The organism is Streptococcus pneumoniae (assembly GCA_040719455.1).
Classification (GTDB): Bacteria; Bacillota; Bacilli; order Lactobacillales; family Streptococcaceae; genus Streptococcus; species Streptococcus pneumoniae_G.
Map to the genome: position 1 here is coordinate 1,685,857 of JBFDTN010000001.1, position 57,671 is coordinate 1,743,527.

Here is a 57,671-nt window from a genome sequence, read left to right on the forward strand (position 1 = left end):
AAATATTCATCACCGGCTCAATATAGCTATCTCCCACAAACTCCATATCCTGAGTCAAGAAGCTCACTTTCTCATCCCTGCTGTATCGAGTATGAAAGAGCAATTTCCGAAACAGAGAAAGACGCATATTTTGATGAATTTCTCAATGAAATACATTACGGCTATAATTTGCAAAGAGCATGAGACTGTAAAATACAAAGTAAACTGAAAAACCATAAAGGATAAAATGGAAAATCTTACTAGCTGTTAACTCCCTTTGCTCCAAATGCAGAGCTTGAGAAGGAACGAGAGGCTGTGCCAAGGCTAAACCTCCATTTGCCAACCCTCCAATGATACTAAGTAATTTCGTACGCTTGTCCAAATATTGAAAAACTTATGCATGGTCTATCCTCCCCTCTATTTTTACATATTATTATATAGTATTGTGAGAAAAAAGATATAAATTACACAAAAAAACTTGTTAGAATTTCTTCTAACAAGTCTCTGTCTTAATACCAACCGTTTGCCAACCAAAATCCTTTGGCAGCAACCCATGAACCATAACGGCCTGCCACATAGCTATCTGCTACTTTTTCTTGATTCTCAGGTGATAAATCACCATTGAGATAAGAGAGAGTCAGCTGATAACGACCATAGTATTGACCATTTTGAGCTGTGTAGCTGCCACTAGACTCTTTTTGAGCAATCCATTCTTTAGCTTCTTGCTCTTCGGCACTCAAGCTAGAGGTTGCAGTTTTTGTTTGTTCGTTAGTTATTTCTGCAACTGGAGTATTTGTCTCCTGCTTGACTTCACCTTCCAGTTCTAGGACTTGCCCAACCTGAATCAAATTGATATTGCTGATTTTATTTCTACTAGCTAGGTCTGCCACGCTCGTCTGATGAGTTTTGGCAATAGAAGAGAGTGTGTCTCCAGATTTTACAGTATAGCTATCTGCGCTCGCTACCGTGGGGGATAAGAAGGCTAAAATAGCTGCAAAGCCAATCCATCCCATGGTCCATGTTTTCTTCCTAGTCTGTGTTTGATTCATATCTATGATTCTCCTTTTTTCTATCATCGCTTTCTAACAAAGGAGATTAGCTCCTTCTTGCGACTATTCTATCTTACCTTCTCTTTGTTACCTTTTGCTTGTCGTTTGGTTAAGAATGTTACAGGCAGATTGAGCGGAGACTAAAAAACAGCCTATAAATCCTTGGTTTTAGGATTCTATAAGTTTTTTCATAGTAAAATTTCCCAAACAAGTATATAATAAGGTGATGTATGATGCAAAAAGGAGAGTTTATGAAATCATTACGTTTCCAATCAGTTTTTGATATTATCGGACCAGTCATGATTGGTCCATCCAGTAGCCACACAGCCGGTGCCGTACGTATTGGAAAAATCGTTTCCTCTATCTTCAATGATGAGCCGACAGAAGTGGAGTTCCAACTCTACAATTCCTTTGCTAAAACTTATCGTGGACACGGTACAGACTTGGCACTCGTCGCTGGGATTTTAGGCATGGAAACCGATGACCCAGAAATCCCTAATAGCCTAGAGATTGCCCATAAAAGAGGAATTAAGGTCGTTTGGACCATTCATAGAGAGAGCAATGCCCCTCACCCAAATACAGCAAAAATCACCATAAAAAACGATCATAAAACGATCAGTGTCACAGGTATTTCCATCGGTGGTGGAAATATCCAAGTCACAGAATTAAATGGCTTTTCAGTATCTCTCAGCATGAACACCCCGACCTTTATCATCGTTCACCAAGATGTTCCAGGTATGATTGCTCATGTGACAGAGGCACTCTCTCGCTATAATATCAATATCGCTCAAATGAATGTCACACGCGAAAAAGCTGGTGAAAAGGCTATTATGATTATTGAAGTCGATAGCAGAGATTGCCACGAAGTACTAGAGGACATCCGAAAAATCCCTCATCTGCATAATGTTAATTTCTTTGAATAGGAGATACTATGTTTTATTCGATAAAAGAATTGGTCGAGCAAGCCGAGCTTGACTATCAAGGAAATGTTGCAGAATTGATGATTGCAACAGAATATGAATTGACCGGTCGTAAGCGCGAAGAAGTTCTTCGCCTCATGACGCGCAATTTAGAAGTCATGAAAGCCTCCGTAGAACTAGGACTTGATGAAGGAAAATCTCATAGCGGACTCACAGGAGGAGATGCCATGAAGCTCCAGACCTATATGGAGTCAGGACGTGCCTTATCTGATCATACGGTACTCACTGCGGCTAAAAATGCCATGGCTGTCAATGAGCACAATGCTAAAATGGGTGTAGTCTGTGCCACCCCGACTGCTGGAAGTGCAGGCTGTCTTCCTGCTGTACTGACTTCCGCTATTGAAAAATTAGGGCTCAGTTTCGAGCAACAATTAGACTTTCTCCTTACTGCTGGAGCTTTTGGACTGGTCATTGCCAATAACGCTTCTATCTCAGGAGCTGAAGGAGGCTGCCAAGCAGAGGTCGGATCTGCCAGCGCTATGAGTGCTGCTGCCTTAGTCTTGGCTGCTGGAGGAAGTCCCTACCAAGCTAGTCAAGCCATCTGTTTTGTCATTAAAAATATGTTAGGACTTATCTGCGATCCTGTCGCTGGACTAGTCGAAGTCCCTTGCGTCAAACGAAATGCAATGGGAGCTAGTTTTGCCTTTATTGCAGCCGATATGGCTTTAGCAGGAATTGAGTCAAAAATCCCTGTGGACGAGGTGATTGATGCGATGTATCAAGTTGGCTCTAGTATGCCTGCTGCTTTCAGGGAAACAGCCGAAGGAGGTCTGGCTACTACTCCAACTGGACTCAAACTAAGTAAGGAGATTTTTGGACAATGACAACTATTTACTTTGTTCGCCATTGCGAACCAAACTACAATAATCACGACGATTGGACAAGAGAACTATCTCCAAAAGGTTTACAAGATTGTCAATTAGTCACAGAATTTTTAGAGAACAAGCAGATTGACATTGTCTTATCTAGCCCGCTCAAGCGTGCCATAGATACAGTCAACCCCTTTGCCCAATCTCAACATCTAGCCATTCAGACAATCGCAGATTTTCGAGAACGCAAAATTGACGATGTTTGGATTGAAGATTTTGATAGCTTTACAAAAAAGCAATGGGCAGACTTTAGTTACAAGTTGGAGAATGGAGAAAGTCTTCAAGAAGTGCAAAATCGAAATATCGCTGCTTTACAGAAATGTTTACAGGATTATTCAGGCAAAACCATCGTCATTGGAACTCATGGAACAGCTCTTTCTACTATTCTTCAGTACTACAATCATCATTTTGGGCTAAACGATTTTTTACGCCTCAAACCACTCATGCCTCATATCGTTTGCTTGGAATTTGACAACCTAAATTGTCTTTCCATTACAGAACATACACTCATGAAAGGTTAAGATCCATGAAACATCTCTTTTTTGACTTAGATGGAACGGTCGTTGATAGCTCAGAAGGTATCAAGTCAGGATTTCGTGCAGCATTTACAAGCATGAATACGGAAATTCCTTCAGATAGTATTCTTGACACCTTTATTGGTCCACCCCTAGAAGTTAGCTTTTCAGACTTTGGTGACAAAGATTGGGTCAAAGCAGCAATTCATGCTTTTCGTCATGACTATAAGGAATCCGGTGTTTATCAAGTAGAAGTTTACGAGGGATTGACAGAATTACTGAGTACTTTACAATCTCTAGGCTATCAACTCTATATTACAACCAGCAAAAATGAACCCATGGCTCATAAAATGCTATCGTATTTAGATATTGATTATTACTTTACAGGGATTTACGGAGCCTTACCTGATTCCTATCATAAAGCTGATGTGATTAAGCGTGCTATTTTAGAAAATCATCTTTCCTTAGATGAATGCGCCATTATAGGAGATACCAAATTTGACATCATTGGCGGAAAGAAAGTCGGCATTCAAACACTAGGTGTTCTATGGGGATTCGGTACTAAAGAAGATTTACAAGCTTGTCAAGCAGATTACCTCTTTCAAACCCCCAAAGAATTGCTCCATTTTTTATCCACTCGATCTTCAAACTCTATCAAGAAATAAAAAAGGCAGGAATTTAGGCACTGCACCCCAATAATGAGACCTAAGAAAAACACTATTTTGAGACCTGTTTCCTATATTCTATAGGGGATAGGTCTTTTAATTTCCGTTGAATTCTCGTTTCATTATAAAATATGATGTAATTTTTGACAATATCTGTTATACTATCTTTAGTTAGGTTTCTCCAGTTATGGAGATAGAAGGTTTCAGACTTTAGGACGGAATGAAACCATTCAATACAGGCGTTATCTGCGGGTGTTCCTTTTCGGGACATGGAGCGGATAATGCCTTTTTCTGTGCATGTCTGATAATAAGCTTTAGAGGTATAGACTGAACCTTGGTCACTATGTAAGAGTGTTCCTTTCGGTAAATCCAACTGATTTAACGTATCTAAAACAAAGTCTGTGTCCTGACTATCTGAAATTGTATAAGCTACAATCTCTCGGTTATACAAATCCATAATGGACGAGAGATAAAGTTTACAGTTTCCGAAATAGAGATAGGTGATGTCTGTTACCAATCTTTGAAGGGGTTGTTTGGCTTGGAAGTCCCTACTGAGCTTATTTTCAGTGACATAGTAAGGTTTGCCAAGTTTTGGGACCTTCTTTGTTTTGACACGGCAAAGCCAACCATTTTGTTTCATGATACGATAAACCTTTTTGTGATTCACTGTCAAACCATATCTGCTTTTTAAAAGCCGTGTAATGGTTCGATAACCATAAATATAGCCATTTTCAAGGCATAATATCTCAATCTTCTCAGTGACATCATCCATCGTTTTTACCGTTGCTGGCTCAGATTTCCAGCGATAGTAGGTGGATCTTGCCACACCAAAACAAGCCAAAATCATCGGGATTGGATAGTCAGCTTTATAGTCTTCTACAAGCTTGATAAGGGCTATTTTATCGATTTCCTTATCAAGCTGCGATACTTTTTTAGCAGCTTTACCTCTAATCTTAATTGTTCAACCTCAGATAATTCTGTCATCCCTTTACCGTAAGTATATTGTTTTCCGACAGGTTGGTAGAAGCGGTGAAGTTCATTGTTTTGATACCATTTCCACCATGTGTAAATTTGACTATCATTCTTTATCCCTAGGGTTTCCATGATAACCTTGTTGGATTTACCTGCTTTTTTCATTTCGATACAAGCTAGTTTTATGTCTAGTGAATATGCTTTTTTGACCATAAGAAAACACTCCTAATTCTATTATAGTAGAATTCATGGAGTGTTTTTCTTTGGTTTCACTTTATGGGGGCAGTATCTTATTCCTTGCCTTTTTTATTTTATTAATATCCCCAAGCTGATAATCCTTGTGCGTTATAAGCACGTTGTGCTGCTGCGATTTGATCTTCAACCGTCGCTGTCGCACCCCAACCTGGCATAGTTTGGAAAAGACCGCTTGCGCCTGATGCATTAGCAACATTTGGATTCCCATTTGATTCGCGCGCAATGATATGCTCCCATGTAGAGGCTGGGACACCTGTCAATTCAGCCATACGAGCTGCTGCATAACGACCAGTTTCACCTGCTGTATTTCCATTTGCAAGAACCATTCCCTCTGTATAAGTAACAGGAGCTACTGCTGGTGCTTCATAAGTAGTTGCTGCTGGAGTAGCTGCCGGTGCAACAGATGTTTCAACATTTGAAGTAGCTTCCGAAACTTGCTCTACTGGTTTCACTTCTTGGTTATCTCCTAGTTCTAAAGATTGCCCAATGGTGATGAAGTTTGCATCATGTAGCTTGTTAAGCTCCATGATTTTATCTACTGTTGTATTTTGTTCTTTTGCAATTTCAGATAGAGTATCTCCTGCTTTTACAGTGTAAGTAACTGCTTCTGCAACAGAACTTGTTGCTAAAAAAGATGCTACTGCTAAGATTCCTGATAATGTGTATTTAATAACTTTCATAGTAATATGAGATTTCTCCTTTTTGTTACATATCCATATTACACAGAAAATGTTACCAATAGCTTTAAAACAGATTACAAAAGTTACAAAAATATTGGTTTTACGCGTTAAAAACGCCTTTTTAAGGCATTTTTAACTTTTGAGAAGAAATAAAAGGACTCCAACAAAGAAAACACTCACAAGTGCAGTGGTATCAAGAAATGTCCACTTCAATTGCCGATAGCGACTCCGCCCTTGTCCTCCTTGGTAACCGCGTGCCTCCATAGCCGTCGCAAGAGCATCTGCTCTCTTAAAACTTGAAGCAAATAATGGGATCAAAATCGGAATAACGGACTTGACCTTTTGAACAATAGATCCCTCTCCAAAATCAACACCACGAGCTTTTTGAGCATTCATAATGCGTACCGTATCATCCATCAAGGTCGGCACAAATCGTAAACTCATGGACAACATTAAGCCAATTTCATGGACCGGAACCTTGACGACTGCTAAGGGCTTGAGTAAAGATTCCACAGCATCGGCTAAACTCAAGGGCATTGTCGTCAAAGTCAATAAGGTTGAAAAGCAAATCAAGAGAACAAACCGACTAAAGATAATACCTGCCTGCATCAATCCAGTCTCTGTTACTCTTATAAATCCAAACTGAAAGAGTGTTGCTCCTTCTGATATAAAAAAGAGCTGAAATAGAGTTGTAAAGGCAATTAAAAAGATCATGGACTGCAAACCTTTGATAAAAAATCCCAAAGGAATCCGTGAAAGCAAAATTAAGATAAACACAAAAAGAAATAGTAGGACATTTGTGACAAGATTATTCGCCCAAAAGATAATCATGATAAACGCAATCATGGCTAGTAATTTACTTCTAGGATCTAGGCGGTGCAAGATTGAATTTCCAGGAACATACCGTCCCAAAATCATACTATTCATGAACCATCTCCTCAAATTCTTTTAGGGTAATAGGCAGACGAGCAAAAGACATTCCTCTGTTTCGCAAATGATAGGCAAATTTTGTGATTTTAGGAACTCCTAGTTGTAACTCCTCCATGAGCTCCACCTCTTGAAAAATGTCACTTGGCGTTCCCGCACAGCGAACTTGCCCTTTTTCCATTGCATATACTGTATCTGCAAAATTTGCCACATCATCCATGACATGGGTCACAAGGACAATAGTCATGCCCTTTTGATGGAGTGAGGCAAACAAGTCCATCAACTCCTTACGACCAGCAGGGTCTAGCCCAGCAGTCGGCTCATCTAGGACCAAAATACTTGGCTCCATTGCCAAAATCCCTGCAATCGCTACCCGACGCATTTGCCCACCTGATAGCTCAAATGGACTCCGTTCAAATAAGTCTTCTGAAATCCCTACTAGGGCTAATTTCTCACGCGCTAAACGTTCTGCTTTGTCTTGTGCTACGCCAAAATTTTGAGGACCAAAGGCAACATCTTTCAATACCGTTTCTTCAAATACTTGATTTTCTGCAAATTGAAATACCAAACCTACCTTTTTCCGAATAGGCTTGATATCTTTTGAGACAGAAGATGCAGTAATCTCGACATCATCAACTGTCACTGTCCCTTCAGATGGCACTAAAAGACCATTCAGCAGTTGAAGAATAGTCGATTTTCCACTTCCTGTATGGCCAATCAAGGCAGTGTAGGATCCATCCTTGATTTCTACATTCACTCCAAAAAGGGCAGGGCCCTCAAAAGGTGTCCCTGCTTGATAGGTATAACTCACATTGTTTAAGGTAATTCCCATAAATAATCCTGTAATTCTTCTTCTGTTAGATAGCCAGCAGGCAACGTATAACCTGTTTTCTCCAAAACATGCTTAATTTGATTCGCAAAAGGCTCATCCAAGCCTAACTCTTTCAAATCTGAACGAGAAAATAAGTCCTTTGGAGTACTGGTTGATTCAATTTTTCCTTGCTTTAAGACAAGAACCCTATCGCTTAGACTAATTTCATCTAAATCATGGGTAATCGAAATCACGGTCATCCCTGTTTGCGCCTTAATCTTTTGTACCATGCGAATCAACTCTAGTCTACCTTCTGGATCTAGCATACTGGTCGCTTCATCCAAGATGAGAATATCTGGTCTCATAGCCAAAATCCCAGCAACCGCCACTCGCTGTTTTTGACCACCTGACAAGCGAGAAGGTTCTCGATCTTTAAAATCTGCCATACCAACAATTTTGAGTGCTTCATCAATTCTCTCTACCATGACTGAATGAAGCATGCCTTGATTTTCCAGACCAAATGCTACATCATCTTCGACAGTCGCACCGACAAACTGATTATCCGGATTTTGGAAAACCATACCGATATGGCGACGTTTCTCCCAGACATTATCAGGTGTAAGAAGATCACCAGCAATGATAATCTCCCCACTAAGAGGCTCCAATAAGCCATCCAATAAGCGGACAAGAGTTGATTTCCCGCTACCATTATGCCCAATAATCGAGAGCCATTCGCCACGTTTCACATGAAACGTCAAATTATCTAAAGTCAGATTGTCGCCATCTTTATCATAACGATAGCTGAGTTCACGCACTTCAATCATATATGTCATCTACTTAAATGTATCCTTAAAAAGGAATGAAGCTCCTTTGAAATAATCATAGCCAGAATAAACAGTTGCAATCAAGGAAATATAAAGGAAAATCTGTCCGACTACTACCCAATGAAAGAGCAAAAAGATAATGGCCAACATCTGAGTAAACGTCTTAATCTTACCTGGAAGAGCCGCTGCCAAAACCTCTCCATCATTTTCCACTAAAAGCAAGCGCAAGCCTGTCACCGCTAGTTCACGGCAGATAATCACGACAACCACCCAAGCAGGAGCATAACCCAATTCGATCAAGAGAATCAAAGCAGACATGACCAATAATTTATCCGCCATGGGATCTGCAAACTTACCAAAATTCGTCACGACTTGCCACTTGCGAGCCAAATACCCATCTAAATAGTCCGTAATACTAGCCACCATGAAAATCAATCCTGCCCATAAATGAAGGCTCGGATTTCCCAAGGATAAAAGCAGGACAAACAATGGGATGAAGGCAATCCGCAAGAGTGTCAAGGCGTTTGGAATATTTTCTTTTTTCATCATTCACTTCCTTCGTTTGTTACTGTTATTGTAATCGTCCCTGCATAGTCTGTCAAGGCGGAGGTATCTATTTTTTGTCCGTCAACTGACACTTCTACCCCTCTGACTACGCCTAAAGTTACAAGATATGTAGAGCCTGCTGTCAACTCTGTTGACACTGATTTATTTTCTGGAGAGAGAGTTTCCCCATTTTCCAAGCTTGTCCCAGAAACATTGACCCAACTTGTGGCATCCGTCACAGATAACTCTAACTTCACAGGACTTGACACACCTGTCAATTTCGCTGTCAAGTTTGCTCCCTCTCCTACTACCTCTAATTTAGACTTGGGAGCGGAACTTGAACTTTCCTCTTGCTCGTTAGAGCTGCTGCTAGTCAAAGAAGAGCTACTACTTTCACTAACAATTTGGTAACTTTGATCACCGTTTAAACTAGAGGTTGTACGTGTGTAATTCCAAACATAAATCGTCACAAAAGCAAGAATCGCTAAAGCAAATAAGGAAAAATAGAACAGTGGCATAAACGAATTTCTCTCTTTACGGCGTTTACGACTTCGGAAATTTTCAGCAACATCAATGTCAATCTCATCGTAAACAATCATGCTGCCATCTTCATACGCATCTAAAATAATTCGTTCATCCAAATCAACTGCCCACGCATACTTCCTCAAAAAAGAACGGGCATAAAAAGTGCTGGGTAACTGATCAAAATCATCTGCTTCTATCGCTTCCAAAAAAGACAACTGAATATCTGTCTTTTCCTGCAAATCTTCTAAGGTCATCTCTTGGCTGACACGTGCTAGCCGTAGCACTTCACCAATTGTTTTTTTTCTCATACGTTCAATCCTTCTCTCTAATCAAGTATCTATCTTATTTTATTTTGGAAAAATTGTAAAATCCACAATATCTGCTTGACTAATAAACCTGCTTCCAATCTCTAATACATCTGTCAAGCTCATACTCTGCAGAATTTTAGGAATATCAAATAGATTTTCCCCTTCCAAATGAGTCTCATACTGGGTTGCAATATATTCTAAGGAGTTCAACCCGTGCAAAAAGTCACCAAACATTTCGCTTTTTATCGTGTCTAAATGCTCCTCTGAAACATCTTTATCTTTTGCAAATTGTCGAATAGCAGAGCGCATCTGATGAGAAATCGATAGAGGCTCCATCGTATCCATCGTTAGCATCACAAAGTGAAACTCTTTTTCAACCTCTACTTCCAAAGTCAAGGAAGTATCCAATTTCCCTGTTTCATAATATTGCTGAAAACGCTTAGAAGTCCAGCCAAACATCATCGCAAATAAAAGTTTCAGAGCAATTTTATAGCGGAATAATTCATACTCTTCAATTTCATCCTTTCCTCTCAAACCAATAGCTAACTTTGGAGTTGCTACTTCCATTCGCATGGTTCCTGTGGAGATAATCGGATGAAGAGGTACTTTCTGACAATGAGGTAAAAGCTGAGCCTGAACATTCCATTTTTCTTGCGAATCTCCCACCCAGTTCAAAACTTCATTGACATCAATATTTCCTACAAGAAATAAACTCATATTAGAAGGGTGATAAAAACGCTCAAAATTCTCTTCTAAATCCTTGACCTCAATCTCATCAATAGAACTATTGGTGCCTGCAATATCTGCCGATAAAGGACTGTTAGGATAGAGATTGGCTAAGGTTTGGAAAAACAAGCGATAGTCTGGATCATCCTGATACATTTCAATCTCTTGCTGGATAATCCCTTTTTCTCTCTCCACGGATTCCTGTGTAAAATGACCTTTAGAAACCAAAGTTTGCAGTAAGTTTACACTTTCCTTGACACGATTAGTCGTTGAAAATAAATAGCTTGTCTTTGTAAAGCTTGTAAAAGCATTGCTTTCTGCTCCTAATTTGACAAACTCACGCAATAAATCCTGTCCGTTTTCATCCTCAAAGAGCTTGTGTTCCAAAAAATGTGCAATCCCATCTGGATAGGTTCGCTCTTGCCCATCTTCTTGGATAATAGTGGTATCTATGGAACCAAAGCGCGTTGTCATAATTCCATATGTTTCATGAAAATCAGGTTTTGGAACTAAAAACAATCGTAAACCATTTGGCAATTTCGTTTTATAAAGGGTCTCTCCAACACCTGAATACTCTTGTCGCTTCAACTGAATTTCTTGCATTATTTTCCTTCCATGAAGTACACTGCTTGCAAGTTTAATTGACTTGCAACTGCCATGATATCTTCTCTTGACACTTCCTGTAAATTTGTCAACCAAACTGCTGGCGATAAAGATTTTCTGCCAAAGACTTCTCTTAGATAGGCTCGCTCCATTAAGCTACTTTGCCTATCCAAGGATAACAACATCGAATTTTTCAGCATATCTTTTGTAGCTGAGAGTTCTTCATCTGTGAATTTTCCTCTTTTAAGATCTGTAATCTGTCTGTGAATCAAACTCACTGTCTTTGTCCGATTGAGTCTGTCAATACCTGCGTAAACACGAAGTAAACCTGAAAAAATATCAATCTGACTAGAAATCGTATAGGCGAGACTCTCTTTCTCACGGACATTGACAAACAACTTAGAATGAGAAAATCCACCCAAAAGACCATTTAAAACAATCAAAGGAAGATGTCCATCATCCCCATACTGAATAGGAAAATGGTACCCCAACTCAATAATGGATTGATTCGTATCCTTTTGCTCTAATCCTTCACGAACAACGTTTGAAGTTGACTGCTGATACTGCAACTGTAAATCTTGTTGTCTAGGTAGAAAATTGAACGATTTCATCGTTTCAACCACTTGAATTTCATTGAAATCCCCAATGAAAAAGACATCAATCTGATCATTTGCCAGCATTGATTGAAACTGAGTAAAACTACTTTGTGCTGTTTCTTGTTTCACCAAATCAACCGTTCCAATCCGAGGAAGCTGCATATCCTCCTCTTCATAATAGAGCCGATTTAACTCTCGATGGGCATGATAAAAATGATTTTCAATCTCCGCTTCCAAATCGAGCAACACATTTCTCTTTTCCACCGCAAATGCAGACTCATCAAAAGCAGAATCTGTCGCCAAAGGATAGAGTAAACTAGCCTTTAAAAACTCCATCATCTCCTCTGTTAGGGTATTTTTGCGACTCAAAAAAGAATCTCGTACAAAAGAAAGATTGATATCCACATAATGGCTTAATCCTCTCTTTGAAACAGAAGTTGAGTAATTGGCTCCATATAGATTAGCTAAGCGCTCTCGAAAAGCCTGAGAAGTTGGATAAACTTTATTGACTGTCTCAAGCATACTGGCACTCAAGACACGCCCAGCTAGAGTTTCCTTTAACATGGGCGCTGCAAAGCGCATTTTAATCCGATTGGTTTTGTATTTATCTGAAGAAATGAAATGGAGACGAACTCCTTTGACTAATTCCATAGTGCTCCTCATGCTTTCTGATATAGACTTCTATTATATCACGAAATGGATTTCTTTTGGGATTTAGAAGACAAGATTCTTCATGATGAGAACGATTTCTTCTTTGTTTGTAAAATCCTAAACTTTCTTAAGGAAAGAACACCTAAACACGATTAAATGGCTTTATTCCTCAGAAATATGGTATAATAGCAAGGATTGAGGTGAATTATGGAATATAGATTATTTGAAGAATACATTGTCCTACAAGCTCTCCTAAAAGAAATAGGGATTATACAAAGTGGCGGAGCCATCAAATCTTTCTTACAAGAAACCCCAGTCTTTCTAAATGGGGAAAGGGAAGAACGCCGACGCAAGAAAATTCGAATTGGAGATGACATTCACATCCCAAGTAAAAACATCACCATTTCGATTCTTGAACCAAGTGAAGAAGAAATAGAGCGCTATCAAGAGGAAAAATCGGAAAAAGAACGAGTCGCTAAAATCGTGAAAGAGATGAACAAGGGATTAAAAAAAACAGCTACAAAGCCGAAAACTACAAGCAAACAAAAACCTAAAAAAGCTCCTGTTCGTTTTCCAGGTACTTAATTATGTGGCTAAAATCCCTTACCCTAAAACACTTTCGGAATTACGAATCTATTGATATTTCTTTTCATTCGGGACTCAATGTCTTTTTAGGACAAAATGCCCAAGGGAAGACAAATATTTTAGAATCCATTTATTTTTTAGCTCTGACACGAAGCCACAGAACTCGTTCCGATAAGGATTTGATTCATTTTTCCAATCAAGATTTGAAAGTTTCTGGGGAGTTAGTCAAGCAGACAACCACCTTACCACTTGAAATTGATTTGACCGCCAAAGGTCGTATCACCAAGGTCAATCATCTCAAGCAAAACAAATTATCAGACTACATCGGACACATGAATGTAGTGCTTTTTGCGCCAGAAGATTTGCAACTGATCAAAGGAGCTCCCGCTCTTCGCCGTAAATTTATCGATATGGAATTAGGACAAATCAAGCCCCTTTACCTATCTGATCTGTCTCAGTATAATCATGTATTAAAGCAACGAAATGCCTATCTCAAATCAGCAGACCACATTGACGAGACGTTTTTAGAAGTATTGGACCAGCAATTAGTTGATTTTGGTTGTCGAGTTATGCGTCATCGGATTGATTTTCTAAAAAAGTTAGAACAATTTGGTCAAGCAAAACATTGGGATATTTCTAACGAGCTAGAAACACTGAAAATTTGCTATCTTTCCTCTATTTCTCATGAGAATGAATCTCTTGAAGATACTTTCCAAACAGCTCTCTTACAAAGCCGTAAACGAGATTTATTTAAGAAAAATACTGGTGTTGGCCCACACCGTGATGATATAGCCTTTTACATCAATGACATGGATGTAAACTTCGGAAGCCAAGGACAGCATCGCAGCGTTGTCTTGTCCTTAAAACTTGCTGAAATTGAATTGATGGAAAGTGTTACACGAGAAAAGCCAATTCTACTACTTGACGATGTCATGAGTGAACTTGACAATAGCCGTCAACTTAGTTTACTAAATACTATCTCTCAAAATATCCAAACCTTCATCACGACTACTACCCTAGAACACTTAAAAAATCTACCCGAAGATTTGAAAATCTTTACGATTCAAGCTGGGAGCATATCAGAAAAAGATTGACACAATTTGTCAATCTTTTTTTACATATCTGTCAACTGAAATTTAATACGATTTCACAATTCCCAGCAAGACTGCTCCAATGACAAAGCAAGCAATACCAATTGTTAACCAACGCATTTCCTTACGCGTCTTAGTCTCACCTAAAAAGAGAATCCCTCCAATAATAGAGATAATGACGCCTAATTGTGAGAAACTAAAGGCAATGGCAAGTCCTGCCTTAGCAGCAGCAAGGAGCATAAAGATATTTCCAATCCCCCACATGAGACCCACCAAAGCATTCTTAATGACCACAGCTTCCAGCTGAATTTGGAACTTCATAAAGATCATCGCTCCAAAGACCATTCCAACAGCCATCGGAAGGATAACTGCCAAAGCATCGAAATGCATAATATTATTAAACAAAATAGCATAGGATAAATATCCTGCCGTTGAATAGGTTAAGGCAGTAAAGCCTTTTCCAAACTCATGATGAGTAGCTTGCTCATCTTTTTCAGAATCTTGCTTACTGGTAAAATAAAATCCAACAACAAGTAATACCAAGACTACAATCCCTAGAATAAACTGAATCGGCTTACTCCATTCTCCAAAGATAATCGCTCCAATCAAGCTTCCAAACACCAACTGCGCTCCACTTGACAAGGGATTGGCAACGGAAACGCCCATATATTGCATGGAACGAAACTGTCCATATTGGCCCATAGACCAAAGCATACCACCAATGATTCCAAAGACCCAAAGAGTTGACGACATCGGTGGACGAACAAATACAAAAACTACTAAAGCAAATAGAAGCGCTCCCAGCGTCATACCAAACGTTTGTTGATTTGGTTTCCCACCAATCTTATTACTAACAAAGCCAATACTTCCCCAAGCAATCATAGGGACTAATGCATATAAAATACCGTCCATTTTTACTCCTTTACAATATCATTTACAATATCATTTACAATATCGTTTACAATTTTGTAAATTTAATTTACTACAATGTCTACAATGTCAATTGTCCATCATTCCCCCTAACGATTTAAGGATTTATCCATCCATCATAGGCAAAATGTCAACATAGTTCTATATTCTAACACAATGCATGACCTTTGTAAAGAAAACAAAGAATCTCTGATAGTTTTACAGAGATTCTCTACAAATGATTATTGAACAGAATAGTTTGGTGCTTCGTTGGTGATTTGAACATCATGCGGATGACTTTCTTTCAAACCTGCACCACTCATTTCGATGAATTGCGCATTATCATGCAACTCTTGGATATTGGCTGCACCGACATAGCCCATCCCTGAGCGGATTCCTCCAAGCATTTGGAAGACGATGTCTGCTGCGGCACCCTTGTAGGCTACACGACCTTCGATTCCTTCTGGAACCAACTTGTTAGCTTCATTGACAGAGCCTTGGAAGTAGCGATCGCTTGAACCTTTTTTCATGGCTGCAATTGAACCCATTCCACGATAAGTCTTGAATTTACGTCCTTGGAAGATTTCAGTTTCTCCTGGTGCCTCATCTGTTCCTGCAAACATAGAACCCAGCATAACTGCATGTCCACCTGCTGCAAGAGCCTTGACAATATCACCAGAATACTTGATTCCACCGTCTGCAATAATCGTCTTACCATATTCACGCGCCACCTGTGCTGCATCATAAATAGCTGTGACTTGCGGTACTCCGACACCAGCAATAACACGAGTTGTACAGATAGAACCTGGTCCAATACCAACTTTAACAACGTCAACTCCGGCATCATAAAGCGCACGCGCACCTTCTGCTGTCGCGATATTTCCTGCAATCAAGGTACGGTCTGGGAAATGCGCACGGATTTCTGCAATCTTACGCAAAACGCCCGCTGAATGTCCATGAGCTGTATCGATGACAATCGCATCTGCTCCTGCTTCAAAGAGAGCTTCTGCACGCTCAAAGGTATCAGAAGTCACGCCAACTGCACCAGCTACAAGGAGGCGACCAAATTCGTCCTTGGCAGCATTTGGAAACTCGATGACTTTTTCAATGTCTTTAATCGTAATCAAACCAGACAAGCGACCATTTTCATCGACCAACGGAAGTTTTTCAATGCGGTGTTCTTGGAGAATACTTTCAGCAGTCTCTAAATCAGTACCGACAGGAGCTGTCACAAGATTTTCGCTGGTCATATTGGTTGAAATCGGTTGGTCATAGTCTGAGATGAAACGCATGTCACGGTTGGTGATAATGCCCACCAATTTGCGATTTTCCATGGTTTCAACGATTGGTACACCGCTGATACGGTAGCGACCCATGAGCTCATCTGCCTCTTTAATAGTATGATTTGGTGTGAGGAAGAATGGATCGATGATAACGCCATTTTCAGAGCGTTTTACCTTACGCACTTCATCTGCCTGCTGTTCAATAGACATGTTCTTGTGAATGACACCGAGACCACCTGCACGCGCAATCGCAATCGCCATTTTGCTCTCTGTTACGGTATCCATGGCCGCCGTAATGATTGGGATATTGAGGGTTAAATTCTTAGCCAGTTTTGTTTGGAGATTGGCATCATTTGGCAAAACATGACTTTCCGCTGGAATAAGCAATACATCATCAAAGGTAAAACCTTTTTTCAAAAATTTTGTGTCCCAATTAGACATCCACAGATTCCTCTTTTCTTTCTTTAATTGAGCTAGGCTCGACTTTATTGTTAATATCATACCATTCTATCTGTATTTGTCAATCATTATTGCATGAAAAATGAAAAACTACCGTATTTCTGTACAGATACGATAGTTTTTGTATTTTCTAATTAAAATAATTTAACCCCATAGCAGACTTGACTTCTGAAAGAGTTTGGGCTGCAGCCTCTCGAGCTTTGCTACTTCCCTTTTGGAGCATATTATAGACTTCTCCCATGTCCTTGGCAAATTCCAAACGGCGCTCGCGAATTGGGCCTAATTCTCGCTCTAAGATTTCTAATAGATAGCGTTTAGTCTTAACATCTCCTAGACCACCCTGCTTGTAATGCTCTTTCATAGCCTCAATTTCAGCCTTATCTTCCTCACGACCAAAAACGTCTAAATAATGAAAGACCATATTGCCCTCAATCTTACCAGGATCTTCTACTTTGATATGGTCAGGGTCTGTGTACATACTCATGACTTTTTTCTTGAGCGTATCCATGTCATCAGCTAGATAAATCCCGTTATTGAGCGACTTAGACATCTTGGCATTGCCGTCTAATCCTGGAAGGCGTCCAGCTCCTTCATGGGTCGGATAGATTCCTTCTGGCTCAACTAGGACATCTGTCTGATAGGCATGATTAAAACTGCGAACAATTTCACGAGTCTGCTCAATCATCGGTTTTTGGTCAACTCCAACTGGTACATAATTTGCCTTAAAAGCTGTAATATCTGCCGCTTGGGCGATTGGATAGACTAAAAATCCAGTCGGAATGCTCTCACCGAATCCTTTTTGAGCGATTTCAGTCTTAACAGTCGGATTGCGTTCCAAGCGTGCCAATGAAACCAAATTCATGTAATACATGGACAACTCAGCCAATTCTGGAATTTGACTTTGGATAAAAATCGTTACCTTTTCAGGATCGAGTCCTGCTGCCAAATAATCCAAAGCCACTTGACCGATTGATTCTACAATCTTTTGCGGCTCCTTGGCATGGTCTGTCAAAGCTTGCTGATCTGCCAGAAAGACAAACATGTCGTACTTGCCTTCATTTTGCAGACGAACACGATTTTGTAAACTACCAACGTAGTGTCCGATATGTAGCTTTCCAGTCGGACGATCTCCTGTTAAAATAATGGGTTTTGTCATTTTCTTACTCCTTGCATGATTTCCTTTCTATTATACCATTTTCACAAAAAATGAGGAAGCTGTTTCTGATTGCGAAATAATTCCCGAATCATTTGAAAAAAGTTAGATTTTCTAGTAAAATTGAGGAGAAACATAAGAAATAGGAGAATTGTATTGCTTACAGTATCAGACGTGTCGCTACGTTTTAGCGATCGAAAATTATTTGACGATGTCAATATTAAATTTACAGAAGGAAACACCTACGGCTTGATTGGAGCCAATGGTGCTGGAAAATCCACTTTCCTTAAAATCTTAGCAGGAGACATTGAACCCACAACAGGTCATATTTCCCTAGGACCTAATGAACGCTTGTCTGTCCTTCGCCAAAATCACTTTGACTATGAAGAAGAGCGCGCCATTGATGTGGTGATTATGGGAAATGAACACCTCTACAATATCATGAAAGAAAAAGACGCCATCTACATGAAACCTGATTTTTCAGATGAGGATGGTGTACGCGCAGCTGAGCTTGAAGGCGAGTTTGCTGAACTAGGTGGCTGGGAAGCTGAAAGCGAAGCCTCACAACTCCTTCAAAATCTGCATATCCCTGAAGAACTTCACTATCAAAATATGAGTGAGTTGACCAATGGAGATAAGGTCAAGGTCCTTCTTGCCAAAGCTCTCTTTGGTAAGCCAGACGTCCTTCTTTTGGACGAGCCGACCAACGGTCTTGATATCCAATCGATCACTTGGTTAGAAGATTTCTTAATTGACTTTGACAATACCGTCATCGTCGTATCCCACGACCGACACTTTTTAAACAAGGTCTGCACCCACATGGCAGACCTTGACTTTGGAAAAATCAAACTCTATGTCGGAAACTATGATTTCTGGAAAGAATCAAGCGAACTAGCAGCTAAGCTCCTTGCAGACCGCAATGCGAAGGCAGAAGAAAAAATCAAGCAGCTCCAAGAATTCGTCGCTCGATTCTCAGCCAACGCTTCAAAATCAAAACAAGCAACCTCACGGAAAAAAATGCTGGATAAGATTGAATTAGAAGAAATCGTGCCATCTAGCCGAAAATATCCATTTATCAACTTCAAAGCTGAACGTGAAATCGGAAACGACCTTCTTACTGTTGAAAATCTATCTGTCAAAATTGACGATGAGATCATTTTAGACAATATCAGCTTTATTCTCCGTCCAGGCGACAAAACAGCACTTATCGGACAAAACGATATTCAAACAACTGCTTTGATTCGTGCTATTATGGGAGACATTGACTACGAAGGAACGGTAAAATGGGGGGTAACAACCAGCCAATCTTACCTACCAAAAGACAATAGCCGTGATTTTGCAAGTGGTGAGTCTATTTTAGACTGGCTCCGCCAATTTGCAAGCAAGGAAGAAGATGATAATACCTTCTTGCGTGGATTCTTGGGCCGTATGCTCTTTTCTGGTGATGAAGTTAACAAACCTGTCAACGTCCTTTCAGGGGGAGAAAAAGTGCGCGTGATGCTCTCAAAACTCATGCTGCTAAAATCCAATGTCCTTGTCTTAGACGATCCAACCAATCACTTGGACTTGGAGTCTATCTCTAGCCTAAACGATGGGCTCAAAAACTTCAAAGAATCCATTATCTTTGCAAGCCACGACCACGAATTCATTCAAACTCTTGCAAACCATATCATTGTTCTTTCAAAAAATGGAGTTATCGACCGTATTGACGAAACCTATGATGAATTCCTAGAAAATGAAGAAGTACAAGCCAAAGTCAAAGAATTGTGGAAAGATTAGCCTAGAAAATCTGATGCTGAGCCATCAGATTTTTTGGCACTTTGTCAACTGTAGTGGGTGAAGTATTACCCCATACGAGAGAGAATCAGGTTGGTTCTCTCTTTTTGTATGTTTAAAGCGATGAGAATTTTTGTTTTAAAGTTTTTGAAGTTTCGGAAACCGAAAGCTTGTCGTTTGATGTCTTTGATAAGTTTGTTAGTAGCTTCTAGCTTAGCGTTTGAATAAGGTAATTCAAGTGCATTGGTAATGTATTGTCTGTATTTGAGAAAGGTTGTAAAGACTGTTCTGAAAGTAGAATTCACAGTAGGTAAATAGTCTTCTATCAGTCCGAAGAATGCCTCGCTGTTCTTCTCCTGAAAATGGAAAAGCAAGAGCTGATAGAGGTCATAATAGTACTTTAGTTCCTCTGACAAGTCTAAGGTCTTTTGAACTACTTCTCTAGGGGTTAAGGTTTGCCTAAAGGTTCGAGAATAAAAGAGTTTGTTAGAGAGTTTCCGGCTGTCCTTTTGGAGGATTCTCCAATGATGTTTCATAGCACGATAAGAAAGAGAGTCCTTGTCACAGTTCTTCATAATGGCAATTCGAGTAGCCATCATAGCTCGGCTCAGGTGCTGAATAATATGAAAACGATCCAGAACAATCTTTGCTTTTGGGAATAAGAAGTTAATGATGGGGATGTAGTTACCAGCCATATCTACAGTTACGACTTTGACGTTTTCCCTCACCTCTCTCGTGTATTTGAGGAAGTAGTTTTTAATGGTTGTTTGTCGATTATTTTCAAGAATAGTGATAATCTTTTTGGTTTGAAAATCCTGAGCGATAAATGCCAGCTTTCCCTTATTTCGAGAGAATTCATCCCAAGAGAGGATTTTAGGTAATTGTGAGAACTGTTCCTTGAAGGAGAATTGATTCAGTTTTCTCTGTACAACAGAGACAGAGATATGAAGTCTTCTAGCAATATCAGAGTTCGTTAGTTTTTCCGTATGTAGTTGAGTGATTTTGTCCCAGATAGGTTGAGAAATTTGATGATGTTTCTTGACGAGAGACGTTTGAGATACGGATACACGTAGACAACACTTGCATTTAAAGCGGCGTTTTCTCAGTTTTAGAAGAGTAGGAAATCCTTGAATATCAAGCATAGGAATAGAGGATTCTCGTTGGAAGTCATATTTTATCATCTTTCCTTGGCAGTGAGGACAAGGAGGAGCAGGATAATCTAAGGTTGCTTGAATGAGGATATGGGATTTAGACTTGTAAGCAGAAGTGATGGTGATATTTTTATCTTTAATTCCGATAAGATTTGTGGTATTATTAAGTCGTTCCATATGATTCTTTCTAATGTGAGTTTCGTCGCTTTTCATTATAGATTATATGGGACTTTTTTTCTACACTGAAAAAGCCCTATAATCTCTTCAGTGGAAGTTACCCACTACAGAAATTATAGAGCCGATTTTTTATGTTATAATAAAGAAAACTAGCAAAGAAAGAGTTGATAACCAAAGATGAAAAGAATTCACGACATTCTCAAAAACCATGGACATTACCCTGCTGCTTTTCTCATTCCAGCTATCATCATGACTATTGTCTATGCCAGTCAAGGTATTTACTGGGGGAGTTCGACTTCTCCCTTATTGGGTGACGGTTTTCATCAATACGTGATTTTCGACACTGCCCTTAGCAATATTCTGCATGGTTCTGACAGCCTTTTCTACACCTTTACAAGCGGTTTAGGATTAAATTTCTATGCCTTATCTAGTTATTATCTAGGAAGTCTCCTATCTCCCTTGGTCTATTTTTTTGATGTCCATAGTATGCCAGATGCGGTCTATTTATTCACCATCATCAAATTTGGACTCATGGGCTTAACAAGCTTCATTAGTCTAAAAGGAATCTTTAGGAATATTTCTCACCCTCATTTACTACTCCTGTCAACTTCCTATGCTCTGATGAGCTTTGCGACCAGTCAGCTAGAGATCAAAACATGGCTAGATGTCTTTATCATTGTTCCTATCATTTTACTCGGTTTGCATCACTTAATGACCAAACAAAGACGAGTCCTCTACTTTATCAGCCTTTCAACTCTCTTTATTCAAAATTACTATTTTGGATATATGGTAGCTATCTTTTTAGCTCTCTGGTACTTAGTTCAACTATCCTGGGATTTTAAACAAAGAATCAAGAGTTTCCTCGATTTTTTCTTTGTATCTTTACTAGCTGGACTGACCAGTATGGTTCTGTTGTTGCCAACTTTTCTTGATTTAAAGACCCATGGTGAGAAGTTGACAAAGGTGTCAACCTTATGGTCTAAAGATGCTTGGTATCTTGATTTCTTCGCTAAAAATTTCATCGGGTCCTTTGATACGACTAAATACGGATCCATTCCTATGATTTATGTAGGATTGATTCCTCTCATCTTTGCCATTCTTTTTTTCTTTATAAAAAGGATCCCGTTTCACGTGAAACTTTGCTATGGATTGCTCCTTAGTATCCTTATAGCTAGTTTTTATATTGAACCTCTAGATTTATTTTGGCAGGGTATGCACGCGCCAAATATGTTTCTCCACCGCTATTCTTTTCTACTCTCTATTGTCATCATCTATATGGCAGCTGAAAGTTTGAGTCGCTTAAGAGAGCTAAGACTCTGGCAGTTTTTACTTTCCTTGTTCCTACTATCTGCTGGATTTGTAGCTACCTTTATTTTTAAACATCACTATGAATTCTTAGGATTGGTCCAATTCACTCTAACATTAGAATTCTTGGTTGCCTATTTCCTCATCTTTCTCACCTTCTTTAAAAAATCTCTACCAAAACATATCTTTTTATTGGCTAGCCTTTTCTTTTCAGTATTTGAAGTAGGACTAAATACCTTTTATCAGGTAGATGGAATTGCTTCAGAATGGGTATTTTCAAGTCGAGATTCCTATGCAAAAAATAGTCAAGATATTGACAAACTTGTCAACTTTGCCAACAAAGAAATTAAAGAATTTTTTCGAACAGAAAAACTGGAGGCACAGACCGGAAATGATAGCATGAAATACAACTATCACGGTATTTCCCAATTTTCTTCTGTCAGAAATACCGCAGCAAGTTCAACACTTGATAAACTAGGTTTTAAATCTTCTGGTACCAATCTGAACCTTCGCTACCAAAATAACAGTATCCTAATGGATAGCTTGTTTGGTATCACTTATAACATATCTGAGCAAAATCCAAATAAATATGGCTTTACACCTATTGAAACAGCTAGTCATCTCACGCTCTTTGAAAATAAAAATTCCCTGCCACTTGCTGTTCTCTCCAATCAAATTTACAAGGATGTCAAGTTTGATAATCTCACATTAGATAATCAAACCAAGTTTCTCAATCAGTTAGCCGGACTTGATTTACAATACTACTATCGCTTAAAACCCACACATTCAGAAAATACAAAAGACATCAATGGACAAATCACTGTTAATCTTGACAAAGCAAAGAATGAGCATGCTGCAAGTGCCAGCTATACGATAAACATCCCTGAAAATAGTCAAGTTTACCTCACCCTAGCTCATCTCACTTTCTCAAATAGTGAGAAAGAATCAGTTGACATCACTGTCAACAACCAAACTATGCATTATTCTCTTAATAATGTCTTTCCTTTCTTTAATATTGGGTATTTTAAAGAAAGAACAACAGCAACCATCAAAATCACCTTTCCAGAAAATGAGAGTGTCTCTTTTAATACCCCTGAATTTTACCGTATCAATACCGAACATTTCCAAGAAGCAATAGATACTATAAAAGAGCAAGATGTCAAGGTGACAACGACTAAAAATACCGTAACAGCCCATTATCAAACCCATAGAGACAGTTCGCTCCTCTTCACCCTTCCTTATGACAAAGGGTGGACCGCAACCCAAGATAGCAAACAACTGCCTATTCAGAAAGCTCAAAAAGGACTGATGAAAGTAGATGTTGCAAAAGGAACTGGAACCGTGGTCCTCCACTTCATCCCTCAAGGTTTTAAAATTGGCAGTATCTGTTTCTGCTCAGGAATTCTCCTCTTTGTCATCTATAACAAATGGAAAAACAAACGATATTATAAACAATAAGAGACTGGATAATTCCAGCCTCTCTTTTTTGATACATAAAAATAAAAACCTTGCTAAGCAAGGTCTCCTCTTGTTCCATACACTCCGCCAGTAGGACTCGAACCTACGACATCATGATTAACAGTCATGCGCTACTACCAACTGAGCTATGGCGGATAATATAGTCCGTACGGGATTCGAACCCGTGTTACCGCCGTGAAAAGGCGGTGTCTTAACCCCTTGACCAACGGACCATATGTTCCTTAACAGAACATATACTATTATACCAGTTTGAAAAACTTTGTCAATAGTTTTTTGAAAAAAATTTTCTTTTATTTTTCTTCCCCCGTTGTAAAATGAAGTGCAACAGAAAAAGACATGTTTATCTGATATACTAAAGTTGCTAAACAAAGTATAGAAAGATAGATAAACATGTCCACTACTGATTGTACCACAAAACGTTCTTATACGCATCTGACAGCTGGTCAGAGAGGGAAAATTCAGGCTTGGTTGTCTGATGGTCATTCCATGGCTGAGATTGCTCGTAGAATAGGTGTTCACCGTTCCAGCATCTCACGCGAGATTAAGCGTGGCTCTGTCCAGCAAGTCAAGAAAGTCAATGGTAAACTCGTTTATTTTCAGGACTATTTCGATGAGACAGCCCAAAATCTGGCTGAAAAGAGGCGGGAGGTTGTTTACTGTCTGAAACTTGAAAAGGTCTCAGAGTCTTTCCTAACCGCCTTTACGGAGGCCATGTTGGCTAAGCCAAGAATTCATAGTGTCGATACCTTTATTCATGCCTATAAGCAGGACAATCCTGATGAGCTAGTTCCCAGCACTAAAACCATGTACACCTATATTCATCAAGGATTACTGGCAGTTAAGCCTATTGACTTACCTCGTGCCGTGCGACTAAAACCAAAGGTCAAGAAGCGTACATCAACTAAGAAGCATTTGGGGACTTCCATTGAGGAACGCCCAGAAGAAATCAATAATCGTTCTGAGTTTGGACATTGGGAGATTGACTCTGTCCTTGGATTGAAAACAGCTGGAGAGCCATCTATCCTGACCCTGGTTGAACGCAAGACACGCTACGCGATCACCGTCTATCTGGCTGGGAAGAAGGCGGAGTTTGTGAACGAAGCCGTGTCTCAACTCCTTAAGGATTACCCCATCAAATCCATCACAGCGGATAACGGGGCGGAGTTTGCGACTCTGAGTCAATTAGAAGGGGTTCAGGTGTACTATGCTCATGCCTATTCCTCACACGAACGAGGCACCAATGAGAACTTTAACGGCTTGCTTAGGGAGTTTATCCCAAAAGGTAAATCGCTCAAATTCATCACAGCTGAGAGCTTAGCTACGGCTACCTCAGCCATCAACCAGAGACCAAGAAGATTATTAGGCTATCAGTCTGCCAAAACCCTGCTTGGGCTAGCCCAAGCAGCCTAATGCCCACTAAACTTTGTATCAGATAGACACTGTTGCACTTAACTTGACAATTCGGCTTTTATTTTTCTTCCAATAAAGTCTTCAATTTTCCAACTTTCATGCGAGTGACTGGACAGCGATGATTTTCATAAAAAATAATTTCTTTCGTCTTCTTATCGTATCCTTGAATATTTCCAATATTGGCTAGATAAGACTTATGGCTCAAGAAGAAACGACGTGTTTTTTCATCTTTTTCTTGAATATCTGAAATCGTCCCATAAAATTCCTTAAAGAAATTTTTACCGACAATTCGCAATTTATGAGAAGCTCCAGTTGTCTCAATGTAAAGAATATCCTGATAAGGAATTCTCACTTCCCCTCCACGGTAGCTATATTCAAAATAATCAACCATATCATGGTTTTCAAGTAAGGTTGATTTAGTATATTCAATCGCACTTTTAATGCGCTCTTTAAAGGTATCATTGCTCAAATTCTTATCAATAAAATCAAGAGCTGATACCTTGTATTTAAAGGTTAAAGTTGCAAATTCTGACTTTGTAGTCACAAAAACAATGATGGCATAAGGATTGTGCTTGCGTATAAAGCGAGCAATATCTAACCCTTTTGTCTCTTCTCCTTTGATATCAATATCCAGGAAATAGAGTTGATTGACTTCTTCATGTTCCACATAATCCTTAAATTCATTGATTTTCCCAGTAGTCGTCACTTTAATAGCAAATCCCATCTCTTTTGCAATCTCAGCTAACGTACTCTCCATACGCACTTGATGTGTCAATTCGTCTTCTAATACTAAAACTTTCATAATTGGTAAACCTTTCTAATTCTCAATACTTGTGTAAAATGTTCTTTTGTAATTTCTGTATCTAAAACCAATCCTTCGTATTGGTCAATCATTTCCTTAACAGTTGTTAATCCAGTCCCACGACCTTCTCCTTTGGTTGAAAAATTACGTTGATAGACAGAGCCTAGTTTCAACTTTCTATCTTTTCGAGAATTTTGAATGACTAAAATCACTTCTCCTTCTAAATCCACTAGGGATACATTCAAGGTCTTAGCAAGACTCTCTGCTGCGCCTTCCACTGCATTATTTAGTAAAATGCTAGTCATACGGACCAAATCAAGGAGCTGGATCGGCAAGGCGCCAACATAATCTTTAATCTCAAATGTCAGATTAATCTGATGTTCACGCGCCTTAAATAAGGTCTGTGTAAGCATACTTTTCAAAGCAGAATCTCCGACATTATTCAAATCAAAAGACGTATATTTATCAGAACTGAGCTTCTCATTAGCTTTTACCAAAACATCTTGATAAATACGCTCTACTTCTGACATATCTTGACTTTTGATAGCCGACTGAAAACTAACTAACATGCCACCATAATCATGACGGAAGCCCTTGATTTCATTATATAAGTCAACAATTTCATCCGTATATTGCTGTAATTGGAGCTGTTCTTTCTTTTTTTGCTCCAATTCTACTTCTTTTTCAAATTGTTCACGAATAGAATTTAAGTAGAGAAAAGTTGCACCAAATGCTAAAAAACAAATTGTCGCTATCATACTTGAGAAACTATTCAAACTTGTAAAATTACTAATCCAATGAGAAATATTTAGAAAAACGTGAACCCCAATTAAAAGAAATGTTATTTTTTTTAAATACTCTCTAAAATAGGGTTCTAAAAACTTATAAATATTAATATCAAAATAATCAATCGCTTTTAAAACAGCTACCAAAGATAGCAAATCAATTGCTATAAAATAAAAATAATAATACTTATCTACAAAATCATCGCCAATAACGGATGATATAATAACTGAAAAAAAAGTTTGTGAAGTCAAAGCTGCTTGATAGACCATCATGGTTAAAAAAGCAGCTATTAAACGAGTATCCTTCTCATACTTACGCAAATAAACATAAATAAATATAGGTTCTATAAAATAAAATGTATACCAAACAAGTGTTCCAAAAACACTTACAACATTCTTCATGAAAAGGAAGTCAAAACATAGAAAAGTAAAGGGAAGATTGAGTTTCTTCTCTTTACAGATTCTTTTGTAAATTATTCCTAATACTAAAGTATCACTAAAAATAAGCAACCAGGACAAAAATATATCCATTCTAATTTCTCCCTATTTATTTTTTACCAAAAAATACTGGTGTGCCAGGAATCTTTCTTCTACTATCCCCACCAATTGTTTGTTTCAATTCTTCTGGCTTGATTTCCGCAAATTGTTCCAATCCTTTAAATGCCATCTCCATGTTTTTCATAAATAATCTCCTTAAATTTTTGTAAAATTTCTTTGTAAGCTGCCTTACAAACACTATTCTACACCTCATTATCTAAATTGTGCGAAGATTCTCTCAAAAGTATTTTTTTGCCCCTGAAGTGTCATTTGAGGGAAAAAATAAAGAAAGAGAGCGAAACTCAATCGTGACTTCATATCACAGAAATCGATTACCCTCACTCCTTTGTTTATAAGTTCAAACTACAATAATCCATTAGATTATTTTACTGCTACTACCTCACGATCACGATTGATATAGCTTATAAATATTGATAAATAAATATTTACAAGCTCGACAAGACTGCATCAAACTATTAAAATAAAAAGGTTGGGTACGTTTATCCCAACCTCTTTTCCTCTAATGATCCCAGCAGGATTCGAACCTGCGACCGTTCGCTTAGAAGGCGAATGCTCTATCCAGCTGAGCTATGAGACCAATACTTCTCTATTCTACCAAAAAAAGCTGTTCTCGTCAATCACTTATGGTAAGGACCGCCTTGCTGAATCATAAAAGCACGATAGATTTGCTCAACCAGGACCAGCCGCATGAGTTGATGAGGGAGCGTCATTTTTCCAAAGCTAAGTAGCAATTGTGCTCGTTTTTTCACGCGATCATCCAAACCTAGACTTCCTCCAATCACAAAGGTGATATCTGAAAAACCGCGAAGTGAAGTATCTGCTAAAAGGCTACTAAATTCTTCAGAAGAGTAATTCTTGCCCTCAATAGCCAAAGCAATAACAAATTCACGATCTTGGATTTTTCCTAAAATACGCTCTCCTTCTTTTTGGAGAATTTGCTGATTTTCTGCTGGACTAGCCTTATCTGGTGTTTTTTCATCTGTCAATTCAACCATTTCCCACTTGGCGAATCGTCCCATACGTTTGGCATACTCAGAAATTCCATCTTTGAGATATTTTTCTTTTAATTTTCCCACAGTTACAAGTTTAATTTTCATATTTCTATTGTACCATATTCACACCTATTTCACATCTTATGCACATGTGGATAAGACAAAAAATAATACAAAAATTCCCTTAAAATAGAAAAGAACTCACAGTTTTTGAAAGTTATCCACAGTTTGTGGAAAAGTTAGAGAATTTAAGTTATAATTAAGTTAGATTTACTATACTTTCACTAATTGAAAACAGGAGGACAAAATATGAAACATTCTTCAAATTTCTTCAAAAAAATCATGCAACTATTTACAGTCTTGCTCGTAGGATTTATCGGAGGGGTCAGTGGGACTTATCTCATGAACAATCTCCCTAAACAAACAACGACCACGACCAAAAATGGTATTAAAACAGTGACCACTAACTACAAAAATAAGACCTCAACATCTGAAGCAGTCGATAAGGTCAAAAATGCAGTGGTATCCGTCATCACCTATGCTGAGACAGGTAATCAAGGATTTCTTTTTGGTAATGATAACAATGATTCTAGCGAACAAGTTGCTAGTGAAGGATCTGGAGTGATCTACAAAAAAGAAGGAAAATATGCCTATCTAGTCACGAATACACACGTTATCAATGGAGCTTCTAAAGTCGATATTCGCCTAGCCGATGGTAAAAAAGTCGCTGGAGAAATTGTTGGTACAGATGTCTATTCAGATATTTCTGTCGTTCGCATCAGCTCAAAAGATGTCAATACTATCGCTGAATTTGGAAATTCTGATCATTTAACCGTTGGTGAAACAGCTATCGCTATCGGTAGCCCTCTTGGATCTGACTATGCAAATACCGTTACCCAAGGAATTGTCTCTAGCTTAAATCGGACTGTATCCTTAAGAGCAGAAAATGGTCAAGCAATTTCAACACAAGCCATCCAAACCGACACAGCTATCAACCCAGGAAATTCTGGAGGTCCGCTCATCAATATAGAAGGACAAGTCATCGGTATCAACTCAAGTAAAATTGCAACTGATGGACAAAATTCTGTCGAAGGACTTGGTTTTGCTATTCCAGCAAATGACGTACAAAACATCATCAAACAACTAGAAGAAAATGGTAGTGTGATCCGTCCTGCACTCGGTATTCAAATGATTGATATGAGTAATATTACTAGCTCTGACCTCGCTCGTCTCAACTTGCCTGACAAAATAAGAAATGGAGTTATCGTTCGTTCTACCCAAGCAGGTATGCCAGCAGAAGGAAAACTAGAAAAATACGATGTCATTACAAAAATTGACGACCAAGAAGTCTCTTCTATTACAGATTTACAGTCAGCACTTTACAAACACAGTATAGGAGATGACATTACGATTACCCTTTACCGAGATGGAAAAGAAAAGACTGTCTCCATTAAATTGACCAAGTCAACACAAGATTTATCTTAAAACTTTACAAATACGTCAACACACCTTTACAGAATCGTAAAGGTGTGTTATGCTAGTAGGAGTATGGAACACTATCAACAAATTCCTTTGGATGATATTCAAGTCAATCCCTATCAACCTCGTAAAGAGTTTGATTCAGAAAAATTAAAAGAACTGGCTCAATCCATTGCTGAGAACGGCTTAATTCAGCCAATTATTGTGCGGAAATCATCCATCATTGGATATGAATTGCTGGCTGGAGAACGGCGATTTCGAGCTGCAAAATTAGCTGGATTGACAAAGATTGCAGCTATTGTCAAGGAATTGAGCGATGATGAAATGATGAAGCAAGCAATCATCGAAAATTTACAACGCGAAAATCTCAATCCTATTGAAGAAGCAAAGTCCTATCAACATTTAATTGACAAGGGATTGACACATCAAGAAATAGCAGCGAGTATGGGAAAATCTCGTCCCTATATCACCAATATCCTGCGTTTACTGGTACTGCCTGAGGACATCAAAAAAGCGGTAGAAGATGGAAAGATTTCACAAGCACACGCGCGCATTCTCATCCCTCTATCAAAAGGAGAACAAGAACGCTGGTTTCAGATTATTTTAGAACAAGACGTTTCCGTGAGATGGCTAGAAAAAGCTATCCAAGGAACAAAAGGAGAAAAACAAAAACGATCAAAATCAATCTTTCTAAAAGAAGAAGAAGATGCCCTGAGAAAAAAATTAGGACTTGATATCAAGATCAACATTCGCAATCATAAACAACAAAGCGGAACCATTTCAATCTCCTTTGACAATCCAGATGAATACCAAAGAATTATCAACAGTCTCAAATGAGGCTGTTATTTTTTATTTATCATCCACAGACTTTTGCACGATAAGAACCAAGCTATAACAGGAAATCCTTTCTTTTCCACAACTTGTGGAAAACTCTTCTACACAATGTGGATTTGTTTCCACAAGTTGTGGAAAAGTATTTTGATTTATGGTAGAATGAACCTGTGGAAAACTAGACTTTTTTATGGTACAATAAGAAAACTCACAAGTAGCAAAGGAGGTTTGTATGACAAAAGAAGAAGAATTTTGGCAACGAGTATTACTACTTGCCAAAGAGAAAATAAATCCTGCCACTTATAGCTTTTTTGTGGCTGAGGCTGGCGCAAAGTTGCTCAATATTACAGCTGGACAAGCATCTATTTTTCTGGATAGTCCTGTAAAAGAGCTCTTTTGGACGCAAAATCTAGCAGATGTCATCATTACATCCGGTTTTGAAATCTTTAATCAAGAAATCACGGCTCATTACGTCTTTAGTGATGAGGAATTTTCCGAAGATAAAGAACTGACTGCTATTGAAGTGGCAAGTCTAGCTGCTTCCTATCAAGCCGAAAAACTCCCACCAATCAAGACAGGGCTCAAGGAAAAATATACCTTTGACAACTTTGTCCAAGGAGATGGAAATATCTGGGCTAAAGCTGCAGCATTGGCTGTATCTGAAAATCTTGCAACTACATACAATCCTCTCTTTCTCTATGGAGGACCGGGGCTTGGAAAAACGCATCTGCTCAACGCCATTGGCAATCAAATCCTTGAAAATATCCCTGATGCCCGTGTCAAGTATATTCCAGCTGAAACCTTTATCAATGACTTTTTGGATCATTTACGTCTAGGAGAGATGGATAAATTCAAGCAGACCTATCGGAATCTTGACCTCCTTTTAATCGATGATATTCAATCCCTCGGTGGAAAAAAAGTGTCCACGCAGGAAGAATTTTTCAATACCTTTAATAGTCTTCATGGAGACAATAAGCAAATTGTGTTAACCAGCGACCGAAGTCCTGATCATCTGGATAATCTGGAAGAACGCTTGGTCACTCGCTTTAAATGGGGTTTAACACAAAATATCACCCCACCGGATTTTGAAACACGTGTGGCTATTTTGCTCAATAAAACTGAAAAAATGCCCTATATTTTCCCAAATGATACCTTAGAATACTTAGCTGGTCAATTTGACTCCAATGTTCGCGACTTGGAAGGTGCTTTAAATGACATTAGCTTAATCGCCAAAGTCCATCAGCTAAAGGAAATCACGATTGATGTCGCAGCTGAAGCTATCAGAGCAAGAAAGCAAGATGCTAGCCAGATTCTCATCATTCCAATCGAGAAGATTCAAACAGAAGTTGGGAATTTCTATGGTGTTAGTGTCAAGGAAATGAAAGGCAGCAGACGGATTCAAAATATTGTCCAAGCTCGCCAAGTAGCCATGTATCTAGCGCGTGAGATGACAGACAATAGCCTTCCCAAAATTGGACGAGAATTTGGCGGAAAAGACCATACCACTGTCATGCATGCCTATGACAAGGTCAAAAAACGATTGGATACAGATGATAATCTGCGCCTCGAAATTGAAAGTATCAAAAATAAAATCAAGTAGCTGTGGATAACTTTTGAAATTGATCTTTACTTGTCCACAATTTTTAAACACGCATAAATCCTTGATATTATCAGTCTAAGAGAACTTTTCCACAAGTTCCACATGCACTACTATTACTATTAACCTAATTATACTAGATAAAATAAAGGAGAATCCATGATTCATTTTTCAATCAATAAAAATTTATTTTTACAAGCTTTATCAATCACTAAACGAGCAATTAGTCATAAAAATGCTATTCCTGTTTTATCAACTATAAAAATTGATGTTAGCAATGAAGGAATTACCCTAATTGGCTCAAATGGACAAATTTCCATTGAAAACTTTATTTCTGTTAAAAATGAAAATGCAGGTCTTCTCATCAATTCTCTAGGTTCTATTCTTTTAGAAGCTAGCTTTTTCATCAATATTGTTTCTAGTCTGCCAGATGTAACTTTAGATTTTAAAGAAATCGAACAAAAGCAAGTTGTTCTTGTAAGTGGTAAATCAGAAATTACCCTAAAAGGAAAAGATGCAGATCAATATCCTCGAATTCAAGAAGTTACAGCCAGCAATCCTTTGGTGCTTGAGACAAAAGCTCTTAAGCAAGTCATCAATGAAACTGCCTTTGCGGCAAGTACGCAAGAAAGTCGTCCAATTTTGACAGGGGTTCACTTTGTATTAACAGAGAATAAAGAATTGAAATCCGTAGCGACAGATTCTCATCGGATGAGTCAAAAGAAAATAACATTGGAGAAAACAGGAGATAATTTTGACGTTGTGATCCCTAGTCGCTCTCTGCGCGAATTTTCAGCTGTTTTTACGGACGATATTGAAACAGTCGAGATTTTCTTTGCCAACAATCAATTGCTCTTTAGAAGCGAAAATATTAGCTTCTATACACGTCTGTTGGAAGGAAATTATCCAGATACTGATCGCTTGATTCCAACTGAATTTACTAACGTCGTAACGTTTACAACCAACAAACTCCGTCAATCTATGGAACGTGCGCGCTTGTTGTCTAATGCTACTCAAAATGGAACTGTTAAATTGGAAATTGAAAATGGTGTGGTTCGTGCCCATGTTCACTCTCCAGAAGTCGGACGAGTGGATGAAGAGATCGATACTGTTCGCTCATCTGGTGAGGATCTATCTATCAGTTTTAATCCGACTTATCTGATTGAATCCTTAAAAGCAATTGATAGCGAAGAAGTGACTATTAGCTTTATTTCTGCCGTACGTCCCTTTACTCTGGTTCCCGGAGATGATAGTGACAACTTTATCCAATTGATTACCCCAGTGAGAACAAACTAATGTATGAAGTTGGAACTTTAGTGGAAATGAAAAAGCCTCATGCCTGTACGATCAAAGCGACAGGCAAAAAGGCTAATTGTTGGGAAGTGAAGCGTTTGGGTGCAGATATTAAGATTCGTTGCACGAATTGTGACCATCTTGTGATGATGACTCGTCATGATTTTGAACGAAAACTGAAGAAGACACTATAAAAACTAGGAAAGAGGTCCCTCTCTCCTAGTTTTTATTTGTCTAATGATTCAAACTTGCCATCTGTGACTTCTTTGAAGCCACCTTGAGAAAGTAGAGCTTTACTAGATTGAAAGCTAATTTTCTTGACATCTTTTGCTGCTTTATCAAAGCTCATGCCAGGGATATTTTCTAATTCTGCGAAATCGGCATTGGTGTAGTCAATTTCTAATGTCTCTACTAATTTATCGTTTTGGTAGTCCACAGCATGGGTAATTCCTTTTTTGTTTGCATAAAGAGCTGCTATTGGTTCTAATTGTTCTTTAATCGCATTTTGATCAGTTGTTCCAAAAGTGCTGTAATACACAGTGTTTTCTGCTGTTTGCCGGGTTACTTCATCTCCTTTATGGTAATAGATCAAATGAGAGTCAGCTTTTGCCGTCTTGTCAATTTTTTGGAAGTAGCTAGCTTCTTCCATTACTGCTTGGTCAGTTTTTGGAGAGTTGCCTGTTTCTTTCTTTGTAGCACTATTTGCGCATGCGACCAATAAAAATATAGATAACAAAGAAAAAATAAGCTTGAGCGTTGTTGTGATTGATTTTTTCATAAAAAAACTCCTTTAATTTCTAGGATAAGTATAGCATATTTTGGTTGAAAAAGCTCAAGCTTTCAGAAAAATGATTTTGTTAGAAAGTTAGTCATCTAGTTACTAATGATTCTGAATAATTGAAAATAAAAAGGATAGTCCAAATAGGGAAAAATCAATTAGATTTGCTAGTTGTTGAAAGATGAATTTGTCCTAAATACAACAAATGGAAAAATTAGTTTTACGATTTTTTTCGGCATGATGGAGATGTAGAAAAATTATTTGGCAACCGAATAAATGCTGTTCTAATCTTGCAAAAACTCCAGAAGTGCGGGTGGAGAGAGTCTTTGATAAAAAGAAGATGGATGTGAAGGAGCTGATTAGGATGTATTGGATTATTGTGGCAAATGTTATAGCTACCTTATTTATGATTCTTGTGATTTATGTGTTGTTAGAGGTTCTGAATATATGGCCTCATGACTTCCTTCATTGAGTCCTAAAAAAGTCTATCGTTTGATAGGCTTTTTTGCTTTATTTTATGCTATAATAGGTTTGATTGAATTTTTTGATTGGAGAAAAAGAAATGGCTTTAACAGCAGGTATCGTTGGGTTGCCCAATGTTGGAAAATCAACCCTATTTAATGCAATTACAAAAGCAGGAGCAGAAGCAGCAAACTATCCCTTTGCGACCATTGATCCTAACGTCGGACGTGTAGAGGTTCCAGATGATCGTTTGGACAAATTGACCGAGCTTATCAAACCTCAAAAGAAAGTTCCTACGACCTTTGAATTTACAGATATTGCTGGGATTGTAAAAGGAGCTTCTAAAGGAGAAGGTCTTGGAAATAAATTCTTGGCAAATATTCGTGAAGTGGACGCTATTGTCCATGTTGTCCGTGCCTTTGATGATGAAAATGTTATGCGGGAGCAAGGACGGGAGTCTGACTTTGTGGATCCTATGGCCGATATTGAAACGATTAACCTTGAGCTAATCCTAGCAGATCTTGAGAGTATCAATAAACGCTATGCGCGTGTGGAGAAAATGGCTCGCACTCAAAAAGACAAGGATTCCTTATCTGAATTTAATGTCTTACAAAAAATCAAACCAGTCCTTGAAGATGGAATCTCTGCCCGTACGATTGAATTTACCGAAGAAGAGCAAAAAGTTGTAAAAGGTTTGTTCTTATTGACAACAAAACCAGTTCTTTACGTAGCAAATGTCAGCGAAGACGAGGTTGCAGATCCTGATAATATTGACTATGTCAAACAAATCCGTGAGTTTGCGGCGACAGAAAAAGCAGAAGTAGTCGTGATTTCAGCGCGTGCTGAAGAAGAAATCTCTGAATTAGATGAAGAGGACAAGGCAGAGTTTCTTGAAGCCATGGGCTTGACAGAATCTGGTGTTGATGAGCTGACACGAGCAGCCTACCATTTGCTAGGGCTTGGTACTTATTTCACTGCAGGTGAGAAAGAAGTTCGTGCTTGGACCTTTAAGCGCGGAATGAAAGCCCCTCAAGCGGCTGGTATTATCCACTCTGATTTTGAAAAAGGATTTATTCGTGCAGTCACGATGTCCTATGATGATTTGGTAGCATATGGTAGTGAAAAGGCAGTCAAAGAAGCAGGACGCCTGCGTGAGGAAGGAAAAGAATACATCGTTCAAGACGGTGATATTATGGAATTCCGCTTTAATGTGTAAAAATTGGATAAAATAGTGATAAGGTTGGAAAATATTTTCCAACCGTTTTAGTGTTTGAAAAGGAGACAAAATGACAAAGTTGATTGTAGGACTAGGAAATCCCGGTGATAAATATGTAGAGACAAAGCACAATGTAGGATTTATGATAGTTGACAAAATTGTAAAGGATTTAAACTTGAGCTTTACAACAGATAAAATTTTTCAAGCAGCGTTAGCAATGACTTTTATAAATGGAGAGAAGGTTTATTTTGTAAAGCCTTTGACTTTTATGAATGAATCCGGTAAAGCAGTACATGCTCTTCTTTCCTACTATGGTTTAGACGTTGATGATTTGTTGGTAATCTACGATGATCTGGATATGGAGGTTGGCAAGATTCGCTTGCGTGCCAAAGGTTCTGCTGGTGGACACAATGGTATTAAAAGTATCATCAAACACATCGGAACACAGGATTTTAAACGCGTTAAAATTGGAATTGGTCGTCCAAAACAGGGCATGAGTGTAGTCCATCATGTACTCGGAAAATTTGACAAAGAGGACTATATCACAATTTTGCAAACGTTAGATAAAGTTGACAACTGTGTCAATAATTATTTACAGGAATCTCAATTTGAAAAATTGATGCAAAAATACAATGGATAAGAAGATGACAGTACTCAATTTATTTCAACAAAATAGCCAGATCAATGACTGGAAAAGACATTTACAAACAGCTAGTCGTCAGCTGATTTTAGGACTTTCATCTTCTACAAAAGCCATCGTTATGGCTAGTAGTTTAGATGAAAATGACAAGGTATTGATTCTAACCTCTACCCAAAATGAAGCTGAGCGTTTAGTGAGTGATTTGATGAGTCTGCTTGGTGAAGAAACTGTTTATCCTTTCTTAGCAGATGATACACCGTTGGCAGAGTTTGTATTTTCTTCTAAAGAAAAACAAGTGGCGCGCTTATCCGCTCTTCACTTTTTACAAGATCCCAAGAAAAAAGGGATTCTTGTTGCCAATCTTTCAGCCAGTCGTCTTTTACTACCAAATCCGAAAGGATTACAAGAGTTTCTACTTTCACTTGAAGTGGGGTTGGAGTTCTCGGTTGACAATATTGTCAATCAATTATCTGTTATGGGCTACCAGCGTGTCAATCAAGTTTTGAGTCAAGGGGAGTTCAGTTTAAGAGGAGACATTTTAGATATCTTTGAAATGGAAGAAGAGAAGCCTTATCGGATTGAATTTTTTGGAGATGAGATTGATGGAATTAGGCGTTTTGATCCTGAGAGCCAACGTTCGCTAGATACTTTGGATAGGATTTTGATTCGACCGATGACGGAATTACTGTTAGGTGAGGAAGAGTATAGAAGAGGGAGTGATAGACTAGAGAAAGAGCTGAGTAAGCAAGTTGATCCTACCTTGAAGTCCTATCTGGAAGAAGTTCTTGCTAGCAGTCGTGAAAAGAAAGCTCATGTAGACCTTAGGAAATTTCTCTCCTTCTTTTATGAGAAAGAGTGGACTATTACAGACTATTTGCCTAAGCATGCTCCTGTCTTTTTAGATGATTTTCAAAAAATCATGGATCAGCATGCGCGGTTTGAAATGGAAGTTGCTAACTTATTGACAGAGGATTTACAAAAGAGTAAAGCTTTGTCAAGTCAGATTTATTTTGCAAGTAATTATAAAGAATATCGAAATTACAAGCCAGCAACATTTTTCTCTAATTTTCATAAAGGTTTGGGAAATCTGAAATTTGATGCTCTGTACCAATTCAACCAATATCCTATGCAGGAATTTTTCAGTCAGTTTCCTTTATTAAAGGATGAAATTGCTCGTTACCGTAAGTCAGATTATACTGTGATTTTACAGGCAAGTTCATCTTCTAGTTTACAAGCTTTACAAAAGCATTTACAGGAATATGACATTTCGCTTGACTATATCAAGGAAGATGAGATTCATCCTAAGGCAGTTCAGCTGGTGGAAGGAGGACTTGGTCAGGGCTTTCAGTTTGTAGATGAAAAGGTTGTGCTTATCACAGAGTTTGAGATTTTCCAAAAGAAAGTCAAGCGTCGTGTTCGTAGGCAGCAGATTTCCAATGCCGAGAGACTTAAAGACTATAATGAACTCGAAAAAGGCGACTATGTGGTTCATCAGGTTCATGGAATTGGCCAGTATTTAGGAATTGAAACCATTGAAATTTCAGGCATTCATCGAGACTATGTCAGCATTCAATACCAAAATGCAGACCGTATCTCCATTCCTGTTGAGCAAATCAACATGCTCTCTAAGTATGTGGCAAGTGATGGAAAAGTTCCTAAAATCAATAAATTAAATGATGGACGTTTTCAAAAGACCAAGCAAAAAGTTCGCACGCAGGTGGAGGATATCGCAGATGATTTGATTAAATTGTATGCGGAACGTAGTCAACTAAAAGGTTTTCAGTTCTCACCTGATGATGATGCACAGTTGGATTTTGACAATGATTTTCCCTATGCAGAGACAGAGGACCAGTTGCGTAGTGTTAAAGAAATCAAGAAGGATATGGAAAGTAGCAGTCCGATGGATCGGCTTTTGGTTGGTGATGTAGGCTTTGGAAAGACAGAGGTGGCCATGCGAGCAGCTTTTAAGGCAGTCAACGATTATAAGCAGGTTGCTGTTTTAGTTCCGACAACAGTTTTAGCCCAACAACACTATGCCAATTTTAAAGAGCGGTTTGAAAATTTCGCGGTGAATGTAGATGTTTTGAGTCGTTTTAGAAGTAAGGCTGAGCAGAAAGAGACACTGGAAAAACTCAAAAAAGGGCAAGTGGATATTTTGATTGGTACGCATCGTTTGCTGTCCAAAGATGTTGAATTTGCGGATTTAGGTTTGATGATTATTGATGAAGAACAGCGATTTGGTGTCAAGCACAAGGAGACTTTGAAGGAGTTAAAAACAAAGATTGATGTTTTGACTTTGACAGCAACACCGATTCCTAGAACGCTTCATATGTCTATGCTGGGGATTCGAGATTTATCAGTGATTGAGACACCGCCGACTAATCGTTATCCTGTTCAAACCTATGTTTTAGAAACCAATCCTACCGTGATTCGGGAGGCAGTGCTTAGGGAAATGGATCGTGGTGGACAGATTTACTATCTTTACAATAAAGTTGACACGATTGAGCAGAAGGTCTCAGAACTCAAAGAGTTGATTCCAGAGGCTTCTATTGCTTATGTGCATGGACAGATGACGGAAATTCGGTTGGAAAATACATTGCTTGACTTTATCAACGGTGAGTATGATATTCTAGTGACGACGACTATCATTGAAACAGGAGTTGATATTCCAAATGCTAATACCTTGTTTATCGAAAATGCAGATCATATGGGACTGTCAACCTTGTATCAACTTCGTGGTCGTGTAGGTCGGAGCAATCGGATTGCCTATGCTTATCTCATGTATCGTCCTGATAAGTCTTTGACCGAAGTGTCTGAAAAGCGCTTGGAAGCGATCAAAGGATTTACAGAGTTGGGGTCAGGTTTTAAAATTGCGATGCGAGATCTGTCCATTCGTGGTGCAGGAAATATCCTCGGGAAATCCCAGTCAGGCTTTATTGATTCAGTAGGATTTGAGATGTATTCTCAGCTGTTAGAAGAAGCGATTTTACGAAAGCAGGGAAAAGAACAAAAACGCAATCGTAGTAATGCAGAAATCGCTCTTCAAATGGATGCTTATTTGCCGAGTGATTACATTGATGATGAGCGTCAAAAAATAGAAATTTACAAGCGTATTCGTGAGATTGACAGTCGTGTTAACTATGAATATTTACAAGATGAGTTGATAGACCGTTTTGGAGAGTATCCTGATGTTGTTGCGTATTTGCTCGAGATTGGATTGATTAAAGCTTATTTTGATAAGGCTTTTGTCGTGCTTTGTGAGCGTAAAAATAATACTGTTCGGATTCGATTTGAAAAAATGTCTCAGCAGTTCTTTTTGACACAGGATTATTTTGAAGCCTTATCGCAGACTAATTTGAAGGCAAGAATTGCAGAAGACAAAGGTTTGCTAGAAGTTGTCTTTGATGTGCGAAATAAAAAAGACTATGAAATTTTAGAAGGGTTACAGCAGTTTGGTGAACGCCTTGTAGCTATCAAGGATAGCAAAGACGAATAAGGTTACAATTTGGTAAAGTTTCCTTAATTTTCGTACAAGTTCCCTCAGATATGATAGAATAGTAGATTGAGGTATAGAAATATGAGATTAGATAAATATTTAAAAGTATCCCGCATTATTAAGCGTCGTCCGGTTGCTAAAGAAGTGGCAGATAAGGGGCGGATTAAGGTCAATGGTGTCCTTGCTAAATCTTCGACGGATTTAAAAATCAATGATGAAGTGGAGGTTCGTTTTGGAAATAAGCTGTTGAGTGTTCGCGTGCTAGAGATGAAAGACAGCACTAAAAAAGAAGATGCTACGAAGATGTATGAAATCATCAGTGAAACAAGGATAGAAGCCGATGCCTAAGAAGATTGTGCAGCTCAATAACCAATATATCAAAGACGAACACCAACATCGGAGATATTTGGCAGAGGAGCGGAAAAAAAAGAATCGTTTTATGGGCTGGGTTCTGATTCTGGTTATGCTTTTATTTATTTTACCAATTTATAATTTGGTAGAGAGCTACCAGACTCTTTTAGAGAGACGAGAACAGTTGGTCCAGTTAAAAGACGACTATGATCAATTAAGTAAACAAAAGGATGAGGTAAGAGAGTTGGCTGATCGTCTGAAAGATGATGATTATGCAGCCAAATACGCCAGAGCTAAGTATTACTACTCCAAAGAAGGAGAGACTTTATATACGGTTCCTGGTTTATTACCGCAGTAATTATGGAAGATATTTTAAAAACAGTTGAAACATTTTTAGCCTATTCGGATGAAAAATTAGAAGAATTGGCACAAAAAAATCAAACTCTGAAAGAACAGGGTGATTATAAGGAAGGGGAAAAAGATGCGTAAGGTCTTGTTTCTTCTTCTTCTTCTTTTGCCAGCCCTTCTCACAAGCTCTGTCGTGGATAGCACAGAAAACGAGGTAGAGCTGACTGAAGAGGAAAAATATGAGGTGACCCAGACCATCTATGGTCCATATTTCACATCCATCCCTCAAAATCCAAATGTGTATCAAGAAATCCTAACTTTTGCAACGAAAGACTTAGATAAGGTGGCAGGCTCTATCAAGCCAAATACGACTTTTTCTATCAAGGAATTGACGGTCAACCAAGCAGGGACTCCTGTATTTCGCTTGTCAAATGGCGAGTATGTGCCAGCAGATAAGCGTTTGATTTATGAGGATTTGGTCTTTTCAACAACAGATACCAAACAAACTATGTGGTTGAAACCAAACTTTACGGTTTATGCGCAAGCTCGTATCAATGGTGTTAAGGAAGTGAAGACGGATTTAGCCCCTTATCATCCAGTTACTGTCACTAAATTTGCAGAGACTCCAAGTGGTATTTATGCTTATGTTGAAGGGAAAGGATGGCTTTCAAAAGAATTTTTGTCAGAGACAGATAATCGGATGGAAAAGGTCCAAGAACTACTAACACAACAGCATAATCAAGCGCATTACAGCATTTATGTCAAGCAGCTAGAGACAGGCAAGACAGCAGGAATCAATCCAGATAAGCAGATGTATTCTGCCAGTGTTATGAAACTGCCGATTCTTTATTATGCGCAGGAAAAACTTGATCAAGGTAAATATCAGTTGACGACTCCTTTGAAATATATCGAAGCGGTGAATGATTACTCTGGAGCCTATGAGACAGCTGGAAGCGGCAGCATTTCAAAAACTTCAGATAATAAAGAGTACAGTATCGAGGATCTCATCAATAGAATTGCGAAAGAATCAGATAATGCAGCGACTAATATCTTGGGGTATTATGTAACCAATCAATCTGAAAAAGCCTATCGAGAAGAAATCAATCAGATTGCAGGTAAGGTTTGGGATGTGGAAGAGCGAGAAGCTTCAGCTAGAATGGCTGGTAATATGATGGAGGCGATTTATATTCAAAATGGTCGAATTATTGACGTGCTATCGCAAACCAATTTTGATGATCAACGAATATCAAAAAATATTCCTGTAAAAGTCAGTCACAAGATTGGAGATGCAGATGATTTCCGTCATGATGTCGCGATTGTTTATACGGACTCTCCATTTATTTTATCGATTTTTACAGAGCATTCGAATTACGATACCATAGCGAAGATTGCTAGTGATGTTTATGAGGTTCTCAAATAATGGAAGATAAAATCCTACAATGGATGAAAAAGAAAGGCTATTTTCAAGACCACAAGAGGGTTTTAGTTGCTTTATCAGGTGGTCTTGATTCCATGACTTTGTTGGAGGTCCTTTATCGTTCTCAAAAGGAACTCGAAATTGAGGTAGTTGTTGCTCATGTGAATCACAAACAACGACCAGAGTCAGATAGCGAAGAGCAATTACTAATTGAAAAAATGGAGAAACTTGGTGTAGAAATCGCTACATCAAGTTTTTCAGGAGTTTTTTCAGAAGAAAAGGCACGCACATTTCGCTATGACTTTTTCAAGCAAGTGATGCAAGAAAAAGACTGTACGGCTTTAGTCACCGCCCATCATCAAGACGATCAAGCAGAAACGATTTTTATGCGTCTATTGCGAGGCAGTCGTCTGCAACATCTCGTGGGGATTGTAGATAGAAAGCCTTTTGGAAGAGGTGAGTTGATTCGTCCTTTGCTCCCCTTTAAAAAATCAGATTTTCCCAATAGAGAGCATTTCATAGATAGCAGTAATATTGAAAATGATTATCTGAGAAATAGGATTCGTAATCTGTATTTGCCTGCCTTGGAAAAGGAAAATCCGCAAGTGAGCCGGCATTTGGTAGCACTCTCAGAGGAAGTGTCGCAGCTCTATCAATCACTTTCCTACTTTACAAAGGATGTCACTATCACAGACCTAGCTACTTTTCATTCGTATCCCGATTTTGTCCAAGAAACATTATTAAAAGACTATCTTTCAAAGTTTCCAGATTTGTTAATCTCAAAAGCGCAGTTTCGAGAACTGCTCCACATTTTGCAAAAATCGGGGAATTACCGTCATTATCTGAAAAATGGTTATGTATTGGTTAAGGACTATCAGACTTTTAGTCTTTTGAAAATCAGTCCACAGGCTGATGAAAAAACGGATTCTTTTTTGCTAGAATATGGAGATACTTTGGAATATAAAGGTTACCGTTTTTCCTTTGGTAAGGCTTTAGCAGGCGCTACCCAAGAAATATTGGTTTCGCGTGAAACACCTCTGACTTTTCGTCATCGAAAAGCAGGAGACTACTTGCTTTATCATGGCCACCATAAAAAAATACGACGTCTTTTTATGGATCGAAAGATTTCTTTAGAAGACAGAGAAAAAGCGATTATTGTTGAGCAAGCAGGAGAAATCCGAATAATTGTTGGAATAGCTGTCAGTGATTTGAGTCAAAATGGAAAAAATGGTATAATGAACGAGAAACTTTATATCCAAAAAATAGAATAGGTAGAAACATGTTAGAACAAAATATCAAAAAAGTGTTAGTGTCACACGATGAGATTGTTGCAGCGGCTCAAAAACTAGGAGCTCAGTTGACAGATGAATACGAAGGAAAAAATCCTATCTTGGTTGGAATTTTAAAAGGTTCTATTCCTTTTATGGCAGAGTTAATCAAGCATATTGATACGCATATTGAGTTAGATTTCATGTTGGTGTCAAGCTATCATGGTGGGACTGCCAGCAGTGGTGTGATCAATATTATCAAAGATTTGGATAAGGATGTGAAAGGACGCCACATTTTGTTTATAGAGGATATCATTGATACAGGGCAAACTCTCAAAACCCTTCGCGATATGTTTGTAGAACGCAAAGCAGCCTCTGTCAAAATTGCTACATTGTTAGATAAACCAGAGGGGCGTAAGGTGGAAATTGAAGCAGATTATACGTGCTTTACGATTCCAAATGAATTTGTTGTTGGCTATGGATTAGATTTTGATGAAAATTATCGCAATCTTCCTTACGTTGGCGTTCTAAAAGAAGAAGTGTATTCCAATTAAGAATAGGTAGTAAGAGTATATATGAATAAAAATAAACCAGGTGGATTTGTCAAAAATCCCTTTCTCTATATTTTAATCGTTGTCGTTTTAGTGACAGGATTTCAGTATTTGACCGCAGGTTCGTCTGCTGGTCGTAGTCAGCAAATCAACTATACTGAGTTGGTCAAAGAGATTCAAGATGGCAATGTCAAAGAATTGACTTATCAGCCAAATGGAAGTGTCATTGAAATCTCAGGGACTTATGGTAAGGAAAAGAAGGTTGAAGATACCTCAGGTATCCAATTCTTCACCCCTGCTACAACGACAGTTAGTCGTTTTACGAGTATTATTTTACCGTCTGATCTGACGGTTGCTGAACTTCAAAAACTAGCAGCTGAAAAAGGAACGCAGGTAAGTACTAAGCGTGAAAGCTCAAGTGGTTTATGGATTCAGATTTTAACCACTCTCGTTCCATTTGCAATTTTTACTTTCTTCTTATTCTCTATGATGAATCAAGGAGGCGGTGGTGCGCGTGGCGCTATGAATTTTGGGCGCAATAAGGCGCGTGCAGCCAATAAAGAAGATATCAAAGTTCGTTTTTCAGATGTCGCTGGTGCCGAGGAAGAAAAGCAAGAATTAGTTGAAGTTGTTGAATTTTTAAAAGATCCAAAACGCTTTACCAAATTAGGTGCTCGTATTCCAGCAGGAGTTCTCCTTGAGGGGCCTCCAGGAACTGGTAAAACTCTCCTTGCAAAAGCCGTAGCTGGTGAGGCAGGTGTTCCATTCTTTAGCATTTCAGGTTCTGATTTTGTAGAGATGTTTGTCGGAGTTGGGGCAAGCCGTGTGCGCTCTCTCTTTGAAGACGCCAAAAAAGCAGCTCCTGCGATTATTTTTATTGATGAAATCGACGCTGTTGGGCGCCAACGTGGTGTTGGACTCGGTGGTGGAAATGATGAGCGAGAGCAAACCCTTAACCAATTATTGATTGAGATGGATGGTTTTGAAGGAAATGAAGGGATTATTGTCATTGCTGCTACTAACCGTAGTGATGTATTAGACCCTGCTCTTCTTCGTCCAGGTCGTTTTGACCGTAAGGTTCTAGTCGGTCGCCCAGATGTGAAGGGACGTGAAGCCATTCTTCGCGTTCATGCTAAGAATAAACCTTTGTCTGATGATGTAGATTTGAAATTAGTCGCTCAACAAACTCCAGGTTTTGTTGGGGCAGATTTAGAAAATGTTCTGAATGAAGCCGCTCTTGTCGCTGCTCGTCGCAATAAAAAAGTGATTGATGCGGATGATATTGATGAGGCAGAAGACCGTGTCATTGCAGGCCCATCTAAGAAAGATAAGACTGTTTCAGAGAGAGACCGTCAGATTGTAGCTTACCATGAGGCAGGGCATACGATTGTCGGACTTGTATTGTCAAATGCACGTGTCGTTCATAAAGTAACGATTGTTCCTCGTGGTCGCGCAGGTGGCTATATGATTGCACTTCCAAAAGAAGATCAAATGCTTCTATCAAAAGAAGATATGAAAGAGCAGTTAGCAGGTCTTATGGGAGGACGAGTAGCAGAAGAAATTATCTTTAATGTTCAAACAACAGGAGCCTCTAATGACTTTGAACAAGCGACTCAAATGGCGCGTGCAATGGTAACAGAGTATGGAATGAGCGAAAAGCTGGGTCCTGTCCAATACGAAGGTAATCATGCGATGTTTGGTGCAGCTAGTCCTCAAAAATCAATCTCAGAGCAGACAGCTTATGAAATTGATGAAGAAGTGCGCAATCTCTTGAACGAAGCGCGCAATAAAGCGGCAGAGATCATTCAATCCAACCGCGAAACGCATAAATTGATTGCAGAAGCCCTTCTGAAATATGAAACATTGGATAGTAATCAAATTAAATCACTCTATGAAACGGGCACTATGCCAGATTCTTCAGAAGATGAGTCCGCCAGTAACCCCGCATTATCCTATGATGAAATCAAGTCAAAAATGGAAGAAAATTAAGGATTAAATTGAGTTCTTGTAATAGAACTCAATTTTTTTGATATCTGAAATGCTCCATTATGTACCTGTATTGTCAGTTTTATCTCACTCAAGAGACTAGACGAGTGAATTTTCAGTCTATACAGGAGAAAACCATTCAAAGCATTTCATTCTCTGCTAGACTATATACAGAGAGGAAAGGAGGAAGAATGTTATGGAGGACTTCGGGAAGGTTTATAGAAAAGTACGAGGTATCGTCATGAGATGTAGAAAGGATTACTATGTCCATCTATGGGAGTTAGATGATTGGGACCAAGAAGGAATGCTAGTCCTGTATCAATTATTGAGTCAACACCCAGACTTGGAAGACAGTAGATTGTATGTGTATTATAAGACCAAGTTCCGCAATCATGTCTTAGATGTGATTCGGAAACAAGAAAGCCAGAAAAGGAGATTAGATAGAATGTCGTATGAAGAAGTAAGTGAAGTAGGACATAGATTACATACAGGAGGCTTACTCCCTGATGAAGCCTATCTACTAAAAGACCAACTCAGCCGTTATCGCTCAGGACTCACCCCAGACTTACAAGAGCAGTACGACCGCTTACTCGCCGATGAACGATTTAAAGGACGCCGCAAACTCTTACGAGACTTACGCACCCATTTAAGAGACTGGGAGTAAAAGCACCCTCACTATAGAGCGTATCTACAATACAAAAACTAAAAAGAACAGGAACATAGAGAAAAAGGAGAAAGTATGAACACATATAAGAGACATAAAGGGAGCTATCTTGGCTATTATTACAAAAGCGGACTTCATTTACGGATGGATTATGAGAGTTATCAAGTCCATGTAGAAAAAATCTTGGAAATAAGTAAAAAAAGTTCAGAAGAGGGAGGGGTATAGAAAATATTTTAAAATAGAGAAAAACACCTTATCAATCAAAAAAGGATTAAAAAAAGTAATAAAAAAATCAAAAAAAATGAAAAAAAGTGTTGACAAAGAAATGGATAGGTGATATACTAAGATAGTTGTCGCGAGAGAGCGACAAAGACCTTTGAAAACTGAACAAGACGAACCAATGTGCAGGGCGACTGAGGAGACTCAGTCAGTCAAACACAAGAAACAATAAATCTGTCAGCGAGACAGAAGTGAGTGAGAGCTCAAACTTTATATGAGAGTTTGATCCTGGCTCAGGACGAACGCTGGCGGCGTGCCTAATACATGCAAGTAGAACGCTGAAGCTTGGTGCTTGCACCGAGCGGAGGAGTTGCGAACGGGTGAGTAACGCGTAGGTAACCTGCCTGGTAGCGGGGGATAACTATTGGAAACGATAGCTAATACCGCATAACAGTGCTTACTGCATGGTAAGCATTTGAAAGGTGCAATTGCACCACTACCAGATGGACCTGCGTTGTATTAGCTAGTTGGTGGGGTAACGGCTCACCAAGGCGACGATACATAGCCGACCTGAGAGGGTGATCGGCCACACTGGGACTGAGACACGGCCCAGACTCCTACGGGAGGCAGCAGTAGGGAATCTTCGGCAATGGGGGCAACCCTGACCGAGCAACGCCGCGTGAGTGAAGAAGGTTTTCGGATCGTAAAGCTCTGTTGTAAGAGAAGAATGTTAGTGGGAGTGGAAAATCTGCTAAGTGACGGTATCTTACCAGAAAGGGACGGCTAACTACGTGCCAGCAGCCGCGGTAATACGTAGGTCCCGAGCGTTGTCCGGATTTATTGGGCGTAAAGCGAGCGCAGGCGGTTAGATAAGTCTGAAGTTAAAGGCTGTGGCTTAACCATAGTACGCTTTGGAAACTGTTTAACTTGAGTGCAGAAGGGGAGAGTGGAATTCCATGTGTAGCGGTGAAATGCGTAGATATATGGAGGAACACCGGTGGCGAAAGCGGCTCTCTGGTCTGTAACTGACGCTGAGGCTCGAAAGCGTGGGGAGCGAACAGGATTAGATACCCTGGTAGTCCACGCCGTAAACGATGAGTGCTAGGTGTTGGGTCCTTTCCGGGACTCAGTGCCGCAGCTAACGCATTAAGCACTCCGCCTGGGGAGTACGACCGCAAGGTTGAAACTCAAAGGAATTGACGGGGGCCCGCACAAGCGGTGGAGCATGTGGTTTAATTCGAAGCAACGCGAAGAACCTTACCAGGTCTTGACATCCCAGTGACCGTCCTAGAGATAGGATTTTTCTTCGGAACACTGGTGACAGGTGGTGCATGGTTGTCGTCAGCTCGTGTCGTGAGATGTTGGGTTAAGTCCCGCAACGAGCGCAACCCTTATTGTTAGTTGCCATCATTCAGTTGGGCACTCTAGCGAGACTGCCGGTAATAAACCGGAGGAAGGTGGGGATGACGTCAAATCATCATGCCCCTTATGACCTGGGCTACACACGTGCTACAATGGCTGGTACAACGAGTCGCAAGTCGGTGACGGCAAGCTAATCTCTTAAAGCCAGTCTCAGTTCGGATTGTAGGCTGCAACTCGCCTACATGAAGTCGGAATCGCTAGTAATCGCGGATCAGCACGCCGCGGTGAATACGTTCCCGGGCCTTGTACACACCGCCCGTCACACCACGAGAGTTTGTAACACCCGAAGTCGGTGAGGTAACCGTAAGGAGCCAGCCGCCTAAGGTGGGATAGATGATTGGGGTGAAGTCGTAACAAGGTAGCCGTATCGGAAGGTGCGGCTGGATCACCTCCTTTCTAAGGAAAAAGGAACTGTATATTGGTCGTCATGTTTAGTTTTGAGAGGTCTTGTGGGGCCTTAGCTCAGCTGGGAGAGCGCCTGCTTTGCACGCAGGAGGTCAGCGGTTCGATCCCGCTAGGCTCCATACAACTCGAGAGAGTTGTAGAGATTTGCACATTGAAAATTGAATATCTATATCAAATAGTAACAAGAAAATAAACCGAAAACGCTGTGAATTAATGAGTTTTCTAATTTGAAAGAATTAGGTTAAATAAGGTTAAGTTAATAAGGGCGCACGGTGGATGCCTTGGCACTAGGAGCCGAAGAAGGACGTGACTAACGACGAAATTCCTTGGGGAGCTGTAAGTAAGCAATGATCCAGGGGTGTCCGAATGGGGGAACCCAACATGTAATGCATGTTATCCATGACTGTTAAGGTCATGAGAAGGAAGACGCAGTGAACTGAAACATCTAAGTAGCTGCAGGAAGAGAAAGCAAAAGCGATTGCCTGAGTAGCGGCGAGCGAAACGGCAGGAGGGCAAACCGAAGAGTTTACTCTTCGGGGTTGTAGGACTGCAATGTGGACTCAGATTTTGTAGAAGAATCTACTGGGAAGTAGAGCCAAAGAGAGTAAGAGCCTCGTATTCGAAACAGAGTCTGTACCTAGCAGAATCCTGAGTACGGCGGGACACGCGAAATCCCGTCGGAATCTGGGAGGACCATCTCCCAACCCTAAATACTCCCTAGTGACCGATAGTGAACCAGTACCGTGAGGGAAAGGTGAAAAGCACCCCGGGAGGGGAGTGAAATAGAACCTGAAACCGTGTGCCTACAACAAGTTCGAGCCCGTTAATGGGTGAGAGCGTGCCTTTTGTAGAATGAACCGGCGAGTTATGATATGATGCGAGGTTAAGTTGAAGAGACGGAGCCGTAGGGAAACCGAGTCTGAATAGGGCGGATTAGTATCATGTTATAGACCCGAAACCATGTGACCTACCCATGAGCAGGTTGAAGGTGCGGTAAAACGCACTGGAGGACCGAACCAGGGCACGTTGAAAAGTGCTTGGATGACTTGTGGGTAGCGGAGAAATTCCAAACGAACTTGGAGATAGCTGGTTCTCTCCGAAATAGCTTTAGGGCTAGCGTCGATGTTAAGTCTCTTGGAGGTAGAGCACTGTTTGGGTGAGGGGTCCATCCCGGATTACCAATCTCAGATAAACTCCGAATGCCAACGAGATATAATCGGCAGTCAGACTGCGAGTGCTAAGATCCGTAGTCGAAAGGGAAACAGCCCAGACCACCAGCTAAGGTCCCAAAATAATTGTTAAGTGGAAAAGGATGTGGGGTTGCACAGACAACTAGGATGTTAGCTTAGAAGCAGCTATTCATTCAAAGAGTGCGTAATAGCTCACTAGTCGAGTGACCCTGCGCCGAAAATGTACCGGGGCTAAAACAATTTACCGAAGCTGTGGATTACCTAATAGGTAATGGTAGGAGAGCGTTCTATGTGTGGTGAAGGTGTACCGTGAGGAGCGCTGGAACGCATAGAAGTGAGAATGCCGGTATGAGTAGCGAAAGATGGGTGAGAATCCCATCCACCGTAAGACTAAGGTTTCCAGGGGAAGGCTCGTCCGCCCTGGGTTAGTCGGGACCTAAGGAGAGACCGAAAGGTGTATCCGATGGCCAACAGGTTGATATTCCTGTACTAGAGTATGAAGTGATGGAGGGACGCAGAAGGCTAACTCAACCAGACGAATGGAAGTGTCTGGCTAAGTAGTGAGGCGTGGTATGAGTCAAATGCTTATACCTATAACGTTGAGCTGTGATGGGGAGCGAAGATTAGTAGCGAAGTGAGTGATGTCACACTGCCAAGAAAAGCTTCTAGCGATGTATCATACTCTACCCGTACCGCAAACCGACACAGGTAGTCGAGGCGAGTAGCCTCAGGTGAGCGAGAGAACTCTCGTTAAGGAACTCGGCAAAATGACCCCGTAACTTCGGGAGAAGGGGTGCTCAGTAATACTGAGCCGCAGTGAATAGGCCCAAGCAACTGTTTATCAAAAACACAGCTCTCTGCTAAATCGTAAGATGATGTATAGGGGGTGACGCCTGCCCGGTGCTGGAAGGTTAAGAGGAGGGTTTAGCGGCAACGCGAAGATCTGAATTGAAGCCCCAGTAAACGGCGGCCGTAACTATAACGGTCCTAAGGTAGCGAAATTCCTTGTCGGGTAAGTTCCGACCCGCACGAAAGGCGTAATGATTTGGGCACTGTCTCAACGAGAGACTCGGTGAAATTTTAGTACCTGTGAAGATGCAGGTTACCCGCGACAGGACGGAAAGACCCCATGGAGCTTTACTGCAGTTTGATATTGAGTGTCTGTGCCACATGTACAGGATAGGTAGGAGCCAAAGAGATCGGGACGCCAGTTTCGAAGGAGGCGCTGTTGGGATACTACCCTTGTGTTATGGCCACTCTAACCCGCATAGTTTATCACTATGGGAGACAGTGTCTGACGGGCAGTTTGACTGGGGCGGTCGCCTCCTAAAAGGTAACGGAGGCGCCCAAAGGTTCCCTCAGATTGGTTGGAAATCAATCGCAGAGTGTAAAGGTATAAGGGAGCTTGACTGCGAGAGCTACAACTCGAGCAGGGACGAAAGTCGGGCTTAGTGATCCGGTGGTTCCGAATGGAAGGGCCATCGCTCAACGGATAAAAGCTACCCTGGGGATAACAGGCTTATCTCCCCCAAGAGTTCACATCGACGGGGAGGTTTGGCACCTCGATGTCGGCTCGTCGCATCCTGGGGCTGTAGTCGGTCCCAAGGGTTGGGCTGTTCGCCCATTAAAGCGGCACGCGAGCTGGGTTCAGAACGTCGTGAGACAGTTCGGTCCCTATCCGTCGCGGGCGTAGGAAATTTGAGAGGATCTGCTCCTAGTACGAGAGGACCAGAGTGGACTTACCGCTGGTGTACCAGTTGTCTCGCCAGAGGCATCGCTGGGTAGCTATGTAGGGAAGGGATAAACGCTGAAAGCATCTAAGTGTGAAACCCACCTCAAGATGAGATTTCCCATAACGTTAAGTTAGTAAGAGCCCTGAGAGAAGATCAGGTAGATAGGTTAGGAGTGGAAGTTGTGTGAGCAATGGAGCGGACTAATACTAATAGCTCGAGGACTTATCCAAAATAAGTAAGATTCAACGAGAACATAGCGTGGTTTAGTTCTTGAGAGGATTTGATAAGATATTCAATTTTGAGTGTGGAAATACTCAGAATAGTTAAGTGACGATAGCCTAGGAGATACACCTGTACCCATGCCGAACACAGCAGTTAAGCCCTAGAACGCCGGAAGTAGTTGGGGGTTGCCCCCTGTGAGATATGGTAGTCGCTTAGCTATAGGGGAGTTTAGCTCAGCTGGGAGAGCATCTGCCTTACAAGCAGAGGGTCAGCGGTTCGATCCCGTTAACTCCCATAGGTCCCGTAGTGTAGCGGTTATCACGTCGCCCTGTCACGGCGAAGATCGCGGGTTCGATTCCCGTCGGGACCGTTCAGGTAATCTGTTAGGTTATTTGAATTAAAATAGAATAGACTCGTTAGCTCAGTTGGTAGAGCATTTGACTTTTAATCAAAGGGTCGCTGGTTCGAGCCCAGCACGGGTCATACGCGGGTTTGGCGGAATTGGCAGACGCACCAGATTTAGGATCTGGCGCTTAACGGCGTGGGGGTTCAAGTCCCTTAACCCGCATAATAGAAATAGGCCGGCTTAGCTCAGTTGGTAGAGCATCTGATTTGTAATCAGAGGGTCGCGTGTTCAAGTCATGTAGCCGGCATTAGAGGAAAAGTAAGGAATGCGAACGTAGTTCAGTGGTAGAACACCACCTTGCCAAGGTGGGGGTCGCGGGTTCGAATCCCGTCGTTCGCTTGAGAGGCCGGGGTGGCGGAACTGGCAGACGCACAGGACTTAAAATCCTGCGATTGGTAACGATCGTACCGGTTCGATTCCGGTCCTCGGCATGAATAGAATAGTAGAGAGCACCCTTAGCTCAACTGGATAGAGTACCTGACTACGAATCAGGCGGTTAGAGGTTCGACTCCTCTAGGGTGCATAGCTCGCTTAATGGAATCATTAGGGGAGATTTATTTTTAGATAGTAGAAACGGGAAGTAGCTCAGCTTGGTAGAGTACTTGGTTTGGGACCAAGGTGTCGCAGGTTCGAATCCTGTCTTCCCGATTGTTCTATATTTGGCGGTGTAGCTCAGCTGGCTAGAGCGTCCGGTTCATACCCGGGAGGTCGGGGGTTCGATCCCCTTCGCCGCTATGAATTGATCTTGTTGGACCTTTAGCTCAGCTGGTTAGAGCTCTCGGCTCATAACCGAGTGGTCGTAGGTTCAAGTCCTACAAGGTCCATTTTATATAGATTGCATATTGGAGGATTACCCAAGTCCGGCTGAAGGGAACGGTCTTGAAAACCGTCAGGCGTGTAAAAGCGTGCGTGGGTTCGAATCCCACATCCTCCTTAGACTAATAATATCGCGGGATGGAGCAGCTCGGTAGCTCGTCGGGCTCATAACCCGAAGGTCGTAGGTTCAAATCCTGCTCCCGCAATTTGGCTCGGTAGCTCAGTTGGTAGAGCAATGGATTGAAGCTCCATGTGTCGGCGGTTCGATTCCGTCTCGCGCCATTATTTTATAATAAGCGGGTGTAGTTTAGTGGTAAAACTACAGCCTTCCAAGCTGTTGTCGCGAGTTCGATTCTCGTCACCCGCTTTGAACGAAAGTTCATACCAAGTCAGTGTACTTGGGCGCGTAGCTCAGGTGGTTAGAGCGCACGCCTGATAAGCGTGAGGTCGGTGGTTCGAGTCCACTCGTGCCCATTATAGTGGAGAATTACTCAAGAGGCTGAAGAGGACGGTTTGCTAAATCGTTAGGTCGGGTAACTGGCGCGGGGGTTCGAATCCCCCATTCTCCGTATCTTTATCGAAAGAGGAGGTAGCATTTGCTATACTCCTTTTCTGTTACGCTATGCTAAGATGATGATATGGAAGTGTTAGATCTATGAAAAAATCAAAAGTAATTGTTGTATTGGTGATTTCGATTTTGGTAACAAGTTTGTTACTTGTTCTTAGTCGGACTATCGATGCTACTGGTCCACTAGAAAATACAATTTCTGTAATTGATAATGTGGTTGCAAAACCGTTTCAACTATTAGAAGCGGTAAAAGAAGATACTGTACATTTGGTAGCTTCCTATAAAGAGAATGAAGAGTTAAAGCATTCTTTGTATGAAATGAATCAAAAGCAATCAGAAGTTCTTCGTTTAGAAGAAGAAAATGAGCAATTACGCTCGTTATTAGAGATGAAGTCATCTATCAATGCAGCTGTTTCTCTTACAGCAGATGTTGTCTTTCGTCATCCTTCGTCTTGGTTAGAAGAATTGTCCATCAATGCTGGGGAAGTAAACGGCTTGAAATCAGGAATGTTGGTGATTGGTCAGGGTGGTCTCATTGGAAGTCTAGTAGATGTTCAAGCTCATTCGAGTCTTGTAAATCTGTTGACAAATGAAATAAATTCGGAGAATATTTCTGTTCGAATAGAAACTACGAAGGGCATGGTTTATGGAATTTTACAAGGATATGATACGAAGAAGAAAGCTTTTGTTATCGGGCAATTGAACACTCTTGAGTCTATTCAGGAAAATGATAAAGTGGTTACCAGTGGTTTAGGAGATCATAGTGTTCCTGATATTCCGGTGGGAACGGTTTTATCGATTATTGAAAAACAAGATCATTTAACAAAAGAAATTTTAGTAAAACCAAGTGCTGATTTATCGGATTTGCGTGTTGTGACAGTTGTAGGTAAATAATATGAAGTTGTTAAAGTATGTCTGTAAACCTTTATTAATGTTATTTATTTGTATGTTGGTTGATACCCATCTTTCTAATCTGTTGCAATCTATTTTACCTATGACGATCTATCCAGTTGCTCATTTATTGCTCATTTTTTTGTTATTTTTATCCATCAATTTACCAGATGCGGTAACGATTGGATTATTACTTGTTATTGGTATTTTATATGATGCTTACTACTTTCATTTGATTGGCATTGTGGCGTTGATTTTGCCTAGCATGGGGATTTTCGTCAATCATTTCGGTGTGATTTTAATGCGGAATCGGTGGACACGGCTGTTATCTGTATTGATTTTGATTGTGTTTTTTGATAGTTTTCTTTTTGCAATGGCAAGTTTATTAGGGATTTCAATGGCAGTATTTAGCCATTTTGTGGTTTATATGTTGGCTCCAACTTTGGTATTGAATGTAGTGTTAGTGCTACTTTTGCAACCCGTTATGGAGAAAATATATTTATGATATGAAGGATACTGAAATGTAACAAGGGCGTAATATATTTTCGCTCTTTTTTTGGTATAATTATGATTGTCTTATAGGAAAGGGTTTATAATTTTATGAAGAAAAAATTTATTACTTCGATTTTATTGAGTACTATCGTATTATCACAAGGAGCTAGCTTGGCTACTGTTGCAGCTGACTCTACTGATGACAAAATTGCTGCTCAAGAAAGTAAAATCAATAATTTAACGGCACAACAACAATCTGCTCAATCACAAGTTGATCAAATTCAAGGTCAAGTTTCTACTATTCAAGCTCAACAAGAAAAATTGCAAGCTGAGAATGAGAAACTTGAGGCAGAATCAAAGAGATTAGAAGGTGAAATTGAAACTCTGTCTAAAAATATCGTAGCTCGTAATGAATCACTTGCCAATCAAGCTCGTAGTGCTCAAACAAGTGGAACAGCAACTAGCTACATCAATACAATTATCAATTCAAAATCTATCACAGAAGCTGTTTCTCGTGTTTCTGCGATGAGTGAGATTGTTTCAGCAAACAACAAGATGTTGGAACAACAAAAGCAAGATAAGGAAGCTATTGCTGAAAAGCAAATTGAAAATAACGAAGCAATCAATACTGTAATTGCAAATCAACAAACGCTAGCAGATGATGCTAAAGCCTTGGAAACCAAAGAAGCTGAATTGAAAGTTGCTCAATTAAACTTAGCAGCAGAAAAAGCAACGGCAGAAGGTGAAAAGAATGCTCTTCTTGAGCAAAAAGCAGCAGCAGAAAAAGCGGCAGCAGAAGCAGCAGCAAGAGAAGCAGCATATAAAGCTGAACAAGAGAAAAAAGCTCGAGAAATGGCTGCATCAGCTAATACAAGCTTCACAGCGCAAGTACAAGCGGCTGCATCTCAACCAGCAGCTCCAGCAGCGACGTCAACTCAGGAAGAAGTTTCTGAACCAGTAGCAGCTCCTCAAGCTCCAGTTCAAGAAGCGGCAGCACCGGCTCCTACTGTATCTCAACCTGTTGCATCTACTCCAGCACCAGCTCCGACTCTATCTCGTCCAACCTATAGTTCTTCTGCATCTAGTTATCCAGTAGGTCAATGTACATGGGGAGCTAAGACTCTTGCTCCTTGGGCAGGCGATTATTGGGGTAATGGTGGTCAATGGGCTGCAAGTGCAGCAGCAGCAGGATTCAGAACTGGTTCTGTACCGCAAGTTGGTGCGATTGCATCATGGAATGATGGTGGCTATGGTCACGTTGCAGTGGTAACAGCTGTTCAATCTACAACTAGCATCCAAGTATCTGAATGTAACGTTGATGGAAGTGGGACTCAACCAATTGGAAACTATCGTGGTTGGTTCAACCCAACAAATGTTCAAGGTGTTGTAACATACATCTATCCAAACTAAGAGATGAAAGAGAGGTTTCCCTCTCTTTTTGGCACTTTGTCAACTGTAGTGGGTGAAGTATTACCCCATACGAGAGAGAATCAGGTTGGTTCTCTCTTTTTGTATGTTTAAAGCGATGAGAATTTTTGTTTTAAAGTTTTTGAAGTTTCGGAAACCGAAAGCTTGTCGTTTGATGTCTTTGATAAGTTTGTTAGTAGCTTCTAGCTTAGCGTTTGAATAAGGTAATTCAAGTGCATTGGTAATGTATTGTCTGTATTTGAGAAAGGTTGTAAAGACTGTTCTGAAAGTAGAATTCACAGTAGGTAAATAGTCTTCTATCAGTCCGAAGAATGCCTCGCTGTTCTTCTCCTGAAAATGGAAAAGCAAGAGCTGATAGAGGTCATAATAGTACTTTAGTTCCTCTGACAAGTCTAAGGTCTTTTGAACTACTTCTCTAGGGGTTAAGGTTTGCCTAAAGGTTCGAGAATAAAAGAGTTTGTTAGAGAGTTTCCGGCTGTCCTTTTGGAGGATTCTCCAATGATGTTTCATAGCACGATAAGAAAGAGAGTCCTTGTCACAGTTCTTCATAATGGCAATTCGAGTAGCCATCATAGCTCGGCTCAGGTGCTGAATAATATGAAAACGATCCAGAACAATCTTTGCTTTTGGGAATAAGAAGTTAATGATGGGGATGTAGTTACCAGCCATATCTACAGTTACGACTTTGACGTTTTCCCTCACCTCTCTCGTGTATTTGAGGAAGTAGTTTTTAATGGTTGTTTGTCGATTATTTTCAAGAATAGTGATAATCTTTTTGGTTTGAAAATCCTGAGCGATAAATGCCAGCTTTCCCTTATTTCGAGAGAATTCATCCCAAGAGAGGATTTTAGGTAATTGTGAGAACTGTTCCTTGAAGGAGAATTGATTCAGTTTTCTCTGTACAACAGAGACAGAGATATGAAGTCTTCTAGCAATATCAGAGTTCGTTACTTTTTCCGTATGTAGTTGAGTGATTTTGTCCCAGATAGGTTGAGAAATTTGATGATGTTTCTTGACGAGAGGCGTTTGAGAAACGGATACACGTAGACAACACTTGCATTTAAAGCGGCGTTTTCTCAGTTTTAGAAGAGTAGGAAATCCTTGAA

At 40.0% G+C, this 57,671-nt stretch carries 49 protein-coding genes, 21 tRNA genes, 3 rRNA genes and 1 pseudogene (2 of these 74 only partly in view); 50 read left to right on the plus strand and 24 right to left on the minus strand.

The annotated features are described in order from the left end of the window. Positions 1-361: pseudogene (locus AB1I63_08085) on the minus strand (ABC transporter ATP-binding protein) (it extends 1,193 nt beyond the left edge of the window). Between the two features lie 127 nt (positions 362-488). Continuing rightward, entirely contained in the window at positions 489-992 is a 504-nt protein-coding gene (locus AB1I63_08090; protein ID MEW4354832.1) for a LysM peptidoglycan-binding domain-containing protein, read from the minus strand. A gap of 287 nt (positions 993-1,279) precedes the next feature. On the opposite strand from AB1I63_08090, the gene sdaAB reads away from it, so the two are divergent. The 4 genes from sdaAB to AB1I63_08110 are packed head-to-tail and all read left to right on the plus strand — an operon-like array spanning position 1,280 to position 4,057. Then, positions 1,280-1,951 carry an L-serine ammonia-lyase, iron-sulfur-dependent subunit beta gene (sdaAB, locus tag AB1I63_08095; protein MEW4354833.1) on the plus strand — a complete coding sequence of 224 codons (672 nt, stop codon included), beginning with the start codon at positions 1,280-1,282 and terminating at the stop codon, positions 1,949-1,951. An 8-nt stretch (positions 1,952-1,959) separates the two neighbouring features. Beyond that, positions 1,960-2,832 (plus strand): L-serine ammonia-lyase, iron-sulfur-dependent, subunit alpha, encoded by an 873-nt coding sequence (gene sdaAA / locus AB1I63_08100; protein ID MEW4354834.1) that lies wholly within the window; start codon positions 1,960-1,962, stop codon positions 2,830-2,832. Beyond that, a complete protein-coding gene (locus tag AB1I63_08105) occupies positions 2,829-3,398 on the plus strand; it encodes a histidine phosphatase family protein (GenBank protein MEW4354835.1) in 570 nt (189 codons plus the stop codon). The genes sdaAA and AB1I63_08105 overlap by 4 nt, the downstream gene beginning before the upstream one ends. Before the next feature lie 5 nt (positions 3,399-3,403). Continuing rightward, positions 3,404-4,057 carry an HAD-IA family hydrolase gene (locus tag AB1I63_08110; GenBank protein MEW4354836.1) on the plus strand — a complete coding sequence of 218 codons (654 nt, stop codon included), beginning with the start codon at positions 3,404-3,406 and terminating at the stop codon, positions 4,055-4,057. Positions 4,058-4,109: 52 nt separating this feature from the next. Here AB1I63_08110 and AB1I63_08115 read toward each other — a convergent pair. From AB1I63_08115 to AB1I63_08155, 9 genes are all read right to left on the minus strand, one after another. Further along, a protein-coding gene (locus tag AB1I63_08115; protein MEW4354837.1) for an IS3 family transposase occupies positions 4,110-5,242 on the minus strand; the annotation gives its coding sequence in 2 pieces (ribosomal slippage) (positions 4,110-4,972 and positions 4,972-5,242; 1,134 coding nt in all). Positions 5,243-5,343: 101 nt separating this feature from the next. Next, positions 5,344-5,964, minus strand: coding sequence for a LysM peptidoglycan-binding domain-containing protein (locus AB1I63_08120; GenBank protein MEW4354838.1), 621 nt, complete (start codon positions 5,962-5,964; stop codon positions 5,344-5,346). A gap of 132 nt (positions 5,965-6,096) precedes the next feature. Next, the gene (locus AB1I63_08125; GenBank protein MEW4354839.1) at positions 6,097-6,891 is read right to left on the minus strand and encodes an energy-coupling factor transporter transmembrane protein EcfT; all 795 of its coding nucleotides are present in this window, start codon (positions 6,889-6,891) and stop codon (positions 6,097-6,099) included. Further along, positions 6,884-7,723, minus strand: coding sequence for an energy-coupling factor transporter ATPase (locus tag AB1I63_08130; protein ID MEW4354840.1), 840 nt, complete (start codon positions 7,721-7,723; stop codon positions 6,884-6,886). The genes AB1I63_08125 and AB1I63_08130 overlap by 8 nt, the downstream gene beginning before the upstream one ends. Next, positions 7,708-8,535, minus strand: a complete 828-nt coding sequence (locus AB1I63_08135; GenBank protein ID MEW4354841.1) for an energy-coupling factor transporter ATPase — start codon at positions 8,533-8,535, stop codon at positions 7,708-7,710. The genes AB1I63_08130 and AB1I63_08135 overlap by 16 nt, the downstream gene beginning before the upstream one ends. Beyond that, entirely contained in the window at positions 8,536-9,072 is a 537-nt protein-coding gene (gene pgsA, locus AB1I63_08140; protein ID MEW4354842.1) for a CDP-diacylglycerol--glycerol-3-phosphate 3-phosphatidyltransferase, read from the minus strand. It lies immediately after the preceding gene. Beyond that, on the minus strand, positions 9,072-9,905 hold the full coding sequence (gene rodZ / locus AB1I63_08145; GenBank protein ID MEW4354843.1) for a cytoskeleton protein RodZ: 834 nt from the start codon (positions 9,903-9,905) through the stop codon (positions 9,072-9,074). Before rodZ ends, pgsA begins: the two co-directional genes overlap by 1 nt. Before the next feature lie 39 nt (positions 9,906-9,944). Then, positions 9,945-11,234 carry a pitrilysin family protein gene (locus tag AB1I63_08150; protein ID MEW4354844.1) on the minus strand — a complete coding sequence of 430 codons (1,290 nt, stop codon included), beginning with the start codon at positions 11,232-11,234 and terminating at the stop codon, positions 9,945-9,947. After that, positions 11,234-12,481, minus strand: coding sequence for a pitrilysin family protein (locus AB1I63_08155; GenBank protein MEW4354845.1), 1,248 nt, complete (start codon positions 12,479-12,481; stop codon positions 11,234-11,236). Before AB1I63_08155 ends, AB1I63_08150 begins: the two co-directional genes overlap by 1 nt. A gap of 207 nt (positions 12,482-12,688) precedes the next feature. Between AB1I63_08155 and AB1I63_08160 the strand changes: the two genes are divergently transcribed. Then, positions 12,689-13,066 carry an RNA-binding S4 domain-containing protein gene (locus AB1I63_08160; protein MEW4354846.1) on the plus strand — a complete coding sequence of 126 codons (378 nt, stop codon included), beginning with the start codon at positions 12,689-12,691 and terminating at the stop codon, positions 13,064-13,066. Positions 13,067-13,068: 2 nt separating this feature from the next. Next, positions 13,069-14,160 (plus strand): DNA replication/repair protein RecF, encoded by a 1,092-nt coding sequence (gene recF, locus AB1I63_08165; protein MEW4354847.1) that lies wholly within the window; start codon positions 13,069-13,071, stop codon positions 14,158-14,160. 42 nt (positions 14,161-14,202) lie between these two features. Here the strand turns inward: recF and AB1I63_08170 are convergent, their stop codons facing one another. The 3 genes from AB1I63_08170 to trpS form a co-directional block, all read right to left on the minus strand. Beyond that, positions 14,203-15,069, minus strand: coding sequence for a GRP family sugar transporter (locus tag AB1I63_08170; protein MEW4354848.1), 867 nt, complete (start codon positions 15,067-15,069; stop codon positions 14,203-14,205). A gap of 239 nt (positions 15,070-15,308) precedes the next feature. Then, positions 15,309-16,790, minus strand: a complete 1,482-nt coding sequence (gene guaB, locus AB1I63_08175; GenBank protein MEW4354849.1) for an IMP dehydrogenase — start codon at positions 16,788-16,790, stop codon at positions 15,309-15,311. Between the two features lie 148 nt (positions 16,791-16,938). Then, positions 16,939-17,964 carry a tryptophan--tRNA ligase gene (gene trpS / locus AB1I63_08180; GenBank protein ID MEW4354850.1) on the minus strand — a complete coding sequence of 342 codons (1,026 nt, stop codon included), beginning with the start codon at positions 17,962-17,964 and terminating at the stop codon, positions 16,939-16,941. 153 nt (positions 17,965-18,117) lie between these two features. Between trpS and AB1I63_08185 the strand changes: the two genes are divergently transcribed. After that, complete coding sequence (locus tag AB1I63_08185; protein MEW4354851.1) at positions 18,118-19,740, plus strand: ATP-binding cassette domain-containing protein; 1,623 nt, start codon at positions 18,118-18,120, stop codon at positions 19,738-19,740. Between the two features lie 65 nt (positions 19,741-19,805). Here the strand turns inward: AB1I63_08185 and AB1I63_08190 are convergent, their stop codons facing one another. Further along, positions 19,806-21,065, minus strand: a complete 1,260-nt coding sequence (locus AB1I63_08190; GenBank protein ID MEW4354852.1) for an ISL3 family transposase — start codon at positions 21,063-21,065, stop codon at positions 19,806-19,808. Positions 21,066-21,242: 177 nt separating this feature from the next. On the opposite strand from AB1I63_08190, the gene AB1I63_08195 reads away from it, so the two are divergent. Then, positions 21,243-23,828, plus strand: a complete 2,586-nt coding sequence (locus AB1I63_08195; protein MEW4354853.1) for a YfhO family protein — start codon at positions 21,243-21,245, stop codon at positions 23,826-23,828. 82 nt (positions 23,829-23,910) lie between these two features. On the opposite strand, the gene AB1I63_08200 is transcribed toward AB1I63_08195, so the two are convergent. After that, a tRNA-Asn gene (locus AB1I63_08200) sits at positions 23,911-23,984 on the minus strand. A 5-nt stretch (positions 23,985-23,989) separates the two neighbouring features. Further along, positions 23,990-24,061 (minus strand) — tRNA-Glu (locus AB1I63_08205). A 178-nt stretch (positions 24,062-24,239) separates the two neighbouring features. Between AB1I63_08205 and AB1I63_08210 the strand changes: the two genes are divergently transcribed. Continuing rightward, on the plus strand, positions 24,240-25,259 hold the full coding sequence (locus AB1I63_08210; protein ID MEW4354854.1) for an IS30 family transposase: 1,020 nt from the start codon (positions 24,240-24,242) through the stop codon (positions 25,257-25,259). A gap of 58 nt (positions 25,260-25,317) precedes the next feature. Here the strand turns inward: AB1I63_08210 and comE are convergent, their stop codons facing one another. From comE to rlmH, 5 genes are all read right to left on the minus strand, one after another. After that, positions 25,318-26,061, minus strand: a complete 744-nt coding sequence (gene comE / locus AB1I63_08215) for a competence system response regulator transcription factor ComE (GenBank protein MEW4354855.1) — start codon at positions 26,059-26,061, stop codon at positions 25,318-25,320. Beyond that, positions 26,058-27,377, minus strand: coding sequence for a GHKL domain-containing protein (locus AB1I63_08220; GenBank protein ID MEW4354856.1), 1,320 nt, complete (start codon positions 27,375-27,377; stop codon positions 26,058-26,060). The genes comE and AB1I63_08220 overlap by 4 nt, the downstream gene beginning before the upstream one ends. A 16-nt stretch (positions 27,378-27,393) precedes the next feature. Beyond that, positions 27,394-27,528 (minus strand): hypothetical protein, encoded by a 135-nt coding sequence (locus AB1I63_08225; GenBank protein MEW4354857.1) that lies wholly within the window; start codon positions 27,526-27,528, stop codon positions 27,394-27,396. A gap of 379 nt (positions 27,529-27,907) precedes the next feature. Beyond that, positions 27,908-27,981 (minus strand) — tRNA-Arg (locus AB1I63_08230). Between the two features lie 40 nt (positions 27,982-28,021). Beyond that, positions 28,022-28,501, minus strand: a complete 480-nt coding sequence (gene rlmH / locus AB1I63_08235; protein ID MEW4354858.1) for a 23S rRNA (pseudouridine(1915)-N(3))-methyltransferase RlmH — start codon at positions 28,499-28,501, stop codon at positions 28,022-28,024. A 204-nt stretch (positions 28,502-28,705) separates the two neighbouring features. Between rlmH and AB1I63_08240 the strand changes: the two genes are divergently transcribed. The 5 genes from AB1I63_08240 (at position 28,706) to AB1I63_08260 (ending at position 33,790) form a co-directional block, all read left to right on the plus strand. Beyond that, positions 28,706-29,881 carry a S1C family serine protease gene (locus tag AB1I63_08240; GenBank protein ID MEW4354859.1) on the plus strand — a complete coding sequence of 392 codons (1,176 nt, stop codon included), beginning with the start codon at positions 28,706-28,708 and terminating at the stop codon, positions 29,879-29,881. A 63-nt stretch (positions 29,882-29,944) separates the two neighbouring features. Further along, the gene (locus tag AB1I63_08245; GenBank protein MEW4354860.1) at positions 29,945-30,712 is read left to right on the plus strand and encodes a ParB/RepB/Spo0J family partition protein; all 768 of its coding nucleotides are present in this window, start codon (positions 29,945-29,947) and stop codon (positions 30,710-30,712) included. A 226-nt stretch (positions 30,713-30,938) separates the two neighbouring features. Next, on the plus strand, positions 30,939-32,306 hold the full coding sequence (gene dnaA / locus AB1I63_08250) for a chromosomal replication initiator protein DnaA (protein MEW4354861.1): 1,368 nt from the start codon (positions 30,939-30,941) through the stop codon (positions 32,304-32,306). A 156-nt stretch (positions 32,307-32,462) separates the two neighbouring features. Then, positions 32,463-33,599 carry a DNA polymerase III subunit beta gene (gene dnaN, locus AB1I63_08255; protein ID MEW4354862.1) on the plus strand — a complete coding sequence of 379 codons (1,137 nt, stop codon included), beginning with the start codon at positions 32,463-32,465 and terminating at the stop codon, positions 33,597-33,599. Beyond that, a complete protein-coding gene (locus tag AB1I63_08260; GenBank protein ID MEW4354863.1) occupies positions 33,599-33,790 on the plus strand; it encodes a DUF951 domain-containing protein in 192 nt (63 codons plus the stop codon). Before dnaN ends, AB1I63_08260 begins: the two co-directional genes overlap by 1 nt. A gap of 32 nt (positions 33,791-33,822) precedes the next feature. Here the strand turns inward: AB1I63_08260 and AB1I63_08265 are convergent, their stop codons facing one another. Continuing rightward, positions 33,823-34,374, minus strand: a complete 552-nt coding sequence (locus AB1I63_08265; protein MEW4354864.1) for a DUF1307 domain-containing protein — start codon at positions 34,372-34,374, stop codon at positions 33,823-33,825. A gap of 562 nt (positions 34,375-34,936) precedes the next feature. Between AB1I63_08265 and ychF the strand changes: the two genes are divergently transcribed. The 36 genes from ychF (at position 34,937) to pcsB (ending at position 56,547) form a co-directional block, all read left to right on the plus strand. Next, complete coding sequence (gene ychF / locus AB1I63_08270; protein MEW4354865.1) at positions 34,937-36,052, plus strand: redox-regulated ATPase YchF; 1,116 nt, start codon at positions 34,937-34,939, stop codon at positions 36,050-36,052. Between the two features lie 70 nt (positions 36,053-36,122). Further along, positions 36,123-36,692 (plus strand): aminoacyl-tRNA hydrolase, encoded by a 570-nt coding sequence (gene pth, locus AB1I63_08275; protein ID MEW4354866.1) that lies wholly within the window; start codon positions 36,123-36,125, stop codon positions 36,690-36,692. Continuing rightward, the gene (gene mfd / locus AB1I63_08280; GenBank protein ID MEW4354867.1) at positions 36,685-40,188 is read left to right on the plus strand and encodes a transcription-repair coupling factor; all 3,504 of its coding nucleotides are present in this window, start codon (positions 36,685-36,687) and stop codon (positions 40,186-40,188) included. Before pth ends, mfd begins: the two co-directional genes overlap by 8 nt. An 81-nt stretch (positions 40,189-40,269) precedes the next feature. Next, entirely contained in the window at positions 40,270-40,536 is a 267-nt protein-coding gene (locus AB1I63_08285; protein MEW4354868.1) for an RNA-binding S4 domain-containing protein, read from the plus strand. Beyond that, positions 40,529-40,897: a septum formation initiator family protein gene (locus AB1I63_08290; protein ID MEW4354869.1), complete on the plus strand. Its 369-nt coding sequence runs from the start codon at positions 40,529-40,531 to the stop codon at positions 40,895-40,897. Before AB1I63_08285 ends, AB1I63_08290 begins: the two co-directional genes overlap by 8 nt. 2 nt (positions 40,898-40,899) lie before the next feature. Then, positions 40,900-41,028 carry an SP_0009 family protein gene (locus AB1I63_08295; protein MEW4354870.1) on the plus strand — a complete coding sequence of 43 codons (129 nt, stop codon included), beginning with the start codon at positions 40,900-40,902 and terminating at the stop codon, positions 41,026-41,028. Further along, positions 41,021-42,307, plus strand: a complete 1,287-nt coding sequence (locus AB1I63_08300) for a serine hydrolase (GenBank protein ID MEW4354871.1) — start codon at positions 41,021-41,023, stop codon at positions 42,305-42,307. The genes AB1I63_08295 and AB1I63_08300 overlap by 8 nt, the downstream gene beginning before the upstream one ends. After that, positions 42,304-43,575, plus strand: coding sequence for a tRNA lysidine(34) synthetase TilS (gene tilS, locus AB1I63_08305; GenBank protein MEW4354872.1), 1,272 nt, complete (start codon positions 42,304-42,306; stop codon positions 43,573-43,575). The genes AB1I63_08300 and tilS overlap by 4 nt, the downstream gene beginning before the upstream one ends. An 8-nt stretch (positions 43,576-43,583) precedes the next feature. Further along, a complete protein-coding gene (gene hpt / locus AB1I63_08310; GenBank protein ID MEW4354873.1) occupies positions 43,584-44,126 on the plus strand; it encodes a hypoxanthine phosphoribosyltransferase in 543 nt (180 codons plus the stop codon). Between the two features lie 21 nt (positions 44,127-44,147). Then, on the plus strand, positions 44,148-46,112 hold the full coding sequence (gene ftsH, locus AB1I63_08315) for an ATP-dependent zinc metalloprotease FtsH (GenBank protein MEW4354874.1): 1,965 nt from the start codon (positions 44,148-44,150) through the stop codon (positions 46,110-46,112). Positions 46,113-46,305: 193 nt separating this feature from the next. Next, entirely contained in the window at positions 46,306-46,773 is a 468-nt protein-coding gene (locus tag AB1I63_08320) for a sigma-70 family RNA polymerase sigma factor (GenBank protein ID MEW4354875.1), read from the plus strand. Positions 46,774-46,848: 75 nt separating this feature from the next. Continuing rightward, on the plus strand, positions 46,849-46,998 hold the full coding sequence (locus AB1I63_08325; protein ID MEW4354876.1) for a hypothetical protein: 150 nt from the start codon (positions 46,849-46,851) through the stop codon (positions 46,996-46,998). Between the two features lie 264 nt (positions 46,999-47,262). Further along, a 16S ribosomal RNA gene (locus AB1I63_08330) occupies positions 47,263-48,810 on the plus strand. A 55-nt stretch (positions 48,811-48,865) separates the two neighbouring features. Continuing rightward, positions 48,866-48,938 (plus strand) — tRNA-Ala (locus AB1I63_08335). 130 nt (positions 48,939-49,068) lie between these two features. After that, a 23S ribosomal RNA gene (locus tag AB1I63_08340) occupies positions 49,069-51,972 on the plus strand. A gap of 93 nt (positions 51,973-52,065) precedes the next feature. Next, positions 52,066-52,181 (plus strand): 5S ribosomal RNA (rrf, locus tag AB1I63_08345). The 16S, 23S and 5S rRNA genes sit together here with 18 tRNA genes alongside, the layout of an rRNA operon. 5 nt (positions 52,182-52,186) lie before the next feature. Then, positions 52,187-52,259 (plus strand) — tRNA-Val (locus AB1I63_08350). Between the two features lie 2 nt (positions 52,260-52,261). Further along, positions 52,262-52,334: transfer RNA gene (locus AB1I63_08355), tRNA-Asp, on the plus strand. Positions 52,335-52,374: 40 nt separating this feature from the next. After that, positions 52,375-52,447: transfer RNA gene (locus AB1I63_08360), tRNA-Lys, on the plus strand. Positions 52,448-52,450: 3 nt separating this feature from the next. After that, positions 52,451-52,532, plus strand: a tRNA-Leu gene (locus AB1I63_08365). A 12-nt stretch (positions 52,533-52,544) separates the two neighbouring features. Further along, positions 52,545-52,617 (plus strand) — tRNA-Thr (locus AB1I63_08370). Positions 52,618-52,637: 20 nt separating this feature from the next. Then, positions 52,638-52,709: transfer RNA gene (locus tag AB1I63_08375), tRNA-Gly, on the plus strand. Between the two features lie 6 nt (positions 52,710-52,715). Further along, positions 52,716-52,801: transfer RNA gene (locus tag AB1I63_08380), tRNA-Leu, on the plus strand. Positions 52,802-52,819: 18 nt separating this feature from the next. Further along, positions 52,820-52,893: transfer RNA gene (locus AB1I63_08385), tRNA-Arg, on the plus strand. 51 nt (positions 52,894-52,944) lie between these two features. Continuing rightward, positions 52,945-53,018: transfer RNA gene (locus AB1I63_08390), tRNA-Pro, on the plus strand. A gap of 13 nt (positions 53,019-53,031) precedes the next feature. Continuing rightward, positions 53,032-53,105: transfer RNA gene (locus AB1I63_08395), tRNA-Met, on the plus strand. 15 nt (positions 53,106-53,120) lie between these two features. Continuing rightward, positions 53,121-53,194: transfer RNA gene (locus tag AB1I63_08400), tRNA-Ile, on the plus strand. A gap of 20 nt (positions 53,195-53,214) precedes the next feature. Next, positions 53,215-53,304: transfer RNA gene (locus tag AB1I63_08405), tRNA-Ser, on the plus strand. 14 nt (positions 53,305-53,318) lie between these two features. Next, positions 53,319-53,392, plus strand: a tRNA-Met gene (locus AB1I63_08410). A gap of 3 nt (positions 53,393-53,395) precedes the next feature. Beyond that, positions 53,396-53,468 (plus strand) — tRNA-Phe (locus tag AB1I63_08415). A 14-nt stretch (positions 53,469-53,482) separates the two neighbouring features. After that, positions 53,483-53,553: transfer RNA gene (locus AB1I63_08420), tRNA-Gly, on the plus strand. Positions 53,554-53,586: 33 nt separating this feature from the next. Then, positions 53,587-53,660 (plus strand) — tRNA-Ile (locus tag AB1I63_08425). A 7-nt stretch (positions 53,661-53,667) separates the two neighbouring features. Further along, positions 53,668-53,755, plus strand: a tRNA-Ser gene (locus AB1I63_08430). Between the two features lie 86 nt (positions 53,756-53,841). Beyond that, on the plus strand, positions 53,842-54,648 hold the full coding sequence (gene mreC, locus AB1I63_08435; GenBank protein ID MEW4354877.1) for a rod shape-determining protein MreC: 807 nt from the start codon (positions 53,842-53,844) through the stop codon (positions 54,646-54,648). Position 54,649: 1 nt separating this feature from the next. Next, complete coding sequence (gene mreD, locus AB1I63_08440; protein ID MEW4354878.1) at positions 54,650-55,150, plus strand: rod shape-determining protein MreD; 501 nt, start codon at positions 54,650-54,652, stop codon at positions 55,148-55,150. A 95-nt stretch (positions 55,151-55,245) separates the two neighbouring features. After that, entirely contained in the window at positions 55,246-56,547 is a 1,302-nt protein-coding gene (pcsB, locus tag AB1I63_08445; GenBank protein ID MEW4354879.1) for a peptidoglycan hydrolase PcsB, read from the plus strand. A 60-nt stretch (positions 56,548-56,607) separates the two neighbouring features. On the opposite strand, the gene AB1I63_08450 is transcribed toward pcsB, so the two are convergent. Continuing rightward, positions 56,608-57,671, minus strand: the 3' portion of a protein-coding gene (locus AB1I63_08450; protein MEW4354880.1) for an ISL3 family transposase. It continues 196 nt past the right edge of the window; the window shows 1,064 of its 1,260 coding nt (coding positions 197-1,260); its start codon lies off the right edge, out of view; the stop codon is at positions 56,608-56,610.

Excerpts from the sequence above, each read along its gene's own strand:
- AB1I63_08190 (MEW4354852.1), bottom strand. The coding sequence starts at position 21,065 with ATGGAACGACTTAATAATACCACAAATCTTATCGGAATTAAAGATAAA.
- AB1I63_08160 (MEW4354846.1), top strand. The coding sequence starts at position 12,689 with ATGGAATATAGATTATTTGAAGAATACATTGTCCTACAAGCTCTCCTA.
- AB1I63_08090 (MEW4354832.1), bottom strand. The coding sequence starts at position 992 with ATGGGATGGATTGGCTTTGCAGCTATTTTAGCCTTCTTATCCCCCACG.
- pcsB (MEW4354879.1), top strand. The coding sequence starts at position 55,246 with ATGAAGAAAAAATTTATTACTTCGATTTTATTGAGTACTATCGTATTA.
- AB1I63_08210 (MEW4354854.1), top strand. The coding sequence starts at position 24,240 with ATGTCCACTACTGATTGTACCACAAAACGTTCTTATACGCATCTGACA.
- AB1I63_08195 (MEW4354853.1), top strand. The coding sequence starts at position 21,243 with ATGAAAAGAATTCACGACATTCTCAAAAACCATGGACATTACCCTGCT.
- sdaAB (MEW4354833.1), top strand. The coding sequence starts at position 1,280 with ATGAAATCATTACGTTTCCAATCAGTTTTTGATATTATCGGACCAGTC.
- recF (MEW4354847.1), top strand. The coding sequence starts at position 13,069 with ATGTGGCTAAAATCCCTTACCCTAAAACACTTTCGGAATTACGAATCT.
- ychF (MEW4354865.1), top strand. The coding sequence starts at position 34,937 with ATGGCTTTAACAGCAGGTATCGTTGGGTTGCCCAATGTTGGAAAATCA.
- AB1I63_08265 (MEW4354864.1), bottom strand. The coding sequence starts at position 34,374 with ATGAAAAAATCAATCACAACAACGCTCAAGCTTATTTTTTCTTTGTTA.
- sdaAA (MEW4354834.1), top strand. The coding sequence starts at position 1,960 with ATGTTTTATTCGATAAAAGAATTGGTCGAGCAAGCCGAGCTTGACTAT.
- rlmH (MEW4354858.1), bottom strand. The coding sequence starts at position 28,501 with ATGAAAATTAAACTTGTAACTGTGGGAAAATTAAAAGAAAAATATCTC.
- dnaN (MEW4354862.1), top strand. The coding sequence starts at position 32,463 with ATGATTCATTTTTCAATCAATAAAAATTTATTTTTACAAGCTTTATCA.
- AB1I63_08130 (MEW4354840.1), bottom strand. The coding sequence starts at position 7,723 with ATGGGAATTACCTTAAACAATGTGAGTTATACCTATCAAGCAGGGACA.
- AB1I63_08105 (MEW4354835.1), top strand. The coding sequence starts at position 2,829 with ATGACAACTATTTACTTTGTTCGCCATTGCGAACCAAACTACAATAAT.
- hpt (MEW4354873.1), top strand. The coding sequence starts at position 43,584 with ATGTTAGAACAAAATATCAAAAAAGTGTTAGTGTCACACGATGAGATT.
- rodZ (MEW4354843.1), bottom strand. The coding sequence starts at position 9,905 with ATGAGAAAAAAAACAATTGGTGAAGTGCTACGGCTAGCACGTGTCAGC.
- AB1I63_08225 (MEW4354857.1), bottom strand. The coding sequence starts at position 27,528 with ATGAAAAACATGGAGATGGCATTTAAAGGATTGGAACAATTTGCGGAA.
- AB1I63_08300 (MEW4354871.1), top strand. The coding sequence starts at position 41,021 with ATGCGTAAGGTCTTGTTTCTTCTTCTTCTTCTTTTGCCAGCCCTTCTC.
- guaB (MEW4354849.1), bottom strand. The coding sequence starts at position 16,790 with ATGTCTAATTGGGACACAAAATTTTTGAAAAAAGGTTTTACCTTTGAT.
- AB1I63_08285 (MEW4354868.1), top strand. The coding sequence starts at position 40,270 with ATGAGATTAGATAAATATTTAAAAGTATCCCGCATTATTAAGCGTCGT.
- AB1I63_08260 (MEW4354863.1), top strand. The coding sequence starts at position 33,599 with ATGTATGAAGTTGGAACTTTAGTGGAAATGAAAAAGCCTCATGCCTGT.
- AB1I63_08290 (MEW4354869.1), top strand. The coding sequence starts at position 40,529 with ATGCCTAAGAAGATTGTGCAGCTCAATAACCAATATATCAAAGACGAA.
- trpS (MEW4354850.1), bottom strand. The coding sequence starts at position 17,964 with ATGACAAAACCCATTATTTTAACAGGAGATCGTCCGACTGGAAAGCTA.
- comE (MEW4354855.1), bottom strand. The coding sequence starts at position 26,061 with ATGAAAGTTTTAGTATTAGAAGACGAATTGACACATCAAGTGCGTATG.
- AB1I63_08155 (MEW4354845.1), bottom strand. The coding sequence starts at position 12,481 with ATGGAATTAGTCAAAGGAGTTCGTCTCCATTTCATTTCTTCAGATAAA.
- AB1I63_08135 (MEW4354841.1), bottom strand. The coding sequence starts at position 8,535 with ATGACATATATGATTGAAGTGCGTGAACTCAGCTATCGTTATGATAAA.
- AB1I63_08320 (MEW4354875.1), top strand. The coding sequence starts at position 46,306 with ATGGAGGACTTCGGGAAGGTTTATAGAAAAGTACGAGGTATCGTCATG.
- AB1I63_08240 (MEW4354859.1), top strand. The coding sequence starts at position 28,706 with ATGAAACATTCTTCAAATTTCTTCAAAAAAATCATGCAACTATTTACA.
- mreD (MEW4354878.1), top strand. The coding sequence starts at position 54,650 with ATGAAGTTGTTAAAGTATGTCTGTAAACCTTTATTAATGTTATTTATT.
- pgsA (MEW4354842.1), bottom strand. The coding sequence starts at position 9,072 with ATGAAAAAAGAAAATATTCCAAACGCCTTGACACTCTTGCGGATTGCC.
- AB1I63_08295 (MEW4354870.1), top strand. The coding sequence starts at position 40,900 with ATGGAAGATATTTTAAAAACAGTTGAAACATTTTTAGCCTATTCGGAT.
- AB1I63_08220 (MEW4354856.1), bottom strand. The coding sequence starts at position 27,377 with ATGGATATATTTTTGTCCTGGTTGCTTATTTTTAGTGATACTTTAGTA.
- pth (MEW4354866.1), top strand. The coding sequence starts at position 36,123 with ATGACAAAGTTGATTGTAGGACTAGGAAATCCCGGTGATAAATATGTA.
- AB1I63_08125 (MEW4354839.1), bottom strand. The coding sequence starts at position 6,891 with ATGAATAGTATGATTTTGGGACGGTATGTTCCTGGAAATTCAATCTTG.
- AB1I63_08110 (MEW4354836.1), top strand. The coding sequence starts at position 3,404 with ATGAAACATCTCTTTTTTGACTTAGATGGAACGGTCGTTGATAGCTCA.
- AB1I63_08120 (MEW4354838.1), bottom strand. The coding sequence starts at position 5,964 with ATGAAAGTTATTAAATACACATTATCAGGAATCTTAGCAGTAGCATCT.
- AB1I63_08245 (MEW4354860.1), top strand. The coding sequence starts at position 29,945 with ATGGAACACTATCAACAAATTCCTTTGGATGATATTCAAGTCAATCCC.
- ftsH (MEW4354874.1), top strand. The coding sequence starts at position 44,148 with ATGAATAAAAATAAACCAGGTGGATTTGTCAAAAATCCCTTTCTCTAT.
- mfd (MEW4354867.1), top strand. The coding sequence starts at position 36,685 with ATGGATAAGAAGATGACAGTACTCAATTTATTTCAACAAAATAGCCAG.
- AB1I63_08325 (MEW4354876.1), top strand. The coding sequence starts at position 46,849 with ATGAACACATATAAGAGACATAAAGGGAGCTATCTTGGCTATTATTAC.
- AB1I63_08150 (MEW4354844.1), bottom strand. The coding sequence starts at position 11,234 with ATGCAAGAAATTCAGTTGAAGCGACAAGAGTATTCAGGTGTTGGAGAG.
- mreC (MEW4354877.1), top strand. The coding sequence starts at position 53,842 with ATGAAAAAATCAAAAGTAATTGTTGTATTGGTGATTTCGATTTTGGTA.
- AB1I63_08170 (MEW4354848.1), bottom strand. The coding sequence starts at position 15,069 with ATGGACGGTATTTTATATGCATTAGTCCCTATGATTGCTTGGGGAAGT.
- dnaA (MEW4354861.1), top strand. The coding sequence starts at position 30,939 with ATGACAAAAGAAGAAGAATTTTGGCAACGAGTATTACTACTTGCCAAA.